This is a genomic window from Cognatilysobacter xinjiangensis (assembly GCF_014651995.1).
In the GTDB taxonomy this organism is placed as follows: domain Bacteria; phylum Pseudomonadota; class Gammaproteobacteria; order Xanthomonadales; family Xanthomonadaceae; genus Cognatilysobacter; species Cognatilysobacter xinjiangensis.
In genome coordinates this window covers 397,857-452,786 of the sequence record NZ_BMXY01000001.1, presented here as the reverse complement: position 1 = coordinate 452,786, position 54,930 = coordinate 397,857, and the positions used below count along the sequence as shown (strand labels likewise).

Here is a 54,930-nt window from a genome sequence, read left to right as displayed (position 1 = left end):
CAGCGAGCGCATGCCGCGGCCGACCAGCGTGATCGCCGCGCAGGGCGCGATGACCTTCACCCGGCAGACCTCGGCGAGGTCCTCGCTCAGCGCGCTCAGCACGTTGGTGGTGACGAGGTTCTCGCTCGGGTCGAGCGATACGGTGACGTTGGTTTCCGATGAGCCGATCAGGTCGATCGACAGGCCGTGGCGCTTGAAGCGTTCGAACACGTCGGCGAGGAAGCCGACCTGCTGCCACATGCCCACCGACTCCATCGACACCAGCACGATGCCGTTGCGCCGGCTGATGGCCTTGACGCCGGGCACCGTCGCAGCGGTCGCGTCGATGCGCGTGCCGGGCAGGTCGGGACGCTCGGTATCGAGGATCGCCATCGGCACCTTCGCATCGCGACACGGGCCGATCGAGCGGGGATGCAGCACCTTGGCGCCGGTGGTGGCGATTTCCTGCGCCTCGGCGTAGTCCAGCCGCGCGAGCAGGCGCGCGTCGGGCACCTCGCGCGGGTTCGCGGTGAACATGCCGGGCACGTCGGTCCAGATCTCGACGCGCGCGGCGCCGAGCAGCGCCCCGAAATACGCGGCCGAGGTGTCCGAGCCGCCACGGCCCAGGATCGCGGTGCCGCCATCGGCATGCCGCGAGATGAAGCCCTGCGTCAGCACGATGGACGTCGGATGCGCGGAGAACCGCGCGGCGAATGCGGGATCGGTGCGGTGGCCGCAGTTCACAGACAGGCGCCCGGCCCAATCGCTCTGGTTCGGCAGCGCCACGGCGTCGAGCCATTCGCGCGCATCGCACCAGCCGATGTCGACGCCCTGCGAGGCGAGATAGGCCACGCCCAGCGTCGACGAGAGCAGCTCGCCCTGCGCGAGCAGCTCGGCCTGCCAGTCGAGGCGGCGCTCGGACGCACGAGGATCGGCGACGAGCGCCGACAGCGCCGCGAGGCGCTCGCCGAGCACGGCATCGGCATCGAGGCCCAGCTCGCCGCAGAACTCGCGATGGCGCGCGACGAGCGCTGCGACCTTCGCATCCGCGATATCGCCAGCGCCGGCGTTCGCGATCGCCTGCAGCTCGTTGGTCACGCCCGACAGCGCGGACACGACCACCAGCACCCGTGCGCCTTCCTCCTGCGCGCGTTTGGCCGCGAGGCGCCCGATGGTGTCCCAACGGTTCCGGCGGGACACGGAGGTGCCACCGAACTTGAGTACGACCCAGCGCGTCGAAGCGGTCACGAGGTTTCCTGGAGGGCGCGCGGCAGGCGCCGCGGGCGGACATGGGAGCACGCGCCCGCCGGGGGCGGATGTCGTGCTCATGGGAACGCGCGATTTTATGCGATGACGGACCGCCCGCGCCCGGCGACAATGCCGCCCCCTCACGCCGGTGGCCGATTCCATGACGCAGCGCCGCTTCCTCCAGCTCGACGTCTTCGCCGACCGCCCCGGCGCGGGCAATCCGCTCGCCGTGGTGGTCGACGCCGACGGCCTCGACACGACCGCGATGCAGGCCTTCGCCAACTGGACCAATCTGTCCGAGACGATCTTCCTGTTGCCGCCCGGCGACGGCGCCGACTACCGAGTGCGCATCTTCACGCCCCGGCAGGAGCTGCCGTTCGCGGGCCACCCGAGCGTGGGCGCGGCCTGGGCCGCGATCGAGTCGGGCCGGGTGGACGCCGGCCGCACGTCGATCGTGCAGGACTGCGCCGCGGGCCAGCTTCCCGTCGAGGTCGGCGCGGACCGCGCGATCCGCCTGCGCGCGCCAAGCGCGCAGCGCATCGAGCCGCCCGCGGGCTGGCAGGCGCGCCTCGACGCCGCTCTGCCCGGCGTCGCGCGCGGCCACATCACACCCGCGCTCTGGGACAACGGCCCGCGCTGGTGGCTGGCCGAGCTGGCCGACGAGACCACCGTGCGCGGCCTCCAGCCCGATTCCGCCGCGATCACCGCGCTCACCGGCGACGCCGCCGTCGGCCTCGCCGTGTTCGCGCGGGCCGATGCCGGCACGGGCTACGACATCGTCGTGCGCGCCTTCTGCCCCGCCGACGGCATCCCCGAGGACCCGGTGACCGGCAGCGCCAATGCCGCGATCGGCGCCGCGCTGGCCGAGGCCGCCCGCCTTCCGGGCAACGGGCGCTACGTCGCCAGCCAGGGCCGCGAGGTCGGGCGCGACGGCCGCGTCGAGGTGCAGGTCGGCACCGACCGCGAGGTCTGGATCGGCGGCCGCGTGCAGGCCGTGGTCCGCGGCACCGTCACGTGGTGAGCGCTATGCCTATCCCAATGACTCGACGTTACATACAGCTCGACGTGTTCGCCGACCGCCCGGGCGCCGGCAATCCGCTGGCGGTGGTGCTCGATGCCGAAGGGCTCGACGATGGCGTGATGCAGGCGATCGCGCGCTGGACACGCCTGCCGGAGACCACCTTCGTGTTCCCGCCGACTGCGCCCGGCGCGAGCTACCGCGTGCGCATGTTCAGCCCGCGCCGCGAGGTGCCCTTCGCCGGTCATCCGAGCGTGGGCACGGCGCATGTCGTTCTCGAAGCCGGCCTGGCCGCGCCGCACGACGGGCTGCTGATGCAGGAAGGCGCCGCCGGCGTGCTGCCCTTGCGCATCGATGGCGAAGGTGCGTCGCGCACGATCGCGGTGCGCACGCCGCGCGCCTCGCTGGTCGAGCGTGTCGCGCCGGACGACGCGCGCATCGCGCGTGCGATCGCCGGCATGCCGCTCGGTGCGCTGCCGCCCGCGTTGATGGACGGTGGGCGCCGCTGGTGGCTCGTGGAAGTGGAGAGCGAGGCCGCATTGCGCGCGCTGGACCCCGCCTGGGGCGCGATCTCGCAGCTCGCGACGCGTACCGAGAGCATGGGCGTCTGCGCATTCGCGCGTGCGGACGCGGGCAACGGGTACCACCTCGTCGTGCGCGCCTTCGTCGGCGCGCCCGCGCAGTTCGAGGATGCCGCCTCCGGCGCCGCGAACGCCACGCTCGCCGCCTGGCTGGCGCAGAACGATCGCCTGCCCGGCCAGGGCGGCCGCTACGTGGTCAGCCAGGGCCGCGAAGTCGGCTTCGACGCACGCCTGCAACTGCACGTGGACGAGGCCGGCGACGTCTGGTCCGGCGGCCAGGTGCGCACGGTGGTGAGCGGGTCGATCGACTGGTGAGGGCGATGTCGCCGCTCAGGCGTCGCGCACGTCGAGCGAGATCGGCACCGAGGCGAGCAGCTTCGAGATCGGGCAGTTCGCCTTCGCAGTCTCCGCGTGCCGACGGAATTCGTCGGCCGACACGCCGGGTGCCTCGCCGCGCACGCTGAGCTTTACGCCGGTGACGTGCGGGCCACCGTCCATGGACAGCTCGACGTCCGCACGCGATTCGACGAACGACGGCGGATGGCCGGCTTCGCTCAGCTGCGCCGACAGCGCCATCGCGAAGCAGCCGGCATGCGCGGCGGCGATGAGCTCCTCGGGATTGGTGCCGTTCTCGTCGCCGAAGCGTGTGTTGAAGCCGTAGCGCGTACCGGCCAGGACGCCACTGCGCGGCGTCTCCAGCCGGCCGGCGCCGGCTTTCAGGTCGCCCTCCCAACGGGCCGTCGCATATCGGGTAATGGCCATCGCGGGTCTCCTGCACGGGAAGAGCCGAGGCTACGACCGCACCGGTAAGCCCCTGTGATCGGCGTCCCGCTGCTTGTGCAGCGCAACGCGACGGCCGCAGTCGCCCGCGCTATGGTGCGGTCAGCCCCGCCATGACGGCCCGCCTCGCGCAATGCGAAGGCGCGCTGCGCGGACAGCCATGACGGCGCATCGCCCGGACCGCACGCGGCCCGCGATGCGGCCGGACACGACGCCGACAACGACGCCCCCGCCCGACGGCTGCTCCCCTTCCCCCACAAGGAGCTCCCGGACATGGCCTACACCACCGAACAGATCAGAAACGTGGCCCTCGCGGGCCACCCCGGCGCCGGCAAGACCACGCTCTTCGAAGCCCTGCTGCATGCCGGCGGCGCGATTTCCGCGGCAGGCAGCATCGAGCGCGGCAGCACGGTGTCGGACTTCGACCCGATCGAGAAGCAGCGCGGCCACTCGGTCGACGTCGGCATCGCCAGCACCGACCACGCCGGCATCCACGTCAATCTCATCGACACGCCGGGCTATCCCGACTTCCGCGGCCCTGCGCTGTCGGCACTCGCGGCGGTGGAGACCGCCGCGATCGTGGTGGCATGTGATGCGGGCGTCGGATACGGCGCCCGCCGCATGATGGAGTACGCGAAAAACCGAGGCCTGTGCCGCGCGATCGTCGTCAACAAGATCGACCACGGCAATTGCCGCCAGTTGCTCGACGACCTGCGCGAGAGCTTCGGCCCCGAATGCCTGCCGCTGAACCTGCCCGCGAACGGCGGCAGCGCGGTGGTCGACTGCTTCGGCAGGGGTACCGGCGACAGCGACTTCGGCCCGGTCGCCGACTGGCACCAGAAGATCATCGACCAGGTGGTCGAGATCAACGAGACGGTGATGGAACGCTTCCTCGACGTCGGCGAGGACGGCCTGTCCGGCGACGAGCTGCACGACGCCTTCGAACAGTGCCTGCGCGAGGGCCACCTGGTGCCGGTGCTGTTCTGCTCGGCGCGCAGCGGCGTGGGCGTGCGCGAATTACTCGATGTGGCCGAGCGTCTGTTCCCGCATCCGGGCGAGGCCAATCCGCCGTCGTTCGTGAAAGGCACGGGCGAGGACGCGCAGCCGATCGACGCGAGGCCCGACCCGTCCGCGCACGTCATCGCCGACGTCTTCAAGATCGTCAATGATCCCTTCGTCGGCAAGCTCGGCGTGTTCCGCGTCTACCAGGGCACCGTACGCAAGGACACGCAGCTGTTCGTCGACGACGGCAAGAAGCCGTTCCGCGTCGGCCACCTGTTCAAGCTGCGCGGGAAGGAGCACATCGAGGTCGACCAGGCGATTCCCGGCGACATCGCGGCGGTCGCGAAGGTCGAGGAACTGCATTTCGACGCCGTGCTGCACGACAGCCACGACGAGGACCACATCCACCTCGCGCCACTCGCGTTCCCCAAGCCGATGTTCGGGCTTGCCGTGGAAGCGGCCAGCAAGGGCCAGGAGCAGAAGCTCGCCACCGCGCTGCATCGCCTGGCCGAGGAAGACCCGTGCTTCCTCGTCGAGCACAGCGTCGAGACCAACGAGACCATCGTGCGCGGGCTGTCCGACCTGCACCTGCGCATCAACCTGGACCGGCTGAAGGAGCGTTACGGCGTCGAGGTGAAATCGCATCCCCCGCGCATTCCCTATCGCGAGACCGTGTCCACGCGCGCCGAGGGCCACCATCGCCACAAGAAGCAGACCGGTGGCGCCGGCCAGTTCGGCGAGGTCTTCCTGCGCATCGAGCCGCTGGACCGCGGCCGCGGCTTCGAGTTCGCCGACGAGGTCAAGGGCGGCACGATCCCCGGCCAGTTCATTCCCGCGGTCGAGAAAGGCGTGCGGCAGGCACTCGCCGCCGGCGCGCTCGCCGGCTATCCGCTGCAGGACGTGCGCGTGGTCGTCTACGACGGCAAGCACCATCCCGTGGACAGCAAGGAGGTCGCGTTCGTCACCGCGGGCAAGCGCGCCTTCGTCGACGCGGTGCTGAAGGCGCGACCACAGGTGCTTGAGCCGATCGTCGACCTTGAGGTGACCGCGCCCGAGGCGAACATGGGCGACGTCAGCGGCAACCTGGCCGGCAAGCGCGCGCGCATCCTCGGCACGGATTCCTCGCGCGGCGAGGTGATCGTCAAGGCGCAGGTGCCGCTGTCGGAACTCGAGGGCTTCGCCGCGGAGCTGAAATCCATCACCGCAGGTCGCGGGCGCTATTCGATGGACTTCAGCCACTACGAGCCCGTGCCCTCGAACGTGCAGCAGAAGCTCGCCGAAAGCTACCGACCGAAGGTCGAAGAGGACTGAGCGACCGCGGCGTGACGACGAAAAAGGGCCGGCGATCGCCGGCCCTTCGTCGTTCGGCGCTTCGTCGCGGTTACTCGGGGCGCACGTCCACGCGCACGCGGATGCGGTTGCCCGGGTCGTAGCTGGTGCGCGTCGTGTACTGGCGACCGCCGTACTCGTAGACCACGTCGTAGCTCGTCGCGCCACGGCCGTAGGCACCCGGCTGCACGGGATCGCAGACCACCACGCGTCCGACGCGCTGATCGCGATGCGCGTTGTCGTAGATCTGCTTGCCGACCTGGCTGCCGACCATGGTGCCGATCGCCGATGTGGCGTAACGCGCACTGCCGCCGCCGACCTGGCTGCCGACCACGGCGCCGACGATGCCGCCGATGATCGTGGCCGCCGTGCTGCCGCCCTGGGTGGGAGCGCGGGATACGTTGCCGTAACCGTCGTAGCGGCGATCGTCGCGGGAGGGGTCGTAGGCGTCGTTATAACGATCGTCGCGATAGCCGCCGGCATATGTGCGGCTTTCGGTGCAGCGCTCGGCACCGGTGCTCGCGGCATAGCCGCGCGGATCGTAGACCGGGGTGACACGCAGCACACGCGCATAGTCGTAATCGCCCGGCGCGGCGTAGCCGTCCGCCGGATACGTGGAGTACTGCTGCGCCGACGCGGCGCCGGCGAACGCGGTCATCGAAAGGGCCACTACCGCGGCGGTGAGGTGCTTCATGCGGATGCTCCGTGCGCCGGGATGGCGCGCAGTCGCATCGTCAGGGCGACGCTCTTACCGCTTCCTGAACTTCGTAAAGAGGGCGTGAAACACTCAGCCGGCGTTTACCGTCACGGCCCGTTGCCCGCCGTGTCGAGCGTGCGTGCCTGCGGTGTGAGCTGCGCGCGCAGCACGCCGTCGGGATGCTCGCTGGTGCGAAGCACGATGTAGGCCGCGCCATTGCGCACCTGCTGCGCGACGATCGGCGTGAGGTCGGCCGTGCCGCCGATGATGCGTGCCTCGCTGCCGTCGGCCACGACATCCAGGCGTGCGACCTGCTCGGTGTTATCGCCGGCATCGCCCGTGTGCAGCGTCGCGGACGTCGCGCGCTCGGTCAGGCCCGAGACCACAAGGTCGATGCGCACGTCGCCGTCCTCGTCGACCACCGCGCGTGCTTCGCCTACCGGTGGCCGCGCATCGGCCTCCGGCCCACGCAGGGGCAGGAAGCGCCCCTGCAGGTGTACGTTCTGCGCGAGGGCCAGCGTCGGCAGCAGCAGCACCAGCGGCATCAGGCGGGCGAAGGACGGGCGCATGGCGTATCTCCGTGTGCGATGGCCACGGGATACGTCCGCCGTCGCCGCCGGTGCGTGAAAGCGGCCGTGGCGATGGCATGCTTCGACGACCTGGAGGACGATCATGAAACGCTGGCTGGCTTTGGGTGTTGTGGTACTGCTGGGCGGCTGGCTGGTGCACAGCTGCCGTGAGACCGACGATGAGCTGCCGGCGACGAGGGCCGCGTCAGTCGACCCGTTGCAGGCAACGCCGGGCGACCGCGCGCTGCCGCGGATTTCGTCGGCATCCTCTGCATCCATCGAGTCGACACAGGCGCTCGCCGAGGCCGCAGACCTCGTACAGAAGTATCTGCAGGCTGCCGGCGCGGCGCGCTGGGACGAGGCGAATGCGCTCTGGCGCGATGGCCGCGCACCCGACGACCGGGTCGAGGGTGGCCTGCGCGCGCTGCTGCCCGCCGCCGCCTTCCGCATCGGCAGCGACGCGCCCGAGCCGCTGGGCGAGGCCGTGCCGCCGGAGCGCGTGCGCGTGCCAGTACAGCTGCGGCTGACCGGCACCGACGGACACTTCTATCGTTACACCGGCCATTACACGGTGCGCCGCGACCCGGTCACCCGTGCGTGGTCGATCGTCGAGGCATCGGTAAGCGCCGCGCTCGATGGGCGGTGACCCCGCATTCACCGCGCGTGGCTAAGGTCGGCGCACAACGCCGAGGAATCACCGCATGCGCCGCGCCCTGCCCGCCTTCGTCTTCGCCGCTTCCGCCGCGCTGTTCCTGACCACCGCGTGCTCGACCGTCGGCCTGCTGCTCGGCTCGGACACCGTGAGCTTCTCCCAGCAGGAGATCCAGCAGCGCCTGGTCAAGCGCTTCCCGCGCGACTACCAGCGCCTCGGCGGGCTGGTCACGCTGACCCTGATGAACCCGCGGCTGTCGATCCCGCCGGGCGAGCGCCGTCTGCAGGTCGAATTCGACATGGCGGTCGGCGCGCTCGGCCACACGGCGCGGACGCCGGAAGGCTCGTTCACGCTGACCAGCGCGCTGCGCTACGATCCCGCCACGCGCGGGCTGCATCTGTTCGAGCCGCGCGTCGAGAACGTACAGCTCGCGACGCTCGGCGGCCGGATGAACGACACGCTGCGCGGCGCCGTCAATGAATGGTTGTCGGACTGGTCCCAGAAGGAACCGATCTACGAGTTCGACGACACGCTGATCGGCCGCCTGGGAGCGCGCCGCGTCGAGGGGACGAAGATCCAGGATGGTCAGGTGGTGGTCCAGCTGGGCGACTGAGGGTCGCCCCATGCGTGCCGGTGCGTCTATCGCACTGGCCTTGGTCCTTGCGGGCTGCAATCGCGAGCGCGCCGCCGCGGCGGATGCCGTGCCGCCCGCGGTGTCGGACGGCACGCCGTCGTCGTCGCTGCCGACGCCCGAGGCGGCGCCCGGCGCGAGCGTCACCGGCATGCCCACGCAGCCGCCGCCACCGCCGACGGAACCCGCGATCGCGGCGGAGGAGACGGCGCCGGTCGACGGCAGCGGGAATGGTGCGGACGCGGATGTTGCATCGGCTGTCCCCGATGCCGATGCGAGCGGCCTGCCCGCGCCTGTCGATACGATGGCGCCGGCGCCTGCCGCAGCCGTGGACGTCGCCGGCGCCAGCGGCCTCGTTTCGCAGTACATGTCGGCCCTCGGCGCGGGTGCCCTGCTGCGGGCGCAGGGCCTGTGGGCCACGACGCCGAACGATTCGATGGTGGTGGAACTCGCGCGCAGCGAAGGCGCGAGCGTCGGCGTGGGCATGGCCAGCGCGGACGCCACCGGCCGCGTGAGCGTACCCGTCGAGATTCGCGCGCACGGTGCCGACGGCAGCGAGCGCCACGTGCTGGCGAGCTATGCACTGCAGCGTTCGCAAATGGGCGCGTGGCGCATCCTCTCAGCCACCGTGCGCGACGCCGGCCCCTGATCGATGGCGTGCGTGGTACCGACGTTCGTGCTCGACACGAATGGCTGGCTCGACCTGCTGGTGTTCCGTGACCGGTCACTGGACGGGTTCGAGACCGCGGCACGGGTCGGGGCCCTGCGCATCGCCATCGACGAACGCGCGCTCGAGGAACTCGCGCGCGTGCTGCGCTACGAGCCGTTGCGGCTGTCGGAGGCCGACGCGTTGGCCTGCCATGCCGCCGCGTCGGCGCTGGCAGCGCACCTGGCAATCGACACCCGGCCACAGTTGCCGCGATGCCGCGACCCGGACGACCAGATGTTCCTGGAGATCGCGGTCACCGCCGGCGCTGACGCCATCATCAGCCGCGACGCCGAGTTGCTGCGGTTGCACCGTCGCATGCAACGCGAGCATGGCGTGGCGATCGTCACGCCTGCCGGCTGGCGCGACGTCGCCACTCAGATGTCGAAGCGGTAGGCCAGCTTGACCAGCAGCTGCTCGCTGTCACGCAGCGAGAAGGAATCGCTCAGCCAGTCGACCGCATCGATGCCGTCGGCGACCGGCTCCATCGCCATGCTGCCACCGCGCACGTAGGCCACGTAGAGGTTCGACAGCGGCGCGAGTTCGTAGCGATAGCGCACCTGGAAACCCATGTTGCCGAGGCCGAAATCCTCGTGGCGACGCCCGACGGGCAGCGGGGTTCCATCGGCGGCAAGCGCGTACGACTGCTTGGCGCGCGCCTCCAGGCCGATGGCTTCCAGCCGCACGCGCAGTTCCTGCCGGCTGTCGATCAGCCAGGTCGCGGCTGCCGCGAGGAACACCTGGTCGGTGCGGTAGGTCGCGAGCGACGGACCTTCGCCCGGTGCCGCGCGCCACAGCAGCAGCGACGGGTCGTGCTTGAGCTGGAGGGCCAGCCCGACGTTCGCGCGGTCGTTGATGAAGTAGGTCGGCTCGACGTCTACGGTGAACGAGCCGTGGTCCCAGCCGCCGAGGCCTTCGGCCGCGTAGCGCGCGTTCCAGTACAGCCCCCACGGGCCGCGGCGCGGGACATTCCGCTCGTAGAACAGGAACGCCTTCGACGGCATGCGCACCACGCCGTTCCCGCGCGTCACCAGGTCGTCGTGGCCCGAGGAATAGCCGGCCACCTCGAAGAACTCCGATCCGCCGTCGCGCATCTCGCTGGTGCGGTTGAACGCCCACGCGTCGGCGATCTTGATGCCGTGGTCGTTGGCGCGACGCGAGGCGGCGACGCGCCACTGGTGGCTCGCATACGCCGATTCCTTCGGAAGATCGGTGAAGCGGCGCGAGATCTCGTAGCGCGCGTAATTGAAGTTGTTGCGCTCGAGATAGCCGAAATCGTTGAGCTGCAGCGCGTCGCCCAGGTGCAGCAGGTAGAGCTGCTGGCGCCAGCCGTCGCCGAAGGAATGGTCGATGCGCGTCTGCGCGCCGGTGTCGCGCACGGTGCCCGCCCCCTGCTCGATCGTCGAGCCGACCGCGGTGGTGCGCACGGTCAGCGCCTCGGACGGCGTCCAGCGATGGTCGAACTCGGCCACCGTGGCGACGCGGTCGAAGTACGGCCGCTCGACCCGCGTGAGCATTGCGCCGAACCCCTGCGTGTCGAGGTCGCGCGTGCCGCGCAGCGCGTAGAAGTCCCGACCGACCTCGTCGGCTTCGGTCGCCGCGAACACGCCGTAGTTGAAACCGGCCGCGCTGCCGTTGACCTTCACCGCCGCGGTTACGTCGCCCGCGCCCTGCCCGTCGTCGCGCGGGCCGCCGACGCGGCGTGTGTAGATCAGGCGGTTGGCATTGCCGAGCGAGCCGAACGGTACGTCGAAGAAGCTCTGGTTCTCGGTAAAGAAAGGGCGCTTGTCGCTGAAGAAGGTTTCGATCGCGCTGAAGTTGACCACCAGCTGGTCGCTCTCGACCTGGCCGAAATCGGGATTGATGGTCGCCGACAGCTGGAACTGGCCGTTGGGCTTCCAGAACAGGTCCGCACCCGCATCGAAGTCCGAGCGATGAGCGACGTTGTCGAACACGCCGACGACATACGGCGTCACCGCCAGCAGCGCCTGGCTGTACTTCGGCACTTCGACCTTTTCCAGAACCGACAGGAATCGCGGCTCGGCGAAGCTCACCGCGGGCCAGGTGACCCGCTCGCCGGTGGATCCGATCACGCGATCCAGCGCGATGCCGAGCGTGCGCGTGTCGCCGACGGAGTCCTGCATCGGGGCGATGTGCCAGGGAATCAGCATCTCCGCCGACCAGCCCTGCTCGTCCTCGCTGACCGCGTGGCGCCAGTCGCCGTCCCAGTCGTTGCTGAACTGGTTCTCGTTGGCGATCACGCCGTCGACGATGCTGTCCGACAGCAGGATGGTGAAGTTGTAGCCCGCACGGCCGTCGCCATCGAAGTCGACGTACAGGTTGACGCGGTCCATGGGCCCGCCCTGGTCGCGCTGCGCGCTCTCGCGGCGGCGCGGCACGCCCGGCGGCTGCAGGTTGCGGAAGGCGATCGCGAGGCCTTCGGGCGTCGCCTTCAGCCAGGCCTCGGTGGGCAGCGGCGCCGGCGCGCGCGACAGCGGCTGAGTCAGGCGGAAATCGGTGACGTGGCGGGCATCGGCCCATTCGGCCGTATCGATGCGACCGTCGATGTCGACCGTCGTGGCGGCCGACGCGATGCCCGGGAGCGCGGCGAGCAATGCGAGCGCGAGCGCGGCGCGGGGCATGGCGGGCATGGGGCGGCTCCGATTGGCACGAAGGTGCCGGGGTGGCCGCAGCGTAGTCGGCCGCGCGTGGGCGGCCGACTGTCGTAAGTCACGGCCGCGTTGCGCCGCGGCCGCTTCGGATCACGCGCGCTTGCGGGCCGCGCTACGGCCGTTCTTCTTGGTCGCCGTCTTCGAGCGTCCGGTGGAGGCCGCCTTCGCCTTCGGCTTGGGCACCGGCTTGCGCTTGGGCTGCAGCATCGTGCCTGTGCAGTTCTTCTTGCCGCACAGGCAGGCCCATACCTTCTTCAGGCGCGCGGTATGCGGCTCGCCGAGGGTGATGCCGTAGTTGTAGGTCAGCTCCTCGCCGGCCTTGATCGCCTTCTTGGCCTCGATGAACACGCGGTCCCTGGTGCGGTCGTCGCCCTCGGCCTCCTCGATGATCGACTCGCAGTTCGGCGAGCAGCTGTGGTTGATCCACTTGGCCACGTTGCCGCGGCGCGCGCCGTCGATGACGTACTCGTCGTTGAGCGTGAACAGGAAGGTGTGGCCCGACTCCGCCGAGCCCTCGTCGCCGGCGTCGACATCCTCGTGGGTCCGGCGCTGGCCGCGGTACTCGATGATCCGCTCGCCCTTGGCGATCGGCGCGGTGGCGAACACGCCGGTGCCGTGGATGCTGGAACGACGAGCGACGATCTTGCTGGGCATGCGGTACACCGGCTGGAGGGGAACCGCATTCTGCCGCGCTGCCGCTCCGGGGTCATCCACGCGACTGCAGCTGAACCGACCCTGCGCTCGCGGCATGGCGATGGCCGGCCGCAAATCGTACAATATCGGTCCCGATTCAACCGTCCGGACGAGGTCTCGGCCCCATGCTGCGGGTCACCAAGCTCACCGATTACGCGACCGTCGTGCTCACGGTCCTCGCCGCGTCCGCGGGCGAAGTGCTGAGCGCGACCGAGATCGCCGAGCGCGCGGGGCTCGAAGCCACCACCGTCAGCAAGGTGCTCAAGCCGCTCGCACAGGCCGCGCTGGTCGAGGGCTTCCGCGGCGCGCACGGCGGCTACCGCCTGGCGCGCCCCGCCCGCGACATCCGCCTGATCGAGGTGATCGAGGCGATGGAAGGCCCGCTGTCGGTCACCGAATGCAGTGTCCACGACGGCCAGTGCGGGCTCGAATCGTCCTGTGGGCTGCGCCGCAACTGGCGACGCATCAACGACGTGATCGCGCAGTCGCTGCGCGGCATTTCGCTGCAGGACATGCTCGAGCCCGAACCCGATCCACGCGCGTCGCGCCGCATCGACATGCGGCTGGCGAACGCCTGAGGCAATGCCATGAACGAACACATCGCCAACGCCGAGATCCACCAGCAGCTCGGCCGCCGCTACGAAGCCGGCTTCGTTACCGACATCGAGTCGGAGACGTTCCCGGCCGGCCTGAGCGAGGACATCGTCCGCGCCATCTCGGCCAAGAAGGGCGAGCCGGAATGGATGACCGACTGGCGCCTCGCCGCCTATCGCCACTGGCTGACGATGACGCCGCCGCACTGGGCGAAGCTCGACCTGCAGCCGATCGACTTCCAGTCCCTGAGCTACTACTCCGCGCCGAAGGGCCCGAAGTACAAGTCGCTCGACGAGGTGCCGAAGGAACTGCTCGACACCTACGACAAGCTCGGCGTGCCGCTGCACGAACGCGCCAAGCTCGCGGGCGTCGCGGTGGACGCCGTGTTCGACTCGGTCTCCGTCGGCACCACGTTCCGCAAGGAACTCGCCGAGAAGGGCGTGATCTTCATGTCCATCTCCGAGGCGGTCCACGAGTACCCGGAGCTGGTGCGCCGGTACCTCGGCAGCGTGGTGCCCGTAGGCGACAACTTCTTCGCGGCGCTGAACTCGGCCGTGTTCTCCGACGGCAGCTTCGTCTTCATCCCCAAGGGCGTGCGCTGCCCGATGGAGCTGTCGACCTACTTCCGCATCAACGCCAGCGAGACCGGCCAGTTCGAGCGCACGCTGATCGTCTGCGAGGACGGTGCGTACGTGTCGTACCTCGAAGGCTGCACCGCGCCGATGCGCGACGAGAACCAGCTGCATGCGGCGGTCGTCGAGCTGGTCGCGCTGGAAGGCGCCGAGATCAAGTACAGCACCGTGCAGAACTGGTACCCGGGTGACGAGAACGGCGTCGGCGGGATCTACAACTTCGTGACCAAGCGCGGCGAATGCCGCGGTGCGAAGTCGAAGATCAGCTGGACGCAGGTGGAGACCGGTTCGGCGATCACGTGGAAGTACCCGAGCTGCGTGCTGATCGGCGACGACTCGGTCGGCGAGTTCTACTCGGTCGCGCTCACGCACCATCGCCAGCAGGCCGACACCGGCACCAAGATGATCCACGTCGGCAAGCGCACGAAGAGCAAGATCGTGAGCAAGGGCATCAGCGCCGGCCGCGGACAGAACACCTACCGCGGCCTCGTGCGCGTGGAGCGCACCGCCGAGGACGCGCGGAACTACACCCAGTGCGATTCGCTGCTGATCGGCAAGAAGTGCGGTGCGCACACCTTTCCGTACATCGAGGTTCGCCACCCGGGCGCGAAAGTCGAGCATGAGGCGACCACTTCGAAGATCAGCGAGGACCAGATGTTCTATTGCCGGTCCCGCGGCATCGCCGAGGAGGACGCGGTCTCGATGATCGTCGACGGCTTCTGCAAGAGCGTCTTCAAGGAACTGCCTATGGAGTTCGCGGTGGAAGCCAAGAAGCTGCTGGAAGTCTCGCTCGAAGGCTCCGTGGGCTGACGCCAGCGCCACTCTCATTTTCCGGACGGGATGTCCGGTACCGCGCCGAGGCGCGGACGTCGCGCCACGGACCGGCCATCGGATCATCCGGATAAAACAACGATGCTGAAGATCGAAAACCTCCATGTCCGCGTCGCCGGCAAGGACATCCTCAAGGGCCTCACACTCACCGTCGAGGCCGGCCGCGTGCACGCGATCATGGGACCGAACGGCGCCGGCAAGTCCACGCTGGGCAACGTCCTTGCGGGACGCGAAGGCTACGAGGTGGTCGAGGGCTCCGTGGAGTTCGAAGGCCGCGACCTGCTCGCGCTTGAGCCGGAGGAGCGCGCGGCCACCGGCGTCTTCCTCGCCTTCCAGTACCCGGTCGAGATCCCGGGCGTGAACAACACCTACTTCCTGCGCGCCGCGCTCAACGCCCAGCGCAAGGCGCGCGGCGAGGAGGAACTCGATTCGATGCAGTTCCTCAAGAAGGTGCGCGAAAAACTCGCCGTGCTGCATCTGAAGGACGAGCTGCTGCACCGTGGCGTCAACGAGGGCTTTTCGGGCGGTGAGAAGAAGCGCAACGAGATCTTCCAGTTGGCGCTGCTCGAGCCCAAGCTCGCGATCCTCGACGAGACCGATTCCGGCCTCGACATCGACGCACTCAAGGCGGTCGCCGACGGCGTGAACGCGCTGCGCTCGCCCGAGCGCGCCTTCCTGGTGATCACCCACTACCAGCGCCTGCTCGACTACATCCGCCCGGACGTGGTGCATGTGCTGGCCGACGGCCGCATCGTGCAGACCGGCGGCCCGGAGCTCGCGCTGGAGCTCGAGCAGCACGGCTATGCCTGGGTGAAGGATCGCGTCTCGCCCGAGGCGTCCGTCTGACATGAGCCCGCTGCTCGATTCGCTCGCCGCCGCCTTCGATACGCTGCCACTGCGCGAGGCCGGCGGCCTCGGCGCGTCGCGTCGCGAGGCGCTCGACGCGCTTCGTCGCGACGGCCTGCCCGGCCCGCGCGTCGAGGCCTGGAAGTACACCAGCCTGCGTCCGCTGGAGCGCCGCAGCTACGGGGCGGCATCGTTGGCCGACACGCTCGAACCGTCGTGGGTCGAGGACATTCCCGCGCCGCGCATCGTTTTCGTCAACGGCCGCCATGCCGCGGCGCTGAGCGAGCTCTCGGGGCTCGCTGACGGCATCACGGTCGAGCCCTTGTCGGCCGTGCTGGAGCGTGGCGACGAGCGCGAGTGCAATATCCTCGCGCGTCGTTTCGACCGCGCCGACGAGCCGTTCGCGCGCCTCAATGCCGCGCTCGCAATCGACGGCGCCGTGGTGCGCGGCGATGCCGGCGCGATCGCCCCGCAGCCGCTGCACATCGTTTCCATCGGCACGGCCGCGGCCGGCGACGTCGCCTATCACTTGCGCCATCTGGTCGACCTGCGCGAGGGCACGCAGCTGCGCATCGTCGAGCATTCGATTGCCGCGACGCCGCACGCCAACCTCGCCACCGCGATCGCGCATGTGCACCTGAAGTCCGGCGCGAGCCTCGCGCATGCGCGCCTGCAGGACGAGTCCGCCAACGCGCATCTGTTCGCCCGCACCGACGCGGTGCTCGCGCGTGAGGCCAGCTATCGCCGCCTCGACCTCGAGCTCGGCGCCGCGCTGTCGCGGCACGAGCTCAACGTCGCGCTGCAGGGCCAGGGCGCGGCGGTCGATGCAAATGGCGTCCTGCTGGCCTCGGGCCGTCGCCATCTCGACACCCGCCTCGGGCTCGACCATGTCGGGCGCGACACGCGATGCAACCTCGTCTGGCGTGGCCTGGCGACCGACCGCGCGCGCGCGGCCTTCCATGGCGGCATCCTGATCCGCGAAGGCGCCGACGGCACGGCTGCCGCGCTGTCGAACAAGAACCTGCTGCTGTCGGAAGGTGCCGAGATCGATTCGCAGCCGGTGCTGGTGATCCATGCCGACGAGGTGCAGGCCGCGCACGGTGCCACGGTGGGCCAGCTGGACCCGACCTCGCTGTTCTACCTGCGCTCGCGCGGCATTCCGTCGGCCGAGGCGCGCGCGTTGCTTACCGCGGCGTTCTGCCACGAGACGCTCGCCGTGGTCGGCGACGCCGCCATCCGCGGCGTGCTGGCCGCGCGCCTGGACGCCGCACTGGCACGCATGGAGGCCGCATGAGTGCCGTCGATGGGCTGACGCCGGTGGACTGGGCGCGTGTGCGCGGCGATTTCCCGCTGCTCGCGCGCCAGGTGCACGGCAAGCCGCTGGTCTACCTCGATTCGGCGAACACCTCGCAGAAGCCCGCGCAGGTGATCGAAGCCGTCGACGACTTCTATCGCCGCCACAACGCCAACGTCAGCCGAGCGGTGCACGCGCTCGGCTCGGAGGCGACGGAGGCCTACGAAGGCGCGCGCCGCAAGCTCGCCGCCTTCCTCAACGTGCGTGCCGACGAACTGGTGCTGTGCAGCGGCACCACCTTCGCGATCAACCTCGTCGCCTACAGCTGGGCGCTGCCGCAGCTGAAGGCCGGCGACGCGATCCTGCTCACGCGCATGGAGCACCACGCCAACATCGTGCCCTGGCAGATCGTCGCCCAGCGTACGGGCGCGGTGATCAAGGTCGCGGAGATCGACGAGCGCGGCGACCTCGACCTCGACGCGATGTACGCGCAGATGACGCCCGAGGTGAAGCTCGTCGCGCTCAGCCACGTGTCGAACGTGCTCGGCACGGTGAACCCGGTGCGCGAGATCTGTCGCGAGGCGCGCCGTCGCGGCATCGTCAGCGTGGTCGACGGCTCGCAGGCCGCGCCGCATCGCGCGCTCGACGTGGCCGCCATCGGCTGCGACTTCTACGCGATCACCGGCCACAAGATGGTCGGCCCGACGGGCACCGGCGCGCTCTGGGCGCGCCGCGAGCACCTCGCGGCGATGCCGCCCTTCCTCGGCGGCGGCGAGATGATCCGCGAGGTGCGCTTCGAGGGCACGGTGTACAACGATCCGCCGCACCGCTTCGAGGCCGGTACGCCGAACATCGCCGGCTTCGTCGGCCTCGGCGCCGCCGTCGATTACCTGAGCGGCATCGGCATGGCGCGCATCGAGGCCCGCGAGAAGGAACTGCTCGCACATGCCACCGAAGCGCTGTCGGCCGTCGACGGGCTACGCATCTTCGGCGAGGCACGCGAGAAGGCCGCGGTGATCAGTTTCCTGATCGAGGGTGCGCATGCGCACGACCTCGCCACGCTGCTCGACCTCGAGGGCGTCGCGGTGCGTTCGGGCCATCACTGCGCGCATCCGCTGATGCATCATTTCGGCGTTCCCGCCACCTGCCGCGCCTCGTTCGCGTTCTACAACACGCACGAGGAAATCGACGCCTTCGTCGCCGCGATCCAGAAAGTCCGCCGCCTGCTCGCCTGATCCGATGACCGAACTCCGCTTCCGCAATGCCACCCTTCGCGACGTCGACGCCATCGTCGAGCTCGTCCACTCGGCCTATCGCGGGGATGCCAGCCGCGCAGGCTGGACCACGGAAGCGGACCTGCTGGACGGCCAGCGCACCGATGGCGACGACGTGCGCAGCTGCATCGAGCGGCCCGGCAGCCTGATCCTGCTGGCGATCGACGGCACGACCCGCGAGCCTGTCGCCTGCGCGCACCTCGCGCAGCAGGACGGCAGCGGCTATTTCGGCATGTTCTCGGTCCGGCCGACCCTGCAGAACGCAGGCGTCGGCAAGCAGTTGCTGGCGCGCGCGGAGCGCCTGGCGTTCAACCACTGGCGCCTGCCGGCACTGCGCATGACGGTGATCGACGTGCGCGACGAGCTCATCGCGTTCTACGAGCGCCGCGGCTACCGCCGCACCGGCATACTCAAGCCGTTCCCGTACGGCGACGAGCGCTTCGGCTTGCCGCGCCGCGACGACCTGCGCTTCGAGGTGCTGGAGAAGGCCGCACCGCTAGGCACGCACGCATGAGCCTCGACGGCTGGGTTCGCGTGGCCGCGACGTCCGAGCTGCTGCCCGGTGAAACCCGCGTCGCCTGGGACGGCGACACGCCGATCCTCGTCGTCAACTTCGACGGCCGTTTCTACGCGCTCGAGGACCGCTGCACGCACGAGGACTACGAGCTGTCGGCAGGCCCGTTCGACCCGGCCGACGGCACGATCGAGTGCATGCTGCACGGCGCCCGCTTCGACGTCCGCGACGGGCGCCCGCAGTGCGGGCCGGCCTACGTGCCGGTGCGGACGTTCTCGGTACGCGTCGAGGACGGCGCCGTCTGGACCCGCGACGACCGGTGATTCCTGCGATCTGAACGACCTCGCGGCACTACCGCCGGTCGCCGGGCTTCGATCCGCAATTGCGAATCATTCTTAATTGCGTTTCAATAGGCGTACCGCCGGTCACGTTCGTGCCTCGGCCGCCCTCTTCAATGCCTTTCAGGACGCCATGTCTCACATCAGGAGTCGCAAGCACGCCGCCCCCCATTCCGACGCGAACCGCCGCCCGCTGGGCGCGTCGCTGATCGCGGGGCTCGCGCTCGGTGCCACCTTCACCGCCGCCGCCGCGCCGGCGGGGCCCGCACCGGACGACAAGGAAACCCTCGACCACGTGAAGGTCTACGGCGCGCGCGTCAAGCGCTACGCCGGCGAGTCCAGCTCGGCGAAGTTCACCCAGAACCTGGTCAACACGACGCAGACGATCAACGTCATCGGCAATGACCTGTTCAACGAGCAGGGCGCGACCTCGCTGACCGAGGCGCTGCGCAACAGCCCGGGCGTCGGCACCTTCTACGCCGGCGAGAACGGCAACACGGCGACCGGCGACGCGATCTACCTGCGCGGCTTCGACACCTCCAGCAACATCTTCGTCGACGGCGTGCGCGACCTGGGCGCGGTCAGCCGTGACATCTTCAACATCGACCAGGTCGAGGTGACGAAGGGCCCGGCGGGCACCGACACCGGCCGCAGCGCGCCCACCGGCGCGATCAACCTGGTCACCAAGCGCGCGCACCTGCGCGACGCCAACAGCGCTTCGCTGTCGGTCGGCAGCGCCGACCAGAGGCGCGCCGTGGCCGACTTCAACCGCCAGTTGGGCGAAGGCACCGCGCTGCGCGTGAACCTGATGGCGCAGGACAGTGGCGTACCCGGTCGAGACAACGTCGAGAACGACCGCTGGGGCGTCGCCGCCTCGCTCGGCTTCGGGCTCGACAGCGCCACGCGCACGCACGTCGACGTGCTGCACGTCGAACAGGACAACGTTCCCGACGGCTGGGTGCCGACGGTCGGCCTGCCCGGCTACTCGTCGCCCGACCCGACGCGCCCGTGGATCTCCGGCGCGGCACCGGTGAACCCGGAGAGCTTCTACGGCACGACGTCCGACTACGACGACGTCGGCGCGGACATGGTCACGCTGCGCATCGAGCACATGACCGATTCCGGCGCGCAGTTGCGCAACATCACTCGATGGGGCCGCACGTCGCAGGACTACATGTTGACGGCCTTCATCAACTCGGGCGCGAACTTCGCCACCCCCGACCCGTCGAACCCGGCGACCTGGACGATCGCGCGCAGCACGCCGACGTTCAAGGACCAGGTCAACACGATCCTGACCAACCAGACCAGCCTCGTGGCGCATTTCGGCGAGGGCGCGGTGCGCCACGACCTCAGCACCGGCATCGAGTTCGTTCGCGAGAAGCTCTTCACCACCGGCATCGCCGTGCAGGGCGGCACGAAGTGGCCGGCCGCAAACCTCTACGATCCGGACCCGAACGTGAGCGGCCTGCGCTGGGGCCCGAACGGCGCCGACGGCCGCGGCAAGGTCGATACCGCCGCGCTGTACGCCTTCGACACCATGAGCCTCGGTGACCGCTGGCAGATCAACGCCGGCCTGCGTGTGGACCGCTACGAGAGCGAATACCGCAACGCCCGCGCCTGTGTCGCCACCGGCACCAACGGCCCGGCCTGCAACGGCGCGGCGGTGGGCACGGTGCTGCCCTTCGTCGACGGGAAGGCCTCGGACACGCTGCTGAACTGGAAGCTCGGCGCGCTGTACAAGCCGACGGAGAACTCCAGCGTCTACGCCAACTACGCGGTATCGCAGCAGCCGCCGGGCGGCGCGTCGCTGGAGCTGAGCAACAGCGCGAACAGTGCCAACAACCCCATCTACGAGCCGCAGAAGGCGCGCACCGCCGAACTCGGCATGAAGTGGAGCACGTCGGGTGACGCGCTGCTGCTGACGGCCGCGCTGTACGACACGCGGATCGAGAACGAGCTCGTCCAGGAGAACGGCGTCTACTTCCAGACCGGCGAGAAGCGCGTGCGCGGCATCGAGCTGAGCGCGGTCGGGCAGATCACCAGTAACTGGTGGGTGTCGACGGGCTTCACCACGATGGACACGGAAGTCGTCGCCGGCACCAACGTCACCGCCGACGGCTCGCGCGAACTGGCCTACACGCCGGACCGCGCCTTCACCGCCTGGACCACCTACCGCTTCGACAACGGCCTGACGCTGGGCGGCGGCGCGCGCTATTCGGGCGAGATGAAGCGCGGTACCGACGGCGCGATCGGCACGCCGGCCTACACCGAGGACTACTGGGTGTTCGACGCGGTCGCGAGCTACGCCTTCAACGATGCCTTCGACGTGCGGCTGAACCTCTACAACCTGGCCGACGAGAACTACGTGGCGGCGATCAACAAGAGCGGTTACCGCTACACGCCCGGCCAGCCGCGTTCCGCGCTGCTGACCTTCAACGTGAAGTTCTGACCATGTTGCTGCACGTTCCCGGCCTTCTCGACGGCGCGCGCCTGGCGGAGATCCGCCGCGCGCTCGCGGAGGCCGACTGGACCGACGGCCGGGCGACCGTCGGCGCGCAGGGCGCGCAGGTCAAGCGCAACGAACAACTTCCGGATGGATCGCCGCTGCGCCGGCAGCTCGCGGCGATGGTGGTCGAGGCGGTCTCGCGCGATCCGCTGTTCCATGCCGCCGCGCTGCCCGCGCGTATCTTCCCGCCGCGCTTCAACCGCTACCGCGGCGGTGGCGAGTACGGCTTCCACGTCGACGGCGCAGTCATGGCGGCCGACACCGCGCCGGGTATGCCGCCGCAGCAGATCCGCAGCGACGTCTCCTGCACGCTGTTCCTCAACGAGCCCGAGGACTACGACGGAGGCGAGCTGATCGTCAGCGATACCTACGGCGAGCACGAGGTGAAGCTGCCCGCGGGGGACGCGATCGTGTATCCGTCGAGCAGCCTGCACCGCGTCGCACCGGTCACGCGCGGCGAGCGCCTCGCCTCGTTCTTCTGGGTGCAGAGCCTGGTGCGCGACGATGGCCAGCGCCGCACGCTGTTCGAGCTCGATGCGTCGATCCAGGCGCTGACGGCCTCCGGCGCGGAGCGCGAGCCGGTCTTGCGCCTGACCGGCGTCTACCACAACCTGCTGCGCCGCTGGGCCGAGACCTGACCGCATGACGCAGCACGCCGCCACCGACATCGCCGCGCGACAGCAGCGTCGCGGCTACTGGCTGCGCGTGCTGCACAAGTGGCACTGGATCAGCTCGGCGATCTGCCTGGTGGCGATGCTGCTGTTCGCCGTCACCGGCATCACGCTCAACCACGCGACCGCGCTAGAAACCAAGCCCGTCGTCACCAAGCACACGCTGCAGATCCCCGCGCCGGTGCTGCGCGGGCTCGGCACCCGCGAGGACGGCAATGCACCGCTGCCGCCGCGTGTGGCCGACTGGCTGCGCGAGCGCCTGCCGGTGTCGATCGGCGCGCAGCCAGCGGAATGGTCGGCCGACGAGGTCTATCTCTCGCTGCCGCGCCCGGGCGGCGATGCCTGGCTGTCGATCGACCGCGAAACCGGCGCCGTCGAGTTCGAAGGCACCTCGCGCGGCGCGCTCGCCTACCTCAACGACCTGCACAAGGGCCGCAACACCGGCGCGGCCTGGAACTGGTTCATCGACCTCGTGGCGATCGCCTGCCTCGTGTTCTGCGTGACAGGCCTGTTCCTGCTGCAGCTGCATGCGCGCGAGCGCCGCTCCACGTGGCCGCTGGTCGCGCTGGGCCTGGTGGTGCCCGTGCTGCTCGCGCTCATCTTCATCCATTGATCCACCGCAAGGAGTCGTCCATGCGCATCCGTCTTACCATCGCGCTCGCAGGGCTGGCCGCACTGCCCGTGCAGGCCGCAGACATCGAGCTGAAGCTGCAGATTCCGCAGATCAACGTCGCCGAATACCACCGGCCTTACGTGGCGGTGTGGGTGGAAGGCGCGGACCAGACGGCGCTGGCCAATCTCGCGGTCTGGTACCAGCAGAAGACCACGCGCGAAGGTGCCGGCACCAAGTGGCTGCCGGACTTGCGCCAGTGGTGGCGCCGCAGCGGCCGAAGCCTCGCGCTGCCGGTCGATGGCGTGACCGGGCCGACGCGTCCGGTCGGCACGCATTCGCTGCGCTTCGACGACCGCAATCCGCAGCTCGCCAAGCTGCCCGCCGGTAACTACACGCTGGTGGTCGAGGCGGTGCGCGAGGTCGGCGGCCGCGAGCTGGTGAAGGTGCCCTTCAACTGGCGCGGCACCGGCACCGGCAGTGCGAAGGGCAAGACCGAACTCGGCGCCGTCACCGTGGCGACGCGCCGCTGAAACGCAACGACCCCAGGAGATTCCCGATGAAGCGTCACCTGCTCGCCTGCGCGCTGGTCCTCGCCTGCGCGCTCCCGCTCACCGCCGCCGCGCACAAGCAGTGGCTGCAGCCGTCGCAGACGGTGGTCGCCGGCGGCAACGAGTCCTGGATCACCGTCGACGCCGCGGTGTCGAACGACATCTTCCACGTCGGACACGTGCCGCTGCGCCTGGACAACCTGCGCATCACCGGCCCCGATGGCCAGCCCGTGCAGCCGCAGAACGCCGCCACCGGCAAGTACCGCAGCGTGTTCGACGTGCAGCTCGACAAGCCCGGCACCTACCGCCTCGCAATCGTCAACGACGGCCTGAACGGCCAGTGGGAAGAGAACGGCCAGCCCAAGCGCTGGCGCGGCAACGCGGCCTCGTTCGCCACGTCGGTGCCGAAGAACGCGAAGAACCTGCAGGTGTCGCAGACGCTCGGCCGCGTCGAGACCTTCGTGACCAGCGGCGCGCCGAATGACGCGGTGCTCGCACCGACGGGCCGCGGCCTGGAACTCGTGCCGGTCACGCATCCGAACGACCTGTTCGCGGGCGAGGCGGCCACCTTCCGCATGCTCGTCGACGGCAAGCCGGCCGCGAACCTGGAGATCGAGGTTATCCGCGGCGGCACGCGCTATCGCGATGCCCAGGAGGAGATCAAGGCGCGCACCGACGCGAAGGGCGAGTTCAGCGTGACCTGGCCGGTCGCCGGCATGTATTGGCTCGAAGCCACCTCGCAGGACGACCGCACCGACGTCCCGCAGGCCAAGCAGCGCCGCCTCACCTACGTGGCGACGCTGGAAGTGCTGCCGCAGTAATCGTGGGGCAGGACGTGCACGCCGCCGTCGACCGCCGCGTCGTGCATGCGCTGGGCGGCACCAGCATGGGCACGACGTGGTCGGTGAAGTGCGCGGCCGCGGCGGGCGTCGACCTGCGCCCGCTCCACGCGGGCATCCAGGCGCGCCTCGACGAGGTCGTGTCGCAGATGAGCAACTGGGCGCCGGATTCGGTGCTCTCGCGCTTCAACGCGGCGCCCGCCGGCAGCTGGCATGCGTTGCCGGCCGAATTCGCCACGGTGCTGGAATGCGCGCTGCGCATCGCGCGCCTCACCGATGGCGCCTTCGATCCGACCATCGGTGCGCTGGTCGACGCCTGGGGCTTCGGGCCGTCCGGTGCGAAGGTCACGCGGCCCGATGACGGTGCGCTCGCCGAACTGCGCCGCGTCGCCGGCTGGGAGCGGCTCCTGCTCGAACGCGGCGGCCGCGCGTTGCAGCCCGGCGGCCTCTCGCTGGACCTGTGCGCGGTCGCCAAGGGCTTCGCCGTTGACCATGTCGCCGACTACCTGCGAGGTATCGCGATCGGCGCGGCTCTGGTCGAAGTCGGCGGCGAACTCTTCGGCTACGGTCGCAAGCCGGATGGCAGCCCGTGGCGCGTGGTCGTCGAAGCCTGGTCGGGCGACGAGGACGACGACGTGCCCGCACGCATCCTCGCGCTCGACGGCCTCGCGGTCGCGACCTCGGGCGACCGCTGGCACGGCGTGCGCCATGACGGCCGCCGCCACTGCCACACACTCGATCCGCGCGAAGGCGTCGCGCTACACGACGCGCCGACCGCGGTCACCGTCGTCGCCGGCACCGCGATGGAAGCCGACGCCTGGGCGACCGCGCTCACGGTGCTCGGCGAGGAACGCGGCTTCGAGCTGGCCTGCGCACAGGACCTCGCGGTGCGCTTCGTCGGCCCGCGCTCGACCGGAAGCCGCGAGCGCATGACGCCGCGTTTCGAGGCCCTGCTCGCCGCATGAGCGACGGCGCCTCCCTCAGCCGCGCACGCATCGGACAGATCGCGACGTTCGCACTGCTCGCACTGGCCGCGCTCGCATCGGCGCGGCTCCAGCCGGGCGACTGGTGGATCGCGACGCCGTCGTCGGCGCGCGTCCTCGGCGCGACGGCGCTGTTGCTGGCCTGGCTCGCGCTCTGCGCTGCTGCACTGCGTCGCCGCGCTTCGTCGCGCATCAGCGAAACGAACGGCGACCGCATCGTCGTCGCCTGGGCCAGCCAGACCGGCTTCGCACACGAGCTCGCGCGGCACACGGCAGCGACGCTGGAGGCCGCGGGCACGCCCGCGCAGGCGCTGCCGCTGGACGCGCTCGAGGCCACGACGCTTCGACGTGTTCGCCGACTGCTGCTGGTCGCGAGTACCACCGGCGAAGGCGATCCGCCGGACCATGCGCTGCGCTTCCTGCGCGATTCGATGGCCCGCGACGAGGCGCTCCCTGGGCTCGAATATGGCGTACTCGCACTCGGCGACCGCAACTACGCGCACTTCTGCGAGTTCGGCCGGCAGCTCGACCAGTGGTTGCACCGCAGCGGCGCGCGCGCGCTGTTCGACCGCATCGACGTGGATGCGGGCGACGCCGGCGCGCTGCGCCACTGGCAGCACCACGTCGGCCTGATCGCCGGCCGCACCGACCTGCCCGATTGGAGCCCGCCCCGCTACGAGCCATGGCGTCTCGCGCAGCGCGTGCATCTCAACCCCGGCAGTCCCGGCGGTGCGGCCTTCCATCTGGAACTGGCGCCGCCCGACGGCACGAACCCCGATTGGACCGCCGGCGACATCGCCGAGATCGGCCCACGCCACGTGCCGGCGCGCGTGCAGGGATGGCTCGCCGCGCACAGCCTCGATGGCGGCACCCCGGTCACTGGCCACGATGCCACCACGCTGCGCGAGGCGCTGCTCCGAGCGCGCCTGCCCGACACGGTGGAGGACCGCGATCCGCAGGCGATCGTCGATGCGCGGGTGCCGCTGCCGCATCGCGAGTATTCGATTGCCTCGGTCGCGCTCGACGGCCGCGTGCACCTGCTGGTGCGTCAGGCCCGCCAGCCCGACGGCACGCTCGGTCTCGGCAGCGGCTGGCTTACGCATGGCGCGCAGGTGGGCGACATCATCGATCTGCGCATTCGCCGCAATCCCGGCTTCCATTCGCCGGACGTCGGCGTGCCGCTCATCCTCGTCGGTAACGGCACCGGCCTGGCCGGCCTGCGCGCGCACTGGCGACTCCGCGGAACAAAGGGGCGCACGTGGCTGCTGTTCGGCGAGCGCACGCGCGCCTGCGACTTCTTCCATCGCAATGAAATCGAAGCTGCACTACGGGACGGCGCACTCGAACGTGTCGACCTCGCCTTCTCGCGCGACGGCGACGGCCCGCGCTACGTGCAGGATGCTCTGCGCCTGCAGGCCGATCGCCTGCGTCGTTGGGTGGAAGAAGGCGCGGCGATCTACGTCTGCGGCAGCCTCGACGGCATGGCGCCGGGCGTCGATGCCGTGCTGCGCGAAGTCCTGGGCGACGAGCGTGTGGAAACGCTGCTCGCCGACGGCCGCTACCGGCGCGACGTCTACTGAGGCGCGGCCAGCGTCAGGCTGTCGCGCCGGTCGGCATCGCGCGGCATCAGGCGGATCAGCAGCGCCTCGCCGGCTCCGTCCAGCACGTGGCGCAGGCGCGTATCGCCGGCCTGCAGGATCGCGGTATCGCCCATCGCCAGCGCCGGCAGTCCGCTGTCGTCGGCGAAACGCGCGCCGCCGGCGAGCTGGTGGACGATCCACGTGGAATGCCGCTCGGCGAAGACCACCATCGCGCCGACCATCGGCCGCCGCCACAGCTCCGCCTCGAAGCGCTCGCGGCGCCACATCAGGTTGAAGTCGTGCGTCGGCCCATCGATCAGCTCGCCCTGTACCGCCCGCTCGCCGGCGAAGCGGTGGCGGCCGTAGGGCGGCCGTACGTCAACACTCTCGCCATCGTCGAACGCGAGCCGCACGCCCTCGCCCGCGAGCAGCACCAGTTCGCGGTCGATGCCCTCGAAGGTCGAGAACGGCCCGTCCGCGGTAATCTCGGCGATCGAGAGTCGCCAGTTCCAGTCGGTGCCCGCATCGGGCTCGGCGTGGATCTCGCGGGTCCAGCCGCCGCCATTGCGCCAGCGCGTGCGGCGGTACTCGTAGGACGGGATGACGCGCGACGTCGCGGGCATGGGGCATCCGTGCGTTGGACCGGACGAGTATGCCGAGGTGCGGCCGAACGACGAAGCCGCCGGCGGGCATCGTGCCCACCGGCGGCCTACGTCCGTGTCGGGTTGGTGCCCGTTTGCCAGGCGTCCTGCCTGCCAGCCGTCGTCCCTGCGGCCGGTGCGAGGCTCAGCGCTGCAGGCTGGCCGAGCGCGCCGGCATGCGGCTCGCGGCGGCGGCAGCCGGCCGTGCCGGGGCCACGTTGCCCAGCAGGATGCGGCCGCGGTTCTTCTCGATGGTCTTCAGGCCGATGCCCTTCACCAGCGCGAGCTGGTCGATGCTGCGGAACGGGCCGTTGGTCTTGCGGTAGGCGACGATCGCGTCGGCCTTCGCGGGGCCGATGTTGACCAGTACGCGGTCCAGCGTGGCGGCGTCGGCGGTGTTGATGTTCACGCGCTCGACCGCGGCGGCGGGAGCGGCGGCGCGCGCCGGCGTGGCCGGGGCGGCGGCGAGGGCGGTGCCGGCGAAGGCCAGCGAGAGGGCGAGGGTCTGCAGTAGGCGGGCGAGCTTCATGACGGGTTCCTTGTCGGTGGATGGCCATGTCGGCCGGTGTGCACAGTCTCCCGATGGCCGCCCGCCGCGCCGAGCGGCTATCGCCCCGCGCGGCGACGGGATTCTCCGTAGCGGCGTGTAGGAAAAGTCCGACTCGGTGCGGGCGGTAGAATGGCGGCTCTCTATCACCTCTCCCGAGGCTCCGATGGACGCCAGCCGCGTCGAATCATTCGTGTCGAAGAAGTGGGACGACGAGATCGTTCCGCGCCTGGTCGACTACATCCGCATCCCCTGCAAGTCGCCGATGTTCGACGCCGATTGGGTCGCCAACGGCTACATGGACCAGGCCGTCGAACTGATGACAGGCTGGGCGCAGGCGCAGGGCCTGGACGGCATGAACCTCGAGGTGGTGCGCCTCGAGGGCCGCACGCCGCTGATCTACATCGAGGTGCCGGCCGCGAACGGCGGCTCGGACGAGGACTGCGTGCTGCTCTACGGCCACCTCGACAAGCAGCCGGAGATGACCGGCTGGGACGAAGACCTGGGTCCGTGGAAGCCCGTCATCAAGGGCGACCTGCTGTACGGCCGCGGGGGCGCCGACGACGGCTACGCGATCTTCGGCTCGCTCACCGCGATCCTCGCGCTGCGCGAGCAGGACCTGCCGCATTCGCGCTGCGTGATCCTGATCGAAGCCTGCGAGGAGTCCGGCAGCTACGACCTGCCCGCCTACGTCGACCACCTGGCCCCGCGCATCGGCAAGCCCTCGCTCGTCGTCTGCCTGGACTCGGGCTGCGGCAACTACGAGCAGCTCTGGTGCACCACCTCGCTGCGCGGCCTGACCGGCGGCAACCTCACCGTGCGTGTGCTGCACGAGGGCGTTCATTCGGGCGATGCCTCGGGCGTGGTGCCGTCGAGCTTCCGCATCCTGCGCTCGCTGCTGTCGCGCATCGAGGACGAGACGACCGGCCGCATCCTGATCGAGGACCTGCACGTCGAGGTTCCGGCCGAGCGCCTCGCGCAGGCCAGGGAAGCCGCGCGCGTGCTCGACACGGCCGTGTTCGACAAGTTCCCCTTCCTCGACGGCATGGTGCCGATGGCCGAGGAGCTGACCGACCTCGTGCTCAACCGCACCTGGCGCCCGGCGCTGTCGGTGACCGGCGTCGACGGCATGCCGCCGCTGGCGTCGGCCGGCAACGTGCTGCGCCCCTTCACCGCGGTGAAGCTGTCGCTGCGCCTGCCGCCGACCATGGACGGCAAGCGCGCCGGCGAGCTGCTGGAAAAGGCGCTGACCGAGAACCCGCCCTACGGCGCTCACGTCACGCTCGACCTCGAGAAGGCGAGTTCGGGCTGGAACGCACCGGCGATGTCGCCCTGGCTCGACCGGGCCATCGACGACGCCAGCCGCGCCTTCTTCGGCCAGCCGGCGATGTACATGGGCGAAGGCGGCAGCATTCCGTTCATGGGCATGCTCGGCGAGAAGTTCCCCGGCGCGCAGTTCATGATCACCGGCGTGCTCGGCCCGCACAGCAACGCGCACGGCCCCAACGAGTTCCTGCACATCCCGATGGGCAAGCGCGTCACCGCCAGCGTGTCGCACGTGATCCACCAGCACCACCTCGCCTCGCAGCGCGGCGAGACACAGGGCGTGGCCGCCGTGGCCGGCGGCGAGCAGCACGGTTCGCACGGCTGCTGCTGACCGCTGCGACGGAACGGAAAACGGCGCCCACGTGGCGCCGTTTTTCTTTCCGCCTACAGCGTGCGGCGGATGTCCACGTTCCCGCGACGGAGCCGGCGGCAGTATGGCGGCCCCACCCGGCGAGGACTTCCCATGTTCGATGGCTTCTTCGGCTATCTCATCGGCGGCGCGATCGTCGGCCTGCTAGCGCGCATCCTCAAGCCCGGGCCGGAGAACGTGGGGATGGTCGTCACCATCCTGATCGGCGCGGCGGGCGCGGCCATCGCAGGGCACCTGGTGCCCGCGCACGGCGCGATGGCCTGGGTGGTGGCGATCGCGACCTCGATCGTGCTTCTGATCCTGTACCAGGCGATGTTCCACCGCTCGCGCGAGCGACGCCGGCTGCGCCGAGAGCGCTGAGCCCGCGCTATCGGGTTTCCAGCAAGCGCTCGACCACGCGCGCGGCCAGCGCTTCCGGCGGCTCGGCCACGGTGTCGAGCACCAGCTCGGCGTTCTCCGGCACCTCGTACGGAGAATCGATGCCGGTGAAGTTCGGAATGCGCCCCGCGCGCGCCTTCGCGTAGAGCCCCTTCACGTCGCGCGCCTCGGCCACCGCGAGCGGTGTGTCGACGAACACCTCGATGAACTCGCCTTCGTCGAACAGCTCGCGCGCGAGGCGGCGCTCGGAGCGGAACGGCGAAATGAAGCTGACCAGCACGACCAGGCCGGCATCGGTCATCAGCTTCGCGACCTCCGCCACGCGACGAATGTTCTCGACGCGATCCTCGTCGGTGAAGCCCAGGTCCTTGTTGAGGCCGTGGCGCACGTTGTCGCCGTCGAGGATGTAGGTGTGCAGGCCCATCGCATGCAGGCGCTTCTCGACGAGGTTGGCGATGGTCGACTTGCCCGAGCCGGACAGGCCGGTGAACCACACGCAACGCGGCACCTGCGCCTTCAGCCGCGCGCGCGCCGCCTTGTCGACGTCGACCTGCTGCCAGTGGATGTTCGCCGCGCGACGCAGCGCGAAATCGATCGTGCCCGCGGCGACCGTCGCGTTGGTCTGTCGGTCGACGAGGATGAAGGCCCCCATCTCGCGGCTGTCGCGATAGGGCTCGAACGGCACCGGCGTATCGAGGTAGAGGTTGCAGTAGCCGACCTCGTTCATCTCGAGGTGCTTGGCCGCCAGCGCCTCCTGCGTGTTCACGTCGACGCGGTGCTTGATCTCCGTGACGCTGGCACCGACCTCGGCCGTGCCGATCTTCAGCCAGTACGGCCGGCCCGGCAGCAGCGGCTGCGCGTCCAGCCAGAGCACGTGCGCGGCGAACTGGTCGCTTACCTGCGGCGCATCGTGCGCGGCGGCGATGACGTCGCCGCGGCTGATGTCGAGTTCGTCGTCGAGCGTGAGCGTGATCGCCTGCCCGCGCGTGGTGACGTCGAGATCGCCATCGGCGGTGACGATGCGCGCGACCTTCGAGCGCCGGCCCGACGGCAGCGCGACGACCTCCTCGCCCGGCTTGATGCGGCCGGCCGCCACGGTGCCGGCAAATCCGCGGAAATCCTGGTTCGGCCGGTTGACCCACTGCACGGGCAGGCGGAAGCCGGAGTCGCTCGCCGGTGCGTCGACCGGCACGCTTTCGAGGAACTCCAGCAGCGTCGCACCGGTGTACCAGGGCGTGTTCGCCGAGCACTCGATGAGGTTGTCGCCCTCCAGCGCCGACAGCGGCACCGCGGTGACGCTTTCGATGCCGAGCGACGCCGCGAGTTCGCGATACTCGCTGGCGATCGCGTCGAACGTCGCCTGCCCGTAGCCGACGAGATCCATCTTGTTGACCGCGAGCAGCACGTGCCGGATGCCGAGCAGCGAGACGATGTAGCTGTGGCGGCGCGTCTGCGTGAGCAGGCCCTTGCGCGCGTCGACCAGCACGACCGCGGCGTCCGCGGTGGACGCGCCCGTCGCCATGTTGCGCGTGTACTGCTCGTGCCCCGGGCAGTCGGCGACGATGAACTTGCGCCCGGGCGTGCTGAAGAAGCGGTAGGCGACGTCGATGGTGATGCCCTGCTCGCGCTCGGCGGCGAGGCCGTCAAGCAGCAGCGCGTAGTCGACGCGCTCGCCCTGGGTGCCGTGGCGGCGGCTGTCCTTCTCCAGTGCCGCCAGCTGGTCTTCGAAGAGCCCGCGCGTGTCGTGCAGCAGGCGGCCGATCAGCGTGCTCTTGCCGTCGTCCACGCTGCCACAGGTGATGAAGCGCAGCAGGCCGCGCGATTCATGATCGGCGAGGTAGGCGGCGACCGTGGCGGCCGCGTCGTCGTGGCGCGTCATCAGAAATAACCTTCCCGCTTCTTCTTTTCCATCGATGCCGATGGATCGTGGTCGATCACGCGGCCCTGCCGCTCGGACGTCGTCGCCACCAGCATCTCGGCAATGATCTTTTCCAGCGTGTCGGCCTCGGACTCGATCGCGCCGGTGAGCGGGTAGCAGCCCAGCGTGCGGAAGCGCACGCGGCGCATCTCCGCGGTTTCGCCCTCGCGCAGCGGGAAGCGCTCGTCGTCGACCATGATCAGCGCGCCGTCGCGTTCCACGATCGGTCGCTCGGCGGCGAAATACAGCGACGGCACCGGGATCTTCTCGCGGTAGATGTAGAGCCAGATGTCGAGCTCGGTCCAGTTCGACAGCGGGAACACGCGCACCGACTCGCCGGGCTGGATGCGCGCGTTGTAGAGGTTCCAGAGTTCCGGGCGCTGGTTCTTCGGGTCCCACGCGTGCTGGCGGTTGCGGAACGAGAACACGCGCTCCTTGGCGCGCGACTTCTCCTCGTCGCGGCGCGCGCCGCCGATCGCCGCATCGAAGCGATGCATGTCCAGCGCCTGCTTCAGCGCCTGCGTCTTCATGACGTCGGTATGCACGGTGGCGCCGTGCGTCATCGGGCCGATGCCCTGCGCGAGGCCGTCGGGATTGGTGTGCACGCGCAGCTCGACGCCGGTTTCCGCGGCGCGCCGGTCGCGGAACTCGATCATCTCGCGGAATTTCCACGTGGTGTCCACGTGCAGCAGCGGGATCGGCGGCTTCGCAGGATGGAACGCCTTGAGCAGCAGGTGCAGCAGCACCGAGCTGTCCTTGCCGACCGAGTACAGCATCACCGGGTTGCGGAACGACGCCGCGACCTCGCGCAGGATGTGCAGGCTTTCGGCCTCCAGGCGGTCGAGGTGGCTGAGGGACGGCAGGGGCATCGGGACGGTGCGCAGCGGCGGATGCGTCGATTATGACGGCCGCCGCCCGCAAGCGCCGCTGCCATCGCCTCGCGCCGCTTGTGCACACGCACGGAACACCGGCATTCGACCAACGGCACGCCGGCTTACGGCGTCGCGCTGCACCCTACGGGCTCTCCCCCACCGAACGATCCCATGGCCCTCTACGACAGCATCCTCGACACCGTCGGCGGCACGCCGATCGTCCGCCTGCACCGCATCGCGCCGAACAACGTCTCGCTCTACGCGAAGGTCGAATCGTTCAACCCCGGCGGTTCGGTGAAGGACCGCCTCGCCCTCGCCATCGTGCTCGACGCCGAGCAGCGCGGCCTGCTCAAGCCCGGCGACACCATCGTCGAGGCGACCTCCGGCAATACCGGCATCGCGCTGGCGATGGTCGCCGCCGCGCGCGGCTACAAGTTCGTCGCGGTGATGACCGAAACCTTCTCGATCGAGCGCCGCAAGTTGATGCGCGCCTACGGTGCGCGGGTAATCCTCACGCCCGCCGCCGAGCGCGGTACCGGCATGGTGCGCAAGGCCAAGGAACTTGCCGACAAGCACGGCTGGTTCCTCGCGCGCCAGTTCGAGAACGAGGCGAACCCGGCGTATCACCGCAGCACCACGGGCCCCGAGATCCTGCGCGACTTCGCCGGCCAGCGGCTCGATTACTTCGTCAGCGGCTGGGGCACCGGCGGCACCATCACGGGCGCCGGCCAGGTGCTGAAGCTCGCGCGGCCCGACATCAAGGTCATCGCCGCCGAGCCCGCGGGCGCTGCGCTGCTCTCGGGCGATCAATGGCAGCCGCACAAGATCCAGGGCTGGACACCGGACTTCATCCCCGACGTACTCGACCGCTCGATCGCCGACGAGATCCTCAAGATCGACGATGCCCTCGCCCGCGACACGGCACGCCGCCTCGCGGCGGAGGAAGGCATCTTCGTCGGCATCTCGGCCGGCGCCACGGCGGCCGCCGCGCTGCGCATCGCGGAGAACGCGCCGGACGGCTCGGCGATCCTTACCATGCTGCCGGATACCGGCGAGCGCTACCTTTCCACCGTGCTGTTCGAAGGCGTGGCGGAAGGGTCGGACGACGAATGGCTGCAGTCGATCGGCGACACCAGCCTGCCCTGATCGCACCGCCTCATGAGGCCGCCGCCGGCAATGCGCGGCGGCCGCGTGGATTCGCGGGCGGGGCATTCAACACGCCCGCCCCGCCCGCTACCCTGTCGTGCCGCGGCCTTCGCCGCACGGAGCACGCATGACGTCCAGCACGAACGTCGACGCCCGCGAACAGCAGCGCCTCGACTGGGCCCGGTCCGCGACCGGCAATCCCGACATCAGCCTCGCCGCCGCCTCGGCCGACGCCGGCTTCCGCAGCTACTGGCGCACGTTCAACGAGTCGCCGCAGCGCATCGTCATGGACTCGCCCCCGGACAAGGAGGACGTGCGTCCCTGGCTGGCCATGCGCGACGTGCTCGAAGCCGGCGGCGTGCGCGTGCCGCGCGTGCTGGCGCGCGACGTCGACAACGGCTTCCTGCTGCTCGAGGACCTCGGCGCGCAGACCTACCTGCACGTCATCATCGACACCAATGCCGACGAGCTGTTCGAGGCCGCCGTCGGCCAGCTGCTCAAGCTGCAGGCAATCACGCCGCCGCCGGGCCTGCCGGAGTACGACGAGGCCCTGCTCGCCCGCGAGCTGCGCCTGTTCGACGAGTGGTTCCTCACGCGCCACCTCGGCCATGGGCTCGACTGCGAGGATCTCGAAAAGCTCGACCTCGCCTATCGCCGCCTCATCGACGCCGCGCTCGCGCAGCCGAAGGTGCTCGTGCACCGCGATTTCATGCCCCGCAACCTGATGCCGACCGACGACGGCCACGGGCCCGCGGTGCTCGATTTCCAGGACGCGGTCGTGGGCCCGATCGCCTACGACGCGCTGAGCCTGTTCAAGGACGCGTTCCTGAGCTGGCCGGAGGCCTCGGTGCAGCGCTGGCTGCGCCGCTACCACGAGCGTGCGCTCGCCGCCGGCCTGCCGGTGCCGCCGCTGGAGCGCTTCCTGTCCGATGCCGATCTCATCGGCGTGCAGCGACACCTCAAGGTGCTCGGCATCTTCGCGCGGCTCAACCATCGCGACCACAAGCCGAAGTACCTTGAGGATGCCGCGCGCTTCGTTGCCTACCTCGACGCCGTGCTGCCGCGCCATCCGGAACTCGCGCCGCTCGCGGAGGTGATCGAGCGTCGCGTGCGCCCCACGTTTCCGCGTATCGGCGCATGAGGGCGCTGGTCTTCGCGGCAGGGCTGGGCGAGCGCATGCGCCCGCTCACGCTCACCACGCCCAAGCCGCTGCTCGAAGCCGGCGGCAAGCCGCTGATCGTCTGGCATCTGGAGAAACTCGCCGCGATCGGCGTCGACGAGGTGATCGTCAACACCAGCTGGCTCGCGCCGAAGTTCCCCGAGCTGCTGGGCGACGGCAGCCGCTGGGGGCTTCGGCTCCGCTACACCTACGAAGGGCTGACGCCGCTGGAAACCGGCGGCGGCATGTGGAACGCGCTCGGCGATCTCTCGCCCGGCAGCGCGCCCTTCATCGCGGTCAACGGCGACATCTGGACCGACTACGACTTCGCGCGGCTGCCGCGCGAGCCCGCCGGCCTCGCCCACCTCGTGCTGGTCGACAACCCGGCGCACAACCCCGGTGGCGACTTCGCGCTGGACGGCGGCCTTGTCCGCAGCGAAGGCGGCCAACGGCTGACGTTCTCGGGCATCGGCGTGTACCGCGCAGGCCTGTTCGACGGCTGGCCGTCGATCATCGGCGTCACGCCGGGCGCGGCCGAAACGCCGCCGCGCTTCAAGCTTGCGCCGCTGCTGCGCGCGGCGATGCAGGCGGACGCGGTGAGCGGCGAGCACCATCGCGGCGCATGGACGGACGTAGGTACGCCGGAGCGCCTGCAGGCACTCGACGCGTCGCTGCGCGGCTGAGCCGGCTCAGCCGCCCTGGCGCGGCTCCAGCTCGCGCCCGAGCACCTCGCGCAGGAACGGCACCGTGAGGCGACGCTGCGCAGCGAGCGCGGCGCGATCGAGGCGGTCGAACAGCTGCGTGAGGCTGCCGAGGTCGCGGCCGACGCGGCGCAGCAGCCAATCCAGTGCGGCCTCGTCGACCGCCAGCCCGCGACGCTGCGCACGCTGGCGCAGCACCTCGCGGCGCGCCTCGTCATCCGGCGGCGTCAGCGCGATGCCGATGCACTGGCCGAGGCGCGAACGCAGGTCGGGCAGCGTGAGCGCGAGCGCATCGGGGCGCGCATCCGCCGCGTACAGCACGCGCGTGCCGTTGGCGCGCGCGCGGTTGTGGAAATCGAACAGCGCGACCTCGTCGTCGCGATGGCCTGCGACCACGTCCAGGCCGTCGACGGCAACGAGGTCCATGCCTTCCAGAGATTCCAGCGCGTCGCGCACGCGCCCGGCCGCGCTCGCCAGCGGCAGGTAGGCCGGGCGTGCGCCGGTCGCCAGCGCATGCGCGCAGCTGCCGAGCAGCAGGTGCGTCTTGCCGGCGCCCGCAGGGCCGCTGACGTAGAGCCAGTCGCGCGCTTCGCCCGCCGCCACTGCGCGCAGCAGCGCGATCGCGCCGTCGGGCGCGCCGACGAAGGTATCCAGGTGCTGGTCGGGTGGATACCGCAGCGCCAGCGGCAGCTGCGGTACGAGCGGATCGGACATCAGGCCGTACCGCGCTCGCCGGCCGCCGTGCCTTCCAGCACGATCACCGGCTCCTCCGCGCCGTACAGGCGGCTCGCACGGTAGCGTTCCTGTGCGTAGCGCAGCAGCACGTTGGTCACCGCGGCCACCGGCAGCGCGAGCAGCATGCCGAGGAAGCCGAACAGCTGGCCGCCCGCGAGCACCGAGAAGATCACCGCCATCGGATGCAGGCCGATGCGATCGCCCACGAGCTTGGGCGTCAGCCAGTAGCTCTCGATCACCTGCCCGACGCCGAATACCACCAACACGCCGACGAGGTGCTGCCAGTCGCCGAACTGCACCAGCGCGGCGATGCTGCCAAGCACCAGCAGGCTGGCCGGGCCGACGTAGGGCACGAAGGTCAGCAGGCCGGCGATCAGGCCGATCAGGATGCCGAGGTCGAGGCCGACGATCTGGAGGCCGACCGCGTAGCCGATGCCGAGGATCACCATCACCAGGAACTGCCCGCGCAGGAAGCCGCCGAGCACCGCGTCAGACTCGCGCGCGAGACGCGAGACCGTCGGCAGGTGGCGCGGCGGAACCAGCGCGGCGATGCGCTCGACCAGTGCATCCCAGTCGCGCAGGAAGAAGAAGGCGAGCACCGGCACCAGCACCGCGTTCACCGCCAGCCCGATCAGCATCGAGCCCGAGCGCGTGACGTAGCCGAGCACCGTGCGCGCAACGCCACCGGCGCTCTCCCAGTGCTCGCGCACCATCGTCACCAGGTAGCCCATGTCGAGATAACGATCGACGTCGATGCGGGTACGCGCCTCGACCCAGGGCAGCAGCGTATCGCCCACCCACGCCAGGTAACGCGGCAGCGACTGGATGAGCGTGATCACCTGGCGCTGCACCATCGGCAGCAGCAGGAGCAGCACGACCACGAACAGCAGCGACATCACGCTGAACACGATGGCCACCGCGGTCGAGCGCGAACGGCCGGCGGCTTCGAGGCGATCGACGACGGGATCGCCCAGCCAGCCCAGTAGCGCGGCGATCACGAAGGGCGTCAGCACCGGCGCGAGCAGGCCGAGCAGCCAGAGCGCCGCCAGCACCACGGCGGCCCACTGCACCCGGCGCAGGAAGCGCGCGATGTCCTCCAGCGGCGTCGCGGCTTCCATCAGCGCAGCCGGAAGGTGGTGGCGCTGTCGTCGTCGCCGACCGGCTCGAGGATGCCGTCCTTGGCGACCGCGCGGCTGAAGCCGGCGATGCCGCTGACGAGCTCGAGTTCGTAGGTCAGGCCTTCACCGGTGGCGCGTATCGGCGTCGCGCGCTTCACCACCGCGGCGCGGTCGAGGTAGGCGGCGAGACGGATGAAGTCGTCCGTGCTGCCCACGCCGGTAAAGGTGACGGTGTAGCGGCCCGGCGGGCCCAGCGACTTGCCGGGCTTGGCGTACTTGCGGATCAGCGCGTCGGCCGCGATGTCGGCGCCGCCGGCCATCGCGCGCCGCGCGTCGGCATTGGTGGTCGAGGACTTCGCCAGCTGGCGGCCGTTGTCGAGGAACACCCAGTCGGCCTGCCAGCCGCCCTTGGGCGTGCGGTACAGCTTGCCGATCAGCTGCATCGGCGGCGCGTACTTGGACGAGGCACGAGCGATCGCCGCGGTGTCGCCGCGCCAGATTGCGCCGGCCAGCGCCTGCTCGGCAGCGTTGCCGGCCGGCAGGCCCAGCGCGTAGCCGCGCTGCTTGGCCTGGTCGAGCACCGGGCGCGCCGCGTTGCTCTTGCCGAGGCCCACCAGCCGCGCCCCCGAGCCGTCGTCGATCGCGAGCCACAGCACCGGCTTGGGACGCGGCGTCGGCCACAGCGGCAGGCCGAGCGTCGCGATCGCCTCGTCGACCTTGTCCTTGTCGTACTGGATGACCAGCGTCGTGTTGTAGGTGGGCGCGCCGGTCGGGCCGATGCCCTCGTCCTGGCGGTAGTCGTAGCGGTCGACGTACTCGCGCGCGCGCCGCAGCTCGTCGCCGACGCCGGGCTTCTGGTTCACCCCGCGGTCGCCGGTAATGCGCGTGAGCACCTGCAGCAGGCCACGGGCGAAGCCCGAGTTGCGCTGGGCATCGCCCTGGTTGGTGACGACCACCTCGGCCGAGTAGATGCCCGACGCGCGGGCGCGGCTGCCCTCCACGCGTTGCGCGAGCACGGTGGTGCTGAAGGCCAGGAGGAGGAAAGCGGTGAGGTAACGGTAGGCGCGCGCCATCGCCAGCCCGGGGTCGTGGACAGGCCGGACATGGTGCCGCAGTGCCGCCGGGCCGTCCACGAGGCCGGCCGCGGCGGGCGCCGCTGCTAGAATCTCGCGCTCCGTAACGACCGCCCGAGACCGCCGTGTCCCAGTCGAACAGCTCCGACCGCGCCCCGCTCACCTACCGCGAGGCGGGCGTCGACATCGACGCGGGCAACGAGGTGGTCGAGCGCATCAAGCCGCTGGTCAAGCGCAGCTTCCGCCCCGAGGTGATGGGCGGCCTCGGCGGCTTCGGCGCGCTGTTCGACCTGTCGGGCAAGTACCGCGAGCCCGTGCTGGTCTCCGGCACCGACGGCGTGGGTACCAAGCTGAAGCTCGCCCAGCAGCTGAACCGCCACGACACCATCGGCATCGACCTGGTGGGGATGTGCGTGAACGACGTGCTGGTGCAGGGCGCCGAGCCGCTGTTCTTCCTCGACTACTTCGCCACCGGCAAGCTCGACGTCGAGACCACCGTGGCGGTAGTCGGCGGCATCGCCAAGGGCTGCGAGCTTTCGGGCTGCGCACTGATCGGCGGCGAGACGGCCGAGATGCCCGACATGTACCCGCCGGGCGAATACGACCTCGCCGGCTTCTGCGTGGCGGCGGTGGAGAAGTCGAAGCTGCTCGACGGCGCGAAGGTGCGCGAGGGCGACGTCCTCATCGGCATCGCCTCCAGCGGCCCGCACTCCAACGGTTACTCGCTGATCCGCCGCATCTTCGACCGCGCCGGCCGGCCGGCCGACGTCGACGTCGGCGGCGTCACGCTGGTCGACGCACTGATGGCGCCCACCGCCTTATACGTGAAGCCCGTGCTGGAACTGCTGTCGAAGCACGACCTGCACGCGATGGCGCACATCACCGGTGGCGGCCTGACCGAGAACATCATCCGCGTCATTCCCGAGGGCCTGGGGCTGGACATCGAGGCCAGCGCGATCGTGCTGCCGCCCGTGTTCGACTGGCTGCAGCGCGAAGGCGCGGTCGCCGACGACGAGATGTGGCGCACGTTCAACTGCGGCATCGGCTTCGTGCTGGTGGCCGCGCCCGGCGACGTCGGCGCGATCACCGCCGACCTGCAGCGCATGGGCCTGTCGCACCGCGCGATCGGCCGGGTCGTGCGGGCGAGCGGTGAACGCGTTCGCATCGGCTGAGCCGGCGTCGCGCGCCGGGTGGGCGCTGCGCCACGGCGCCATCGCGGCGACCATCGCCGTCTTCCTCGCCAGCTGGATCCACCCGGTGTGGCCTCTGGAACAGGCGCTGCACAGCTCGCTGACGGTCGTCGCACTCGGGCTGCTGATCGCCTACGCGCGGCGACCGGCCACGCGCGACGGCGATGTGGCGCTGCTGTGCGGCTTCCTGGTCCTGCACTGCGTCGGCTCGCGCTGGCTGTATTCCAACGTCCCCTACGACGCCTGGTGCCAAAGCGTGTTCGGCTTCTCCCCGCAGGCGGCATTCGGCTGGGAGCGCAACCATTTCGACCGCCTCGTGCACCTCGCCTACGGAATCTGCTTCGCGCCCGCGATCACGCACGACCTGCGTGTGCGCTACCGCCTCGGCGGCGGGCACGCCTTCGTGCTGATGCTGCTCCTGGTGATCGCCAGCAGCCTGGTTTACGAGTGGCTTGAGTGGGCGATCGCGCTGGCGCTCGCGCCCGAACAGGCGGAGGCCTACAACGGCCAGCAGGGCGATCCCTGGGACGCGCATGCGGACATGCTGCTGGCGACGGCCGGCGCAGCCTGCTGGGCCGTCAGGTTGATCCGCGAGCCCGACGCGGGCACGCCGCGATGAGGCTGGCCGTCCTCGCCTCGGGCCGCGGCAGCAACCTGCAGGCCATCCTCGACGCGATCGGCGACGGCATACTCGATGCCGGCGTCGTCGGCGTGTTCTCGGACCGTCCGAAGGCGCAGGCACTGGAACGCGCACGCGCCGCCGGCATTCCGGCCATCGCGCTGCGGCCGGCGGACTTCGATACGCGCGACGCCTACGACGCCGCGCTGTTCGATGCGATTGCCCGTGTGCAGCCCGAGCTGGTCGTCTGCGCGGGCTACATGCGCCTGCTCGGCGCTGCGCAGGTGGAGGCCTGGCACGGCCGCATGATCAACATCCACCCGTCGCTGCTGCCGCTCTTCAAGGGCCTGCGCACGCACGAGCAGGCGCTCGCCGCCGGCGCGCTGCAGCACGGGGCCAGCGTGCATTTCGTGACCGCGGAGCTCGACGGGGGGCCGGTGATCGCCCAGGCCCGCGTGGCGGTGCTGCCGGGCGACGATGCTGCGAGCCTCGCCGCCCGCGTGCTCGATCGCGAGCACCCGCTTCTTCTGGCGACTCTTCAACTGCTCGCGGCGCGTCGCCTCCGCCTTGACGGCGCATCCGTAGAGTTCGACGGCCGTCCGCTGCGGCAGCCGCTGCAGCTCGCGGGCATGGAACTCGTGGAGATCGAATGATGCGACGCCTCCTGATGCTCGCCCTGCTGCCGCTGCTCCTCGCGGTGGCCGGTGCCGCGTGGGCCGTCGAACCGTTCCGCGCCAGCTACGACGTCTACCGCGGGGGCCGCGCGATCGGCGTGGCGACGCTGCAGGTGGTGCGTGACGGCGCCCGCTGGCGCGTCGACCTCGCCATGGACGGCAAGGGCCTGGCGGGCCTCGCCGGGCTCAACGCGCAGCAGAGCACCGTCTTCGACGAGGTGAACGGGACCTATCGCCCGCTCGCGCAGAGCACGGTACGGAAGGTCCTGTTCACGCGGAAGCAGACGACCGGTACCTACGATTGGTCCGCTGGCCGAGCAACCTGGACCGGGGACGTGAAGAAGACCCGCCGGGCGCCGGTCGCGCTGCAGCCGGGGGACATGAGCGGTCTGCTCATCAACCTCGCGGTGATCCGCGACGCCCGGCCGGGCGCCACGCTGCAGTACCGGTTCGTGGACGACGGCCGTGCGCGCCCGCAGCAGTACGTGGTGTCGACACGGACGGAGCCCATGACCGTCGACGAGCTGCACTACGACGCCCTGCGCGTCGACCGGGTGCAGTCCGTCGCGGAACAGACCTCCATCTGGGTCGCGGAAGGCGTGCCGACGCCGATCCGCATCCTGCAGCGGGAAAACGGCGAGGACACCTACGACCTCCGCCTCATCGAATACAAGGGAGCCTGACCAATGACGAAGACGTTCCTCCGCGGCGCCGTAGTGGCCGCCTCGCTGGCCTTGGCCGGCGCGCCCGCCTTCGCCGCGCAGCCGTTCAATGCGGCCTACCAGGCGAACTACATGGGCATGAAGGCCACCGGCCGCATGTCCATCGAGTCGGCCGGTAACGGCCAGTGGCGCTACACGCTCGAAGTGCGCAACCAGCTCGCCAACCTCGTGCAGACCACCGTTTTCGAGGACGACGGCGGCGTGCTGCGCCCGCTCTCGGGCAGCGACAGCAACAAGCTGCTGGTGAAGAAGTCGAACAAAAAGGCGACCTACGACTGGTCGCGCGGCGTGGCCACCTGGTCGGGCGACGTGAAGCCCGACCGCGCGGGCCCGGTGAAGCTGCAGGCGGGCGATCTCGACGCGCTGCTGGTGAACCTCGCCATCGCGCGCGACGCCGCCGCCGGCAAGCCGCTGCGCTATCGCATGGTCGACGACGGCCGCGTGCGCCAGCTCACCTACACGGTGGCCGGCAAGGAAGCGGTGACCGTCGGCGGCAAGTCGCAGCAGGCGACCAAGGTGGTGAGCACCTCCGGCGACAAGAAGACCACGCTGTGGGTGGTCGCCGGCGTGCCGGTGCCGGTGCGCATCATGCAGGTCGACGGCAACGACACCATCGACCTGCGCATCGCGCAGTAATCGCCGCATCAAAAAAAAGAGCCCCGCCGAAGCGGGGCTTTTTTTTCGTGCCGCGGCCTCAGCCGATGCGCGAGATCCGCGCGCCCAGCCCCGACAGCTTCTGCTCGATGTTCTCGTAGCCGCGGTCGAGGTGGTAGATGCGGTCGATGGTCGTCGTGCCCTCGGCGACGAGGCCGGCGAGGATCAGCGACGCCGAGGCGCGCAGGTCGGTCGCCATCACTGGCGCCCCGCTCAGGCGCGGTACGCCGCGCACCACCGCCGTATGCCCGTCGATGCGTATGTCCGCGCCCAGGCGCAGCAGTTCGTTGACGTGCATGAAGCGGTTTTCGAAGATCGTTTCGTTCATCACCGCCACGCCGTCCGCCACGCAGTTGAGCGCCATGAACTGCGCCTGCATGTCGGTAGGGAACCCCGGATGCGGCATGGTGGTGATGTCGACCGACTTCGGCCGGCGGCCCTGCATGTCGATGGTGATGCGGTCGTCGTCGCAGTCGAGCTCCGCGCCCGCTTCCTTCAACTTGTCGAGCACCGCGTCCATCGTGTCCGGGCGCGCATGCGTGAGCGTCACGCGGCCGCCGGTCATCGCCGCGGCGACCAGGAAAGTGCCGGCTTCGATGCGGTCGGCGACCACCGAATGCTCGCAGGCGCGCAGCTTTTCCACGCCTTCGACCACGATGCGGCCGGTGCCGGCGCCGCTGATGTTCGCGCCCATCGCGATCAGGCACTCGGCGAGGTCGACGATCTCCGGCTCCATCGCCGCGTTCTCCAGCACCGTGCGGCCCTCGGCCAGCACCGCCGCCATCAGCACGTTCTCGGTGGCGCCGACGCTGACGATGTCGAACACGTGGCGCGCGCCGCGCAGCCTTTCCGCACGTGCCTTGATGAAACCGTTCTCGACACTGATCTGCGCGCCGAGGCTCTGCAGGCCCTTGATGTGCAGGTCGACCGGGCGCGAGCCGATCGCGCAGCCGCCGGGCAGCGAGACCTCCGCATGGCCGTAGCGCGCCAGCAGCGGGCCCAGCACCAGTACCGAGGCGCGCATCGTCTTGACCAGCTCGTAGGGCGCGACCTGGCTGTGCACCGAGGTCGGATCGACCGTCACCACGCCCGGCCCGCCGTCGCCCACGCGTGCACCGAGCTCGGCGAGCAAGCGCGCCGTGGTGTGCACGTCGTGCAGGTGCGGCACGTTGCGCAGGGTCATCGGCCCGTCGGCGAGCAACGTCGCGCAGAGGATCGGGAGGACGGCGTTCTTGGCGCCCGAAATACGGACTTCGCCGTTCAGCGGCCGGCCGCCTTCGACAACGATCTTTTGCATGGACTCGATTCGTAAGTGAGGGGAAGCGCGCGCGGATCAGCCCGCGGCGCCCGCTTCCTCAGGGGTGAGCGTCTTCAGCTGCAGCGCATGGATCTCGCCGCCCATGCGCTCGCCGAGCGTCGCGTACACCATGCGGTGCCGCGCGAGCGGAAGCTTGCCGCGGAAGGCATCGCTGACGACGCTGGCCTCGAAGTGGACGCCGTCGTCGCCGCGCACGTCGGCGCGGGCGCCGGGCAGGCCCTGTTCGATGAGTTGACGGATGGTTTCGGGATTCACGGCGACGGCCTATGGACAGGCGGAGCGGCGACGCCACGGACGTGGCGGCCTGAACCGCTTAAACTGGACGGATTAGCCTAGCCGAAAGGACCCCCGTCCGAAATGGCGGAACGCAACGCTCCGGCCGCGGCCGACATCGACTTCCCCGCCAGCGGCCGCCGCGTGTTCGCGGTCGAGGCGCAGGCGCTCGCCGCCGTCGCCGATCGCCTCGACGCCGCCTTCGCCCAGGCCTGCCGCCTGATGCTGGAGACCCGCGGTCGCGTCGTCTGTATCGGAATGGGCAAGTCGGGCCACATCGCGCGCAAGGTCGCCGCCACGCTCGCCTCCACCGGCACGCCGGCGTTCTTCGTCCATCCGGGCGAGGCCGCGCATGGCGACCTCGGCATGATCACCGACGCCGACGTCGTGCTCGCGCTGTCCTACTCCGGCGAGAGTGACGAGATCCTCACGCTGATGCCCGTGCTCAGGCGCCAGGGCAACGTGGTGATCGCCATGACCGGCCGCGCCGCCTCGACGATGGCGCGCGAGGCCGACGTGCACCTCGACGTCTCCGTGCCCGCCGAGGCCTGCCCGCTGCACCTCGCGCCCACGTCCAGTACCACCGCCTCGCTGGCGATGGGCGACGCGTTGGCGGTCGCGCTGCTCGAGGCCCGCGGGTTTACCGCGGACGACTTCGCCCGCTCGCATCCGGCCGGCGCGCTCGGTCGCCGCCTGCTGCTGCACATCGCCGACGTCATGCACACCGGCGCCGACCTGCCGGTCGTGGGGCCGGATGCCTCGGTCAGCGAGGCGCTGGTCGAGATGAGCCAGAAGCGGCTGGGCCTGACGGCCGTGGCCGATGCCGAAGGCCGCCTGCTCGGCGTCTTCACCGACGGCGACCTTCGCCGCACGCTGGACGACGCGCAGCTCGACCTGCGCGCCACGCCCATCGCGCAGGTCATGACGCGCGCGCCGCGCACGATCGGCGCCGACGTGCTGGCGGTCGAGGCCGCGCACGTGATGGAGCAGCACAAGATCAACGGCCTGCTCGTCGTCGCGAACGACGGGCGCGTGGTCGGCGCACTCAACATTCACGACCTGTTGCGAGCGCGGGTGGTTTAACCCCCCGACCCCATGACCTCCATCCCGCCCATCACCGACGACCTGCGCCAGCGCGCCCGCCGCGTGCGGCTCGCCTGCTTCGACGTCGACGGCACGCTCACCGACGGCCGCCTCGTCTACGACAGCGCCGGCGGCGAAGCCAAGGCTTTCCATGTGCACGACGGCCAGGGCCTCGTACTGCTGCGCCGCGCCGGCATCCACGTCGCGCTGGTCACCGCGCGCACCAGCCCGGTGGTCGAGCGTCGCGCGGCGGAGCTCGGCGTGCAGGCCTGCAGCGGCATCGGCGACAAGCTCGGCTGCGTCGAAAGCATCGCGCGCGGGCTTGGCATTTCGGTGGAGGACGTGGCCTTCATGGGCGACGACCTCCCCGACCTCAAGGTGATGCGCGGCGTCGGCCTCGCGGCCTGCCCGGCGAACGCGCACCCGTGGGTCGCCGCGCATGCGGCATGGCGTTCACGCTTCGACGGTGGCTGCGGCGCGGCACGCGAACTCTGCGACCTGGTGCTTGATGCGCAGGGCCGCGTCGAGGCGTTGATCGCCGACATGCTGGCCGCGGCGCCCACGCCGCTCGGAGCGCAGGCATGAACTGGCGCCTCGTCCTCGGCCTCGTGCTCGCCGCCGCGGCGGTGGCCATCGGCGCTTCGCTGTGGCGCCAGCGCGACGGCGGCGCGACGCCGCAGCAGGCCGGGCGTTCGGACTACACGCTGCACGATTTCCAGCTGATCGCGCTCGATGCCGAGGGTCGCGAGTCCTTCACGCTCAGCGCGCCGAAGCTCACCCGCGACCCGTCCGCGAAGACGCTCGACCTCGCCACGCCGCTCTTCACCATTCCGCCGCGTGCGGGCTCCGACGGCAAGCCGTGGGAAGTGCGCTCGAAGACGGCCTGGGTATCGGCCAAGGGCGACGAGATCCGCCTGCGCGGCGACGTGGCGGCCACCAGCATCGACGGCGACGGCCAGCCGATCCGCATGGACACGCAGCAGCTCAACGTCTTCCCCGACGCCAAGCGCGCGACCTCGGACGTCGCGGTCAGCGTCAAGCAGCCGGGACTTATACTCAACGGCTACAGCATGGACGCGAAACTCGATGCGCGCCTGGTGCAGCTCAGGAACGTCAAGGCCCGTTATGAAAAATAGCCGTATCGCCATCGCGCTGGCCGCGCTCGCATTGGTCGCCGTCTCGGGCGTCGCGCTCGCGCGCACCTCCGACCGCCGCCAAGCCATCGACATCGAGAGCGGCTCGGCCGTGTACTCGACCGATGACAGCCGCCCCACGGTTCTCGCAGGCGGCGTCACAATCACGCAGGGCACGCTCAGGATCACATCGTCGACGGCCGAAATCACGATGCGTAACGGCGAGGCGGTGCGGGCGGTACTGCGCGGCGGGCCCGTGCGCATGAGCCAGCAGCTCGACGACGGCACGCCGATGAATTCGGTGTCCTCGACCGCCGACTACGACATGCAGGCCGACGTCGTCGTGCTCGCCGGCAACGTGAGCGTCCAGCAGTCGCGCGGGTCGCTCAACGGCGAACGCGTCACCTACAACATGCGTTCGGGCCAGGTCGCCAGCGGTGGCGCGGCGGGCGGCGGTCGCGTGAAGATGCGTATCCTCCCCAAGAATTCGGGCACGCCCTGATGCTGCTGGCCGAGGGGCTGCGCAAGAGCTACAAGTCGCGCGAGGTCGTGCGCGACTTCGGGCTGAGCCTGGATGCCGGCGAAGTCGTCGGCCTGCTCGGCCCGAACGGCGCCGGCAAGACCACCTGCTTCTACATGATCGTCGGCCTGGTGCCCGCCGACGCGGGGAAGATCCTGCTCGACGGCCGCGACATCACCGCCGATCCGATGTACGCGCGCGCCAAGCACGGCGTCGGCTACCTGCCGCAGGAGCCGTCGGTGTTCCGCAAGCTCAGCGTGGCCGACAACATCCGACTGGTGCTCGAGCTGCGCAGCGATCTCGATCGCAAGGGCCGCGAGCGCGAGCTCGACGAGTTGCTGGAGGAATTGCAGGTCACGCACGTCGCGGACCAGATCGGCGCCAGCCTCTCAGGCGGCGAGCGCCGCCGCGTGGAGATCGCGCGCGCGCTGGCCGCACGTCCGCGCCTGATGCTGCTCGACGAACCGTTCGCGGGCGTCGATCCGATTTCCGTGGGCGAGATCCAGAAGATCGTGCGTCACCTCACCGAGCGCGGCATCGGCGTGCTGATCACGGACCACAACGTCCGCGAGACGCTCGGCATCTGCGACCGCGCCTACATCCTCAACGAAGGCGTGGTACTGGCGCAGGGCTCGCCGGAGTCGATCCTCGCCAATCCCGACGTGCGACGCGTCTACCTCGGCGAAACGTTCCGACTGTAATGCTGCTGCGCCCGACCGGCGGCCGCACCGGCCGCTGACGTTCGGTCGCACCGCCGTGTACCTTGGATGTCGATGAAACAGCGCCTCCAGGCCTCGCTCGGCCAGCATCTCGTGATGACGCCGCAGCTGCAGCAGGCGATCCGCCTGTTGCAGCTCTCGTCGATCGAGCTCGATGCAGAACTCAACGAGGCGGTGGAAAGCAACCCGCTGCTGGAATGGGACGAAGGCGGCGTCATCGCCATGCCCGAGGCCGCGCCGACGGAGCCCGCGCCCGAGAACGAGACATGGGGCGATGCCGAACTCGAGGGCTGGGGCGACGGCCCGAGCGGCGGCTCCGGCCTCGACGGCGACGGCATGTCGCTGGCCGAGCAGGTGGCCGAGCGCGAAACCCTGCACGACCACCTGCTGTGGCAACTGCACCTCAGCAGCCTCTCGCCGCGCGACCGCCGCATCGGTGCGGCGATCATCGACGCCATCTCCGACGACGGCTACCTGCGCGAGCCGCTGGACATGATCGCCGCCAGCGTCGACCCGCCGGTCCCGGTGGAAGACGTCGCGACGGTCCTGCACTGCGTGCAGCATTTCGATCCCATCGGCGTCGGCGCGCGCTCCGTGTCCGAGGCGCTCTGCGTGCAGTTGCACGCACTCGATGCCGACACGCCCGGCCGCGCGCTCGCCATCCGCATCGCCGACGCGCTGCTGGAGCGCCTGCCGAAACTCGGTGCCGATGGCATCGCCGCGGAACTCGGCGAGCCGCTCGACGAGGCCGAACAGGCGGTCGCGCTGCTGCTGTCGCTTGATCCGCGCCCGGGCGCGCAGATGGGCGAACTCTCGCCCGAGAGCTACGTCGCGCCCGACGTGACGATCTGGCGCCAGCACGGAGGCTGGCGCGTCGCGCTGGCCGAGCACACGCGTCCGCGCCTGCGCATCAACCGCGGCTACGAGGCGCTGATCAGCCGCACATCGAGCAGCGACGCCGCCTACCTGCGCTCGCAGTTGCAGGAAGCGCGCTGGCTGCTGCGCAACGTCGAGGCGCGCGGCGAGACGCTGCTGCGCGTGGCGCGTTGCCTGGTGCAGCGCCAGTCGGCCTTCCTCGATCTGGGCGACGGCGCGCTGCGTCCGCTGACGCTTCGGGAGGTCGCGACGGAGGTGGGCCTGCACGAGTCCACCGTCTCGCGCGCGATCGCACGCAAGTACGCGCGCACGCCGCGCGGCACGCTGCCGCTTCGGGCCTTCTTCGCTTCGGGCGTCGGCGGCGGTACGGCGGAGGAAACCTCCAGCACCGCCGTGCAGTCGATGATTCGCCAGCTGATTTCCAGCGAGAACCCGCGAAAACCCCTCTCGGACGCGCGCCTGGCCGACCTGCTGCGGGCGTCCGGCGTGCCGGTCGCGCGCCGCACGGTGGCAAAATACCGCGAAGCCATGAGCATCCCCTCGTCCCAGGATCGCGTCCGCATCGGCTGACTGCGCACTATTTGACGGGCGTCAAGGCGCGCCCTCCGGAAAGTGCGATGCTGGGGTCGCGGCCACAGGGCCGCCTCTGCAGACAGTCAGGAGATGCCCATGCGTATCGATATCCACGGTCAGCACATCGATGTCACCCCGGCCCTGCGCGACTACGTCGCGATGCGTTTCGAGCGGCTCGGCCGCCATTTCGAACGGCCCTTCGACGTCCGCACGGTGCTTTCGGTGGAGAAGACGCGCCAATGGGCGGAAGCCACGGTCAGCCTCTCCGGCCGGGTCTTCCATGCCGATGCCGAAGGCAGCGACATGTACGCGGCGATCGATGCGCTCGCCGACAAACTCGACCGAAGTCTGCTCAAAGAAAAGGAGAGGCGCGTCGACCACCACCGCGGGGAGCGTTTCGCCCGCGTGGCGGCCCTCGCCTGACGGGACCATGCCCTTTGCCGACCTGCTCTGCCATCAACGCATCGGCCGGATTTCCGGCCCCGTCGACCGCGATGGCGTGATCGAACGCCTCGCGGCCCTGCTGGCACGGCCGGTGGAGGGACATGGCCTCGCGGCGGCCGACGTGGCCGAGCGGCTGCGCGAGCGCGAGCGCCTCGCCAGCACCGCGCTCGGCCACGGCGTCGCCATTCCGCATGCGCGCATCGGCGGGCTCGATCGGGCCCGCGGTGCGTTCGTGCTGCTCGACCACGGCGTGTCCTATGCGGCGCCCGACGGCGAGCCCGTCGACCTGGTGTTCGCGATGGCGGTGCCGGAGGACGAGGTCGCCGGCCACCTCGCGCACCTGGGCGAGATCGCCGAGCGCTTCTCCGACGCCGATTTCCGCGCGTCGCTGCGCGCGGCCGACGATGATCGCGAACTCGCGCGTCGACTGCTCGGAGCCGACGCATGAATGCCCGCATCAGCGCGCAGGAGCTCTACGACCAGCAGCTCGACCGCCTCGGCCTGCGCTGGTTCGCCGGCCGTCGCGGCGGTACGCGCGTGCTCGAATCGGTCGACACCGTGGCGCGACGCCCGTCGCTCGCCGGCTACCTCAACATCATCTATCCCAACAAGGTGCAGATCCTCGGCAGCGAGGAACTCGCGTGGCTCGACGAACTCGACTCGCGCGCGCGCTGGGAGACGATCGAGAAGATCATGCAGTTCCGGCCGCTGGCGCTGGTGATCAGCAAGAGCCAGACCTGTCCCGAAGACCTGCGCCTCGCCGCCGAGGAAACGGACACGCCGCTGTGGATCTCGCCGCGGCGCGGCCACGAGCTGCTGAACCACCTGCAGTACCACCTCGCGCGCAAGCTCGCCCCGCGCGTGACGCTGCACGGCGTGTTCATGGAGATCTACTCGATCGGCGTGTTGATCACCGGCGAATCCGGCGCCGGCAAGAGCGAGCTCGCGCTGGAACTCGTTACCCGCGGCCATCGCCTCGTCGCCGACGACGCACCCGAATTCACCCAGATCGCGCCCGACGTGCTCGACGGCGCATGCCCCGAACTGCTGCAGGACATGCTCGAGGTGCGTGGCCTCGGCGTGCTCAACATCCGCCAGATGTTCGGCGACACCGCGGTCAAGCGGAACAAGTACCTGCGCCTGATCGTGCACCTCACGCAGCCGTCGCTGCATCCCGAGCCGGGCGGCTTCGAGCGCATCACCGGCGACCTCGGTGTGCGCCAGGTACTCGATCTCGACGTGCCGATGATCACCCTGCCGGTCATCGCGGGCCGCAATCTCGCGGTGCTGACCGAAGCCGCGACGCGCACGCACATCCTGCGCGCGAAGGGCGTCGACCCGGCCGCGGCGTTCATGGCGCGGCACAGCCACTTCCTCGAGCGGGGCGACTCGTGAGCGCGCGCCCATCGGCCACGCTGGTGCTGGTGAGCGGGATGTCGGGCTCCGGCAAGTCCGTCGCGCTCAATACGTTCGAGGACCTCGGCTTCTATTGCGTCGACAACCTGCCGGCGATGCTGCTGCCGCAGCTCGTCGCCGACATCACCGGTGGCGACGACGGCGGCCCGGCGAAGATCGCGGTAGGCATCGACGTGCGCAATCGCCACGACGAACTCGACAAGGTGCCCGCGGCGCTCGCCGCCGTGGGCGGCATGGGTTTCGACCCGCGGCTGGTGTTCTTCGACGCCGCCGACGCGGTGCTGCTCAAGCGGTACGCCGACACGCGCCGCCGCCATCCGCTGAGCCGTCTCGGCCTGTCGCTGCCCGAGGCGATCGCGCTCGAGCGGCAGGTGCTGGGGCCTCTGCGCAAGCTGGCCGATGCGATCGTCGACACCAGCGAAATGAACGTGCACCAGTTGCGCCGGCACGTCACCACGGAATTCGGGCTCGGCGCCGAGCCGGGCATGTCGCTGCTGTTCGAATCGTTCGCATATCGGCGCGGCGTACCGGCCGACGCCGACTTCGTGTTCGACGCTCGCGCCCTGCCGAACCCGCACTGGATCCCGTCGCTGCGGCCGCTGTCGGGCCGCGACCCCGCCGTGCGCGACTACCTGCTGGAACAACCCGACGTCGAAGCCTTCTACCAGCAGATCCGCGCCTTCCTCGACGCCTGGCTGCCGCGCCTGCAGGCCGACAGCACGCGCAGCTACGCCACGATCGCGTTCGGCTGCTCCGGCGGACGCCATCGTTCGGTGTATCTCGTCGAGCGCATGGCCGCGCACATGCGCGAGCTCGGCTGGCCGGAAGTCGCGGTGCATCACCGCGAGCTCGACTGAGTTCCACCACCGCCGCTTCCGGACCGTCGCGGCGCTCTGCTAACGTCGTCGCATGACCGTCGGCATCCTGCTCGTCACGCACGAAGGCATCGGCACCGCCCTGCGCGGCGTGGCCGAGCGACTGCTGACGCCCATGCCGCTACGCGTCGAGGTGCTCGAGGTGCCGTTCGACGCCGACCCCGAAGCCATTCTGCCCGCTGCGAGCGCCGCGCTGCGCCGCGCCGACGGCGGCGACGGCGTGCTGGTGCTCACCGATCTCTACGGCGCGACTCCCTCGAACCTTGCCGGCCGGCTGTCGCGGCTGGGCACGCCGGTGCGGCGCGTATCGGCCCTCAACCTGCCCATGTTGCTGCGTGTGCTCAACTACGCGGATCTGGCCCTCGACGAACTTCCCGCCATCGCCATCGCCGGAGGCCGGAACGGCGTCCAGCTCGACGACATCTGACCCCCATGATCGAACGCGACCTCACCGTTTCAAACCGCCTCGGCCTGCATGCACGCGCGACCGCCAAGCTCGTGCAGACGCTGTCGCAGTTCCGCAGCAACTGCACGCTCACCGCGAAGGGCCGCGAGGTCAACGCGAAGAGCATCATGGGCGTGATGCTGCTGGCCGCCGGCCAGGGCACGCAGGTGAAGCTGCGGGTCGAAGGCGAGGACGAGCAGGCCGCGGCCGATGCCGCGCAGGCGCTGTTCGACCGCCGCTTCGACGAGGACAGCTGAGCCGCATGGCACAGGCGCTGGCCGGACAGGGCGCATCGCGGGGCACTGTCCTCGGACGGGCGCGCGTACGGCTGCCGCACGCACTGCAGATCGCCGAGCAGCGAATCGCGCCCGAACAGGCGCCGGCCGAACTCCAGCGGCTGCAGCACGCGATCGCCGTGGTGCGCGGCGAGATGCACGCCCTGCGCGCACGCCTTCACGGCGCACTGGCGCAGGAGGTCGGCGAGTTCCTCGACCTGCACGCGCTGCTGCTGGACGACCCCGAACTGCTGCAGGGCCTCGACCAGCTGGTGCGCGACCGCCATTACAGCGCCGACTACGCCCTGCGCGTCCAGCGCGACCGTCTCGCCTCGGTGTTCGAGGCGATGGACGACCCCTACTTCCAGAGCCGCGTCGAGGACATCGACCAGGTCATAGGCCGCATCCATGCAGCGCTGCACCGGCGCGACTGCGAGCTGCGGGGATTCGCGGGCGAGATCCTCGTCGCCGAGAGCGTGGCGCCGGCGGAAATGGCGCAGTTGCAGGCGCAGGGGGTCATCGGCATCGTCACCACGGGCGGCAGCCCGCTCGGGCATACCGCGATCCTCGCGCGCAGCCTGCACATGCCGCTGGTGGTCGACTGCGAGCATGCGCTGGAGACCATCAACGATGGCGACGCGCTGATCGTCGACGGCGGCAGCGGACGCGTCGTCGTCGAGCCCGGCCCGGCCGACCTGCGCGCGCACCGCGCGCGCGAACGCGAGCACCTGCGCGAAACGCGCGCGCTGGCGCGGCTGCGGCGCGAGCCCACGCGGACCCGCGACGGCGTCGACATCCGCCTGTTCGCGAATGCCGAATCGCAGGCCGACGTCGCCGAGGCGCATGCGCTCGGCGCCGCCGGCGTCGGCCTGTACCGCACCGAGTTCCTGTTCCTGCAGCGCAGCGCCCTGCCCGACGAGGACGAGCAGTTCCGCGCCTATCGCGACGTGGTGATGGGCATGAGCGGCCAGCCGGTCACCATCCGTACGCTCGACGTGGGCGCGGACAAGACCGATCGCACCGGCCTGTCTCTGCGCGACGAGCCGAATCCGGCACTGGGGCTGCGCGGCATCCGGCTGTCGCTCGCGCGCCGTGCGCTGTTCCGCACGCAACTGCGCGCGCTGCTGCGCGCCTCGGCCTACGGCCGCATCCGCCTGCTGCTGCCGATGGTGAGCTGCGCCGAGGAGATCGCGCAGGCGCGCGCGGAGATCGCCGCGATGGCGGCGGCTCTGCGCGCGGAGGGCCATGAGCTGGCTGAGAACATCCCGGTCGGCGTGATGATCGAGGTCCCCGCCGCAGCGCTCGCGTTGCCTGCCTTCATCCGCGACGTGGACTTCCTGTCGGTCGGCACGAATGACCTCGTGCAGTACCTGCTCGCCGTCGACCGCAATCACGAGGGCCTGGGCCGGCTCTACACGCCCCTGCATCCCGCGGTGATCCGCGTGCTGCGCGACGTCATCCGGCTCGCGCAGCGCCACGGCCGCCCGATCGCGCTCTGCGGCGAAATGGCCGCGGCGCCGGATTACGCGCCGCTCCTGCTGGCGTTGGGGCTCACCGATTTCAGCCTGCATCCCGGCACGATGCTGGAAGTGCGCCGGCGCATCCGCGACTGCGACTACGCCGCGCTGCAGGCACGCCTGCCCGCCCTGCTGCGCGCGCGCGATCGCGATGCCATCGAGCGCTGGCTGGCGAACGCCGGCTGATCGCGCGTCTTCGCTGTCCATCACCGCCCGCAGCGGCGATAATGCCGCGATGAACCGCTGACCCCGGTCGCGACTCGGCGCACATCGCCGGCGTGCGACCTGCCCACGACCGTGATGGTCCCCGCCGGAATCCGCGCATGGCCGAATCCGTCCGCCACGAGAAGACCGCGCGGCAGCTGAGGCTGCTGTCCGACGCGCTCGACAGCGGGCGCCTCGGCCCGGTACGCCGGCTCGTCAACACGCTCTCGCCCGCCGAGATCGGCAACCTGCTCGAATCGCTGCCGCCGGCCAAGCGCACCATCGTGTGGGGCCTGGTCGACGCCGAGGACGACGGCGAGGTGCTGGTGCACGTCGGCGACGAGGTGCGCGAGAGCCTGCTCGCCGAGATGGATCCGGACGAGATCATCGCCGCGGTCGAAGACCTCGACATCGACGACCTCGCCGACCTCGTCGAGGACCTGCCCGACGCGGTGATCGAGCAGGTGCTGCTGTCGATGGACCGCGAGAACCGCGAGCGCCTGGAGCAGGCGCTCTCGTACCCCGAGGACACCGCCGGCCGCCTGATGAACCCGGACGTGGTGACGGTGCGCGCGGACACCACGCTCGAGGTGGTGCTGCGCTACCTGCGCCTGCGCGGCGAACTGCCCGACCACACCGATCGTCTATACGTGGTCAGCCGCCGTCACCAGTACCTCGGCCGCATCTCGATCTCCGACCTGCTGACGCAGGACCCGTCCACCCCGATCAACCGCCTCGTCGACGACGAGCAGGCGGCGATCTACGTCGGCGAGACCGCGAGCGAGGTCGCGCGCAA

General features: G+C 70.3%; 59 protein-coding genes and 1 pseudogene (2 of these 60 running past the window's edge). 45 read left to right on the top strand and 15 right to left on the bottom strand.

Annotated features, from left to right (window positions below; genetic code table 11):
* Positions 1-1,227 carry the 5' end (the start) of a bifunctional aspartate kinase/diaminopimelate decarboxylase gene (locus IE066_RS02130; RefSeq protein ID WP_189446678.1) on the bottom strand. The gene continues 1,368 nt to the left of window position 1, outside the view, so only the first 1,227 of its 2,595 coding nucleotides appear in the window; its start codon is at positions 1,225-1,227; its stop codon lies off the left edge, out of view.
* A 160-nt stretch (positions 1,228-1,387) separates the two neighbouring features.
* Between IE066_RS02130 and IE066_RS02125 the strand changes: the two genes are divergently transcribed.
* The gene (locus IE066_RS02125) at positions 1,388-2,248 is read left to right on the top strand and encodes a PhzF family phenazine biosynthesis protein (protein ID WP_189446677.1); all 861 of its coding nucleotides are present in this window, start codon (positions 1,388-1,390) and stop codon (positions 2,246-2,248) included.
* Between the two features lie 17 nt (positions 2,249-2,265).
* Positions 2,266-3,141, top strand: a complete 876-nt coding sequence (locus IE066_RS02120; RefSeq protein WP_189446676.1) for a PhzF family phenazine biosynthesis protein — start codon at positions 2,266-2,268, stop codon at positions 3,139-3,141.
* A gap of 15 nt (positions 3,142-3,156) precedes the next feature.
* Here the strand turns inward: IE066_RS02120 and IE066_RS02115 are convergent, their stop codons facing one another.
* On the bottom strand, positions 3,157-3,588 hold the full coding sequence (locus IE066_RS02115) for an OsmC family protein (protein WP_189446675.1): 432 nt from the start codon (positions 3,586-3,588) through the stop codon (positions 3,157-3,159).
* A 291-nt stretch (positions 3,589-3,879) separates the two neighbouring features.
* Between IE066_RS02115 and fusA the strand changes: the two genes are divergently transcribed.
* On the top strand, positions 3,880-5,919 hold the full coding sequence (fusA, locus tag IE066_RS02110; RefSeq protein WP_189446674.1) for an elongation factor G: 2,040 nt from the start codon (positions 3,880-3,882) through the stop codon (positions 5,917-5,919).
* A gap of 70 nt (positions 5,920-5,989) precedes the next feature.
* On the opposite strand, the gene IE066_RS02105 is transcribed toward fusA, so the two are convergent.
* Together IE066_RS02105 and IE066_RS02100 are read right to left on the bottom strand one after the other, a co-directional pair.
* A complete protein-coding gene (locus IE066_RS02105; RefSeq protein ID WP_189446673.1) occupies positions 5,990-6,631 on the bottom strand; it encodes a glycine zipper 2TM domain-containing protein in 642 nt (213 codons plus the stop codon).
* A gap of 110 nt (positions 6,632-6,741) precedes the next feature.
* Complete coding sequence (locus IE066_RS02100) at positions 6,742-7,203, bottom strand: CHRD domain-containing protein (RefSeq protein ID WP_189446672.1); 462 nt, start codon at positions 7,201-7,203, stop codon at positions 6,742-6,744.
* Between the two features lie 103 nt (positions 7,204-7,306).
* On the opposite strand from IE066_RS02100, the gene IE066_RS02095 reads away from it, so the two are divergent.
* From IE066_RS02095 to IE066_RS02080, 4 genes are read left to right on the top strand one after another with little or no spacing between them, the layout of a single operon-like run.
* Complete coding sequence (locus IE066_RS02095; protein ID WP_189446671.1) at positions 7,307-7,849, top strand: hypothetical protein; 543 nt, start codon at positions 7,307-7,309, stop codon at positions 7,847-7,849.
* Positions 7,850-7,904: 55 nt separating this feature from the next.
* A complete protein-coding gene (locus IE066_RS02090) occupies positions 7,905-8,468 on the top strand; it encodes a DUF1439 domain-containing protein (protein WP_189446670.1) in 564 nt (187 codons plus the stop codon).
* Between the two features lie 10 nt (positions 8,469-8,478).
* Positions 8,479-9,135, top strand: a complete 657-nt coding sequence (locus IE066_RS02085; protein ID WP_189446669.1) for a hypothetical protein — start codon at positions 8,479-8,481, stop codon at positions 9,133-9,135.
* A gap of 12 nt (positions 9,136-9,147) precedes the next feature.
* Positions 9,148-9,588 carry a putative toxin-antitoxin system toxin component, PIN family gene (locus tag IE066_RS02080; protein WP_189446668.1) on the top strand — a complete coding sequence of 147 codons (441 nt, stop codon included), beginning with the start codon at positions 9,148-9,150 and terminating at the stop codon, positions 9,586-9,588.
* Here IE066_RS02080 and IE066_RS02075 read toward each other — a convergent pair.
* On the bottom strand, positions 9,570-11,843 hold the full coding sequence (locus tag IE066_RS02075) for a DUF5916 domain-containing protein (RefSeq protein ID WP_229790626.1): 2,274 nt from the start codon (positions 11,841-11,843) through the stop codon (positions 9,570-9,572). The two genes, IE066_RS02080 and IE066_RS02075, sit on opposite strands and share 19 nt — an antisense overlap.
* Before the next feature lie 210 nt (positions 11,844-12,053).
* Positions 12,054-12,518: pseudogene (locus IE066_RS02070) on the bottom strand (SET domain-containing protein); the annotation flags it as partial.
* Between the two features lie 164 nt (positions 12,519-12,682).
* Between IE066_RS02070 and IE066_RS02065 the strand changes: the two are divergent.
* The 14 genes from IE066_RS02065 to IE066_RS02000 all read left to right on the top strand — a co-directional run bounded on the left by IE066_RS02065 (position 12,683) and on the right by IE066_RS02000 (position 26,620).
* Positions 12,683-13,135, top strand: a complete 453-nt coding sequence (locus tag IE066_RS02065) for an SUF system Fe-S cluster assembly regulator (protein ID WP_189446666.1) — start codon at positions 12,683-12,685, stop codon at positions 13,133-13,135.
* Positions 13,136-13,144: 9 nt separating this feature from the next.
* Positions 13,145-14,593 carry a Fe-S cluster assembly protein SufB gene (gene sufB / locus IE066_RS02060; protein ID WP_189446665.1) on the top strand — a complete coding sequence of 483 codons (1,449 nt, stop codon included), beginning with the start codon at positions 13,145-13,147 and terminating at the stop codon, positions 14,591-14,593.
* Positions 14,594-14,695: 102 nt separating this feature from the next.
* Positions 14,696-15,460 carry a Fe-S cluster assembly ATPase SufC gene (gene sufC, locus IE066_RS02055; protein ID WP_189446664.1) on the top strand — a complete coding sequence of 255 codons (765 nt, stop codon included), beginning with the start codon at positions 14,696-14,698 and terminating at the stop codon, positions 15,458-15,460.
* 1 nt (position 15,461) lies between these two features.
* Entirely contained in the window at positions 15,462-16,754 is a 1,293-nt protein-coding gene (sufD, locus tag IE066_RS02050; RefSeq protein WP_189446663.1) for a Fe-S cluster assembly protein SufD, read from the top strand.
* The gene (locus IE066_RS02045) at positions 16,751-17,989 is read left to right on the top strand and encodes a cysteine desulfurase (protein WP_189446662.1); all 1,239 of its coding nucleotides are present in this window, start codon (positions 16,751-16,753) and stop codon (positions 17,987-17,989) included. Before sufD ends, IE066_RS02045 begins: the two co-directional genes overlap by 4 nt.
* Before the next feature lie 4 nt (positions 17,990-17,993).
* A complete protein-coding gene (locus IE066_RS02040; protein WP_189446661.1) occupies positions 17,994-18,542 on the top strand; it encodes a GNAT family N-acetyltransferase in 549 nt (182 codons plus the stop codon).
* Positions 18,539-18,865, top strand: coding sequence for a non-heme iron oxygenase ferredoxin subunit (locus tag IE066_RS02035; RefSeq protein WP_189446660.1), 327 nt, complete (start codon positions 18,539-18,541; stop codon positions 18,863-18,865). Before IE066_RS02040 ends, IE066_RS02035 begins: the two co-directional genes overlap by 4 nt.
* Before the next feature lie 148 nt (positions 18,866-19,013).
* Positions 19,014-21,329 (top strand): catecholate siderophore receptor Fiu, encoded by a 2,316-nt coding sequence (locus IE066_RS02030; RefSeq protein ID WP_189446659.1) that lies wholly within the window; start codon positions 19,014-19,016, stop codon positions 21,327-21,329.
* Between the two features lie 2 nt (positions 21,330-21,331).
* Positions 21,332-22,024 (top strand): Fe2+-dependent dioxygenase, encoded by a 693-nt coding sequence (locus IE066_RS02025; protein ID WP_189446658.1) that lies wholly within the window; start codon positions 21,332-21,334, stop codon positions 22,022-22,024.
* Between the two features lie 4 nt (positions 22,025-22,028).
* The gene (locus IE066_RS02020) at positions 22,029-22,670 is read left to right on the top strand and encodes a PepSY-associated TM helix domain-containing protein (RefSeq protein ID WP_189446657.1); all 642 of its coding nucleotides are present in this window, start codon (positions 22,029-22,031) and stop codon (positions 22,668-22,670) included.
* A 20-nt stretch (positions 22,671-22,690) separates the two neighbouring features.
* Entirely contained in the window at positions 22,691-23,200 is a 510-nt protein-coding gene (locus IE066_RS02015; RefSeq protein WP_189446656.1) for a DUF2271 domain-containing protein, read from the top strand.
* A 26-nt stretch (positions 23,201-23,226) separates the two neighbouring features.
* On the top strand, positions 23,227-24,039 hold the full coding sequence (locus IE066_RS02010; protein ID WP_189446655.1) for a DUF4198 domain-containing protein: 813 nt from the start codon (positions 23,227-23,229) through the stop codon (positions 24,037-24,039).
* 14 nt (positions 24,040-24,053) lie between these two features.
* Positions 24,054-25,022, top strand: a complete 969-nt coding sequence (locus IE066_RS02005; protein WP_425488881.1) for an FAD:protein FMN transferase — start codon at positions 24,054-24,056, stop codon at positions 25,020-25,022.
* A complete protein-coding gene (locus IE066_RS02000) occupies positions 25,019-26,620 on the top strand; it encodes a sulfite reductase subunit alpha (RefSeq protein WP_189446654.1) in 1,602 nt (533 codons plus the stop codon). The genes IE066_RS02005 and IE066_RS02000 overlap by 4 nt, the downstream gene beginning before the upstream one ends.
* On the opposite strand, the gene IE066_RS01995 is transcribed toward IE066_RS02000, so the two are convergent.
* Complete coding sequence (locus IE066_RS01995; protein WP_189446653.1) at positions 26,614-27,243, bottom strand: HutD/Ves family protein; 630 nt, start codon at positions 27,241-27,243, stop codon at positions 26,614-26,616. The genes IE066_RS02000 and IE066_RS01995 overlap by 7 nt on opposite strands.
* Positions 27,244-27,406: 163 nt before the next feature.
* Positions 27,407-27,790: a ComEA family DNA-binding protein gene (locus IE066_RS01990; RefSeq protein ID WP_189446652.1), complete on the bottom strand. Its 384-nt coding sequence runs from the start codon at positions 27,788-27,790 to the stop codon at positions 27,407-27,409.
* Positions 27,791-27,974: 184 nt separating this feature from the next.
* Here IE066_RS01990 and IE066_RS01985 point away from each other — a divergent pair, with 184 nt between their 5' ends.
* Positions 27,975-29,465, top strand: a complete 1,491-nt coding sequence (locus IE066_RS01985) for a M20 family metallopeptidase (RefSeq protein WP_189446651.1) — start codon at positions 27,975-27,977, stop codon at positions 29,463-29,465.
* 132 nt (positions 29,466-29,597) lie between these two features.
* A complete protein-coding gene (locus IE066_RS01980; RefSeq protein ID WP_189446650.1) occupies positions 29,598-29,864 on the top strand; it encodes a GlsB/YeaQ/YmgE family stress response membrane protein in 267 nt (88 codons plus the stop codon).
* 7 nt (positions 29,865-29,871) lie between these two features.
* Here the strand turns inward: IE066_RS01980 and cysN are convergent, their stop codons facing one another.
* A complete protein-coding gene (gene cysN / locus IE066_RS01975) occupies positions 29,872-31,803 on the bottom strand; it encodes a sulfate adenylyltransferase subunit CysN (protein WP_425488917.1) in 1,932 nt (643 codons plus the stop codon).
* Positions 31,761-32,669 (bottom strand): sulfate adenylyltransferase subunit CysD, encoded by a 909-nt coding sequence (cysD, locus tag IE066_RS01970; protein WP_189446648.1) that lies wholly within the window; start codon positions 32,667-32,669, stop codon positions 31,761-31,763. The genes cysN and cysD overlap by 43 nt, the downstream gene beginning before the upstream one ends.
* A 174-nt stretch (positions 32,670-32,843) precedes the next feature.
* On the opposite strand from cysD, the gene cysK reads away from it, so the two are divergent.
* The 3 genes from cysK to murU all read left to right on the top strand — a co-directional run bounded on the left by cysK (position 32,844) and on the right by murU (position 35,660).
* The gene (cysK, locus tag IE066_RS01965) at positions 32,844-33,818 is read left to right on the top strand and encodes a cysteine synthase A (RefSeq protein ID WP_189446647.1); all 975 of its coding nucleotides are present in this window, start codon (positions 32,844-32,846) and stop codon (positions 33,816-33,818) included.
* Positions 33,819-33,945: 127 nt separating this feature from the next.
* Positions 33,946-34,959: an aminoglycoside phosphotransferase family protein gene (locus tag IE066_RS01960; RefSeq protein WP_189446646.1), complete on the top strand. Its 1,014-nt coding sequence runs from the start codon at positions 33,946-33,948 to the stop codon at positions 34,957-34,959.
* Positions 34,956-35,660, top strand: a complete 705-nt coding sequence (gene murU / locus IE066_RS01955) for an N-acetylmuramate alpha-1-phosphate uridylyltransferase MurU (protein ID WP_189446645.1) — start codon at positions 34,956-34,958, stop codon at positions 35,658-35,660. Before IE066_RS01960 ends, murU begins: the two co-directional genes overlap by 4 nt.
* Before the next feature lie 6 nt (positions 35,661-35,666).
* On the opposite strand, the gene hda is transcribed toward murU, so the two are convergent.
* Genes hda through IE066_RS01940 form a run of 3 tightly spaced genes read right to left on the bottom strand, consistent with a single transcriptional unit; the run spans position 35,667 to position 38,604 of the window.
* Positions 35,667-36,392 (bottom strand): DnaA regulatory inactivator Hda, encoded by a 726-nt coding sequence (hda, locus tag IE066_RS01950; RefSeq protein WP_189446644.1) that lies wholly within the window; start codon positions 36,390-36,392, stop codon positions 35,667-35,669.
* Positions 36,392-37,531: an AI-2E family transporter gene (locus tag IE066_RS01945; RefSeq protein ID WP_189446643.1), complete on the bottom strand. Its 1,140-nt coding sequence runs from the start codon at positions 37,529-37,531 to the stop codon at positions 36,392-36,394. Before IE066_RS01945 ends, hda begins: the two co-directional genes overlap by 1 nt.
* A complete protein-coding gene (locus IE066_RS01940) occupies positions 37,531-38,604 on the bottom strand; it encodes a DUF2066 domain-containing protein (protein ID WP_189446642.1) in 1,074 nt (357 codons plus the stop codon). Before IE066_RS01940 ends, IE066_RS01945 begins: the two co-directional genes overlap by 1 nt.
* A 125-nt stretch (positions 38,605-38,729) precedes the next feature.
* Between IE066_RS01940 and purM the strand changes: the two genes are divergently transcribed.
* The 5 genes from purM to IE066_RS01915 are packed head-to-tail and all read left to right on the top strand — an operon-like array spanning position 38,730 to position 42,445.
* Positions 38,730-39,776: a phosphoribosylformylglycinamidine cyclo-ligase gene (purM, locus tag IE066_RS01935; RefSeq protein WP_189446641.1), complete on the top strand. Its 1,047-nt coding sequence runs from the start codon at positions 38,730-38,732 to the stop codon at positions 39,774-39,776.
* On the top strand, positions 39,754-40,413 hold the full coding sequence (locus IE066_RS01930) for a DUF2238 domain-containing protein (RefSeq protein WP_189446640.1): 660 nt from the start codon (positions 39,754-39,756) through the stop codon (positions 40,411-40,413). Before purM ends, IE066_RS01930 begins: the two co-directional genes overlap by 23 nt.
* Positions 40,410-41,066 carry a phosphoribosylglycinamide formyltransferase gene (gene purN, locus IE066_RS01925; RefSeq protein ID WP_189446639.1) on the top strand — a complete coding sequence of 219 codons (657 nt, stop codon included), beginning with the start codon at positions 40,410-40,412 and terminating at the stop codon, positions 41,064-41,066. Before IE066_RS01930 ends, purN begins: the two co-directional genes overlap by 4 nt.
* Positions 41,066-41,770 carry a DUF3108 domain-containing protein gene (locus IE066_RS01920; RefSeq protein WP_229790625.1) on the top strand — a complete coding sequence of 235 codons (705 nt, stop codon included), beginning with the start codon at positions 41,066-41,068 and terminating at the stop codon, positions 41,768-41,770. Before purN ends, IE066_RS01920 begins: the two co-directional genes overlap by 1 nt.
* A gap of 3 nt (positions 41,771-41,773) precedes the next feature.
* Positions 41,774-42,445, top strand: a complete 672-nt coding sequence (locus IE066_RS01915) for a DUF3108 domain-containing protein (protein ID WP_189446637.1) — start codon at positions 41,774-41,776, stop codon at positions 42,443-42,445.
* A gap of 58 nt (positions 42,446-42,503) precedes the next feature.
* Here IE066_RS01915 and murA read toward each other — a convergent pair whose 3' ends face one another.
* A complete protein-coding gene (gene murA / locus IE066_RS01910) occupies positions 42,504-43,760 on the bottom strand; it encodes a UDP-N-acetylglucosamine 1-carboxyvinyltransferase (protein WP_189446636.1) in 1,257 nt (418 codons plus the stop codon).
* A 36-nt stretch (positions 43,761-43,796) separates the two neighbouring features.
* Positions 43,797-44,036, bottom strand: a complete 240-nt coding sequence (locus tag IE066_RS01905; protein ID WP_189446635.1) for a BolA family protein — start codon at positions 44,034-44,036, stop codon at positions 43,797-43,799.
* Positions 44,037-44,138: 102 nt separating this feature from the next.
* Here IE066_RS01905 and IE066_RS01900 point away from each other — a divergent pair, with 102 nt between their 5' ends.
* The 14 genes from IE066_RS01900 to mgtE all read left to right on the top strand — a co-directional run.
* A complete protein-coding gene (locus tag IE066_RS01900; protein WP_189446634.1) occupies positions 44,139-45,137 on the top strand; it encodes a KpsF/GutQ family sugar-phosphate isomerase in 999 nt (332 codons plus the stop codon).
* A gap of 12 nt (positions 45,138-45,149) precedes the next feature.
* Positions 45,150-45,722 carry a KdsC family phosphatase gene (locus IE066_RS01895; RefSeq protein ID WP_189446633.1) on the top strand — a complete coding sequence of 191 codons (573 nt, stop codon included), beginning with the start codon at positions 45,150-45,152 and terminating at the stop codon, positions 45,720-45,722.
* Positions 45,719-46,273 (top strand): LPS export ABC transporter periplasmic protein LptC, encoded by a 555-nt coding sequence (lptC, locus tag IE066_RS01890; RefSeq protein WP_189446632.1) that lies wholly within the window; start codon positions 45,719-45,721, stop codon positions 46,271-46,273. Before IE066_RS01895 ends, lptC begins: the two co-directional genes overlap by 4 nt.
* Positions 46,263-46,772, top strand: coding sequence for a lipopolysaccharide transport periplasmic protein LptA (lptA, locus tag IE066_RS01885; RefSeq protein ID WP_189446631.1), 510 nt, complete (start codon positions 46,263-46,265; stop codon positions 46,770-46,772). The genes lptC and lptA overlap by 11 nt, the downstream gene beginning before the upstream one ends.
* Positions 46,772-47,491 carry an LPS export ABC transporter ATP-binding protein gene (gene lptB / locus IE066_RS01880; protein WP_189446630.1) on the top strand — a complete coding sequence of 240 codons (720 nt, stop codon included), beginning with the start codon at positions 46,772-46,774 and terminating at the stop codon, positions 47,489-47,491. The genes lptA and lptB overlap by 1 nt, the downstream gene beginning before the upstream one ends.
* Before the next feature lie 72 nt (positions 47,492-47,563).
* Positions 47,564-48,955, top strand: coding sequence for an RNA polymerase factor sigma-54 (locus tag IE066_RS01875; protein ID WP_189446629.1), 1,392 nt, complete (start codon positions 47,564-47,566; stop codon positions 48,953-48,955).
* A 99-nt stretch (positions 48,956-49,054) separates the two neighbouring features.
* The gene (hpf, locus tag IE066_RS01870) at positions 49,055-49,381 is read left to right on the top strand and encodes a ribosome hibernation-promoting factor, HPF/YfiA family (RefSeq protein WP_189446628.1); all 327 of its coding nucleotides are present in this window, start codon (positions 49,055-49,057) and stop codon (positions 49,379-49,381) included.
* Between the two features lie 7 nt (positions 49,382-49,388).
* Positions 49,389-49,850, top strand: coding sequence for a PTS sugar transporter subunit IIA (locus IE066_RS01865; RefSeq protein WP_189446627.1), 462 nt, complete (start codon positions 49,389-49,391; stop codon positions 49,848-49,850).
* On the top strand, positions 49,847-50,797 hold the full coding sequence (gene hprK, locus IE066_RS01860) for an HPr(Ser) kinase/phosphatase (RefSeq protein WP_189446626.1): 951 nt from the start codon (positions 49,847-49,849) through the stop codon (positions 50,795-50,797). The genes IE066_RS01865 and hprK overlap by 4 nt, the downstream gene beginning before the upstream one ends.
* On the top strand, positions 50,794-51,675 hold the full coding sequence (gene rapZ / locus IE066_RS01855) for an RNase adapter RapZ (protein ID WP_189446625.1): 882 nt from the start codon (positions 50,794-50,796) through the stop codon (positions 51,673-51,675). Before hprK ends, rapZ begins: the two co-directional genes overlap by 4 nt.
* A gap of 52 nt (positions 51,676-51,727) precedes the next feature.
* Positions 51,728-52,120 carry a PTS sugar transporter subunit IIA gene (locus IE066_RS01850; protein ID WP_189446624.1) on the top strand — a complete coding sequence of 131 codons (393 nt, stop codon included), beginning with the start codon at positions 51,728-51,730 and terminating at the stop codon, positions 52,118-52,120.
* A gap of 5 nt (positions 52,121-52,125) precedes the next feature.
* Positions 52,126-52,395: an HPr family phosphocarrier protein gene (locus IE066_RS01845; RefSeq protein ID WP_189446623.1), complete on the top strand. Its 270-nt coding sequence runs from the start codon at positions 52,126-52,128 to the stop codon at positions 52,393-52,395.
* A 5-nt stretch (positions 52,396-52,400) separates the two neighbouring features.
* Positions 52,401-54,116 (top strand): phosphoenolpyruvate--protein phosphotransferase, encoded by a 1,716-nt coding sequence (gene ptsP / locus IE066_RS01840; protein WP_189446622.1) that lies wholly within the window; start codon positions 52,401-52,403, stop codon positions 54,114-54,116.
* Between the two features lie 137 nt (positions 54,117-54,253).
* Positions 54,254-54,930, top strand: partial view of a magnesium transporter gene (gene mgtE, locus IE066_RS01835; RefSeq protein ID WP_189446621.1) — the 5' portion only. 685 nt of this gene lie beyond the right edge of the window; 677 of the gene's 1,362 nt are visible here — the first part of the coding sequence; it begins with the start codon at positions 54,254-54,256; its stop codon lies off the right edge, out of view.

Excerpts from the sequence above, each read along its gene's own strand:
- IE066_RS01980 (WP_189446650.1), top strand. The coding sequence starts at position 29,598 with ATGTTCGATGGCTTCTTCGGCTATCTCATCGGCGGCGCGATCGTCGGC.
- lptC (WP_189446632.1), top strand. The coding sequence starts at position 45,719 with ATGAACTGGCGCCTCGTCCTCGGCCTCGTGCTCGCCGCCGCGGCGGTG.
- IE066_RS02045 (WP_189446662.1), top strand. The coding sequence starts at position 16,751 with ATGAGTGCCGTCGATGGGCTGACGCCGGTGGACTGGGCGCGTGTGCGC.
- sufB (WP_189446665.1), top strand. The coding sequence starts at position 13,145 with ATGAACGAACACATCGCCAACGCCGAGATCCACCAGCAGCTCGGCCGC.
- murU (WP_189446645.1), top strand. The coding sequence starts at position 34,956 with ATGAGGGCGCTGGTCTTCGCGGCAGGGCTGGGCGAGCGCATGCGCCCG.
- IE066_RS02115 (WP_189446675.1), bottom strand. The coding sequence starts at position 3,588 with ATGGCCATTACCCGATATGCGACGGCCCGTTGGGAGGGCGACCTGAAA.
- IE066_RS01850 (WP_189446624.1), top strand. The coding sequence starts at position 51,728 with ATGACCGTCGGCATCCTGCTCGTCACGCACGAAGGCATCGGCACCGCC.
- IE066_RS02120 (WP_189446676.1), top strand. The coding sequence starts at position 2,266 with ATGACTCGACGTTACATACAGCTCGACGTGTTCGCCGACCGCCCGGGC.
- IE066_RS02065 (WP_189446666.1), top strand. The coding sequence starts at position 12,683 with ATGCTGCGGGTCACCAAGCTCACCGATTACGCGACCGTCGTGCTCACG.
- IE066_RS02125 (WP_189446677.1), top strand. The coding sequence starts at position 1,388 with ATGACGCAGCGCCGCTTCCTCCAGCTCGACGTCTTCGCCGACCGCCCC.
- lptB (WP_189446630.1), top strand. The coding sequence starts at position 46,772 with ATGCTGCTGGCCGAGGGGCTGCGCAAGAGCTACAAGTCGCGCGAGGTC.
- purN (WP_189446639.1), top strand. The coding sequence starts at position 40,410 with ATGAGGCTGGCCGTCCTCGCCTCGGGCCGCGGCAGCAACCTGCAGGCC.
- IE066_RS02105 (WP_189446673.1), bottom strand. The coding sequence starts at position 6,631 with ATGAAGCACCTCACCGCCGCGGTAGTGGCCCTTTCGATGACCGCGTTC.
- IE066_RS02075 (WP_229790626.1), bottom strand. The coding sequence starts at position 11,843 with ATGCCCGCCATGCCCCGCGCCGCGCTCGCGCTCGCATTGCTCGCCGCG.
- IE066_RS02025 (WP_189446658.1), top strand. The coding sequence starts at position 21,332 with ATGTTGCTGCACGTTCCCGGCCTTCTCGACGGCGCGCGCCTGGCGGAG.
- IE066_RS02095 (WP_189446671.1), top strand. The coding sequence starts at position 7,307 with ATGAAACGCTGGCTGGCTTTGGGTGTTGTGGTACTGCTGGGCGGCTGG.
- IE066_RS02015 (WP_189446656.1), top strand. The coding sequence starts at position 22,691 with ATGCGCATCCGTCTTACCATCGCGCTCGCAGGGCTGGCCGCACTGCCC.
- IE066_RS02090 (WP_189446670.1), top strand. The coding sequence starts at position 7,905 with ATGCGCCGCGCCCTGCCCGCCTTCGTCTTCGCCGCTTCCGCCGCGCTG.
- hpf (WP_189446628.1), top strand. The coding sequence starts at position 49,055 with ATGCGTATCGATATCCACGGTCAGCACATCGATGTCACCCCGGCCCTG.
- murA (WP_189446636.1), bottom strand. The coding sequence starts at position 43,760 with ATGCAAAAGATCGTTGTCGAAGGCGGCCGGCCGCTGAACGGCGAAGTC.
- IE066_RS01915 (WP_189446637.1), top strand. The coding sequence starts at position 41,774 with ATGACGAAGACGTTCCTCCGCGGCGCCGTAGTGGCCGCCTCGCTGGCC.
- IE066_RS01900 (WP_189446634.1), top strand. The coding sequence starts at position 44,139 with ATGGCGGAACGCAACGCTCCGGCCGCGGCCGACATCGACTTCCCCGCC.
- cysD (WP_189446648.1), bottom strand. The coding sequence starts at position 32,669 with ATGCCCCTGCCGTCCCTCAGCCACCTCGACCGCCTGGAGGCCGAAAGC.
- ptsP (WP_189446622.1), top strand. The coding sequence starts at position 52,401 with ATGGCACAGGCGCTGGCCGGACAGGGCGCATCGCGGGGCACTGTCCTC.
- cysK (WP_189446647.1), top strand. The coding sequence starts at position 32,844 with ATGGCCCTCTACGACAGCATCCTCGACACCGTCGGCGGCACGCCGATC.
- hda (WP_189446644.1), bottom strand. The coding sequence starts at position 36,392 with ATGTCCGATCCGCTCGTACCGCAGCTGCCGCTGGCGCTGCGGTATCCA.
- IE066_RS02010 (WP_189446655.1), top strand. The coding sequence starts at position 23,227 with ATGAAGCGTCACCTGCTCGCCTGCGCGCTGGTCCTCGCCTGCGCGCTC.
- IE066_RS02020 (WP_189446657.1), top strand. The coding sequence starts at position 22,029 with ATGACGCAGCACGCCGCCACCGACATCGCCGCGCGACAGCAGCGTCGC.
- sufC (WP_189446664.1), top strand. The coding sequence starts at position 14,696 with ATGCTGAAGATCGAAAACCTCCATGTCCGCGTCGCCGGCAAGGACATC.
- IE066_RS01845 (WP_189446623.1), top strand. The coding sequence starts at position 52,126 with ATGATCGAACGCGACCTCACCGTTTCAAACCGCCTCGGCCTGCATGCA.
- IE066_RS01875 (WP_189446629.1), top strand. The coding sequence starts at position 47,564 with ATGAAACAGCGCCTCCAGGCCTCGCTCGGCCAGCATCTCGTGATGACG.
- IE066_RS02030 (WP_189446659.1), top strand. The coding sequence starts at position 19,014 with ATGTCTCACATCAGGAGTCGCAAGCACGCCGCCCCCCATTCCGACGCG.
- IE066_RS01940 (WP_189446642.1), bottom strand. The coding sequence starts at position 38,604 with ATGGCGCGCGCCTACCGTTACCTCACCGCTTTCCTCCTCCTGGCCTTC.
- IE066_RS01990 (WP_189446652.1), bottom strand. The coding sequence starts at position 27,790 with ATGAAGCTCGCCCGCCTACTGCAGACCCTCGCCCTCTCGCTGGCCTTC.
- IE066_RS02085 (WP_189446669.1), top strand. The coding sequence starts at position 8,479 with ATGCGTGCCGGTGCGTCTATCGCACTGGCCTTGGTCCTTGCGGGCTGC.
- IE066_RS01945 (WP_189446643.1), bottom strand. The coding sequence starts at position 37,531 with ATGGAAGCCGCGACGCCGCTGGAGGACATCGCGCGCTTCCTGCGCCGG.
- fusA (WP_189446674.1), top strand. The coding sequence starts at position 3,880 with ATGGCCTACACCACCGAACAGATCAGAAACGTGGCCCTCGCGGGCCAC.
- hprK (WP_189446626.1), top strand. The coding sequence starts at position 49,847 with ATGAATGCCCGCATCAGCGCGCAGGAGCTCTACGACCAGCAGCTCGAC.
- IE066_RS01960 (WP_189446646.1), top strand. The coding sequence starts at position 33,946 with ATGACGTCCAGCACGAACGTCGACGCCCGCGAACAGCAGCGCCTCGAC.
- IE066_RS01895 (WP_189446633.1), top strand. The coding sequence starts at position 45,150 with ATGACCTCCATCCCGCCCATCACCGACGACCTGCGCCAGCGCGCCCGC.
- IE066_RS01865 (WP_189446627.1), top strand. The coding sequence starts at position 49,389 with ATGCCCTTTGCCGACCTGCTCTGCCATCAACGCATCGGCCGGATTTCC.
- IE066_RS02000 (WP_189446654.1), top strand. The coding sequence starts at position 25,019 with ATGAGCGACGGCGCCTCCCTCAGCCGCGCACGCATCGGACAGATCGCG.
- IE066_RS01920 (WP_229790625.1), top strand. The coding sequence starts at position 41,066 with ATGCGACGCCTCCTGATGCTCGCCCTGCTGCCGCTGCTCCTCGCGGTG.
- IE066_RS02100 (WP_189446672.1), bottom strand. The coding sequence starts at position 7,203 with ATGCGCCCGTCCTTCGCCCGCCTGATGCCGCTGGTGCTGCTGCTGCCG.
- lptA (WP_189446631.1), top strand. The coding sequence starts at position 46,263 with ATGAAAAATAGCCGTATCGCCATCGCGCTGGCCGCGCTCGCATTGGTC.
- IE066_RS01985 (WP_189446651.1), top strand. The coding sequence starts at position 27,975 with ATGGACGCCAGCCGCGTCGAATCATTCGTGTCGAAGAAGTGGGACGAC.
- IE066_RS01995 (WP_189446653.1), bottom strand. The coding sequence starts at position 27,243 with ATGCCCGCGACGTCGCGCGTCATCCCGTCCTACGAGTACCGCCGCACG.
- sufD (WP_189446663.1), top strand. The coding sequence starts at position 15,462 with ATGAGCCCGCTGCTCGATTCGCTCGCCGCCGCCTTCGATACGCTGCCA.
- IE066_RS02040 (WP_189446661.1), top strand. The coding sequence starts at position 17,994 with ATGACCGAACTCCGCTTCCGCAATGCCACCCTTCGCGACGTCGACGCC.
- IE066_RS02035 (WP_189446660.1), top strand. The coding sequence starts at position 18,539 with ATGAGCCTCGACGGCTGGGTTCGCGTGGCCGCGACGTCCGAGCTGCTG.